The sequence below is a fragment of the Nocardia sp. NPDC004722 genome (assembly GCF_053601505.1).
In genome coordinates this window covers 1-53662 of the sequence record NZ_JBSGBY010000003.1, presented here as the reverse complement: position 1 = coordinate 53662, position 53662 = coordinate 1, and the positions used below count along the sequence as shown (strand labels likewise).

Below are 53662 nucleotides of genomic sequence, written 5' to 3'. Positions count from 1 at the left end.
CGCCGGATTCGGGGGCAGTCACCGCGAGGCCGTGGCCGCCCGGCACGTCGGCGACCGGGCGCGCCCCGAAATGCCGCGGGTCCTGCACTATTCGGACGTGGAGGTCGCCTACCTCGCGGGCGCGGACGAGGCCGCCATGCGCGCCCTCGTCGACCGGGAACTGGGCGCGCTCGCCGCGCCCGACGCGCAGTCGGCGCGACTGCGCGAAACCTTGCACGCCTATCTGCGCGCCCGCCGCAGTCCGGACGCGGCCGCGAAACTGCTCGGAGTGCACAAGAACACGGTGCGCTACCGGATTCAGCGCATAGAGGAACTACTCGGTCAGTCTCTCGACCAACGCGGCGCGCGGTTGGAGATCGCGCTCGACTGCGTGGCGGTCTACGGCGTCTGAGCCCGGCTCGCCGAGGTCTGCGCCCTAGCTCGCTTCCTCTTCGACGGAATCCCGGACCCGACGCCGCACCGGCGCTTCACCTTCCGAGGCCCGTCGATCAGGCAATTCCGCCAGCAGCTGCGTGGTGGCCGCCGCAATGGCCGCCACCGCCTTGTCCACGGCCAGCTTGGTGGCCGTCGTCAAACCCGATACTCCGCCGACCTTGCGCACGTATTCCTGTGCGGCGGCGTAGATTTCCTGCTCCGTGGCCGCCGGCGTCAGCCCGCGCAACAGGGTGATGTTCCCACTCATGCCCCCAGAGGTTAGCGCCCGATTACCTTGTGTGACAGGGCAAAATTCTGCCAATTGCGTGAGTGTGCCGAGGGTTTGTCCAGGTTTTACAAACCAACTGGTTTGCCATGAAATAGCAGCTACGCTGGCGGGTGCGTCGGACGCTGGAGGTGGGCAGCACATGGCAGCCATTACGACCGTGATCGTGCTATTGGCGGTTCTGGCCGTCTGCGTACTCATACTGCGCTCGGTGCGCTCCGGCTCGGTGCACATCGATGTGGAACCGAGAGACGCCGCGCCGCGCGAACCCGACCCGGAACGTTGACCCGCCGGGATCGCCGGATGTGGCACACGCGATCGGCGAATAGCGGGCCACTCCAAGATCGATGGGGAACAATCGGTGCTATGCCCGCCCGCGACGTTCCCACGCTGACCACATTTCCCTACCCGGAGCTGGACCAGCGCGAGGAAGACCATTGGTCGGGTGCGCAGGTCTCCGACGACGAATTGCGCGCGCTGTCGCTCGGCGGCTTCTACTCCGCCCGCTGGGACGCCTTCCACGACGCGCTGCTGCTGGGCCCCGAACGCGAGCACCCGCTGGGCGATCGCCGCGAACTTGCCATCGACACGCTGACCGGTGCGTGGGGCATCACCGACGGCACCGAGGCGATGGCCTCGATGGAGCAACTGCTCGACGGCATGCACGGTCCGCTCTACGCGCTCGTGCATCCGTTGGTGACCGCGGCCATCAACTCCCCTGAACGCGACCGCTTCGGTGAGCGCGCCGACCGGCATCGCGCATTCCTGCGGCAGGTCGGGTCCTTCCGCGGCATGGAGAATCCGGAGGCCCTGGTCCGCGATTACGACATCTGGTCGCAGGCCATCAAACTCGGCCTCACCGATCATCTGGTCCGGCCGCTGCCCACCGATATCCAGGCCTGGGATCTGGCCCGCGTGGTCGCCGTGGCCCGGATGGCCTACACCGCGGGCTATCTCGACGCCGACGTGGCCTGGGACTATCTCATGCGCGCCCTGCCGCAAGCACAGCGCAAATACCGCAACTGGCGGCAATTCGGTGATGCGTACCTGGCCGGGTGGACCTACTGGCAGGCGTGCGAGGACCTCGCGGAACTGAAATCCGGTGGCGTGGACCGGCGCATGGAATTGCTGCGCCTGTGGATGCGGCCCACCAGCCCGTGGCGGCGCATCAATCTGCAGCCGGACGAATAACGGTGGTGGGTTGGGGGCTTGGCCCCCAACCACTTTCACCTGTCAGCGAAATTTAGTCCGGCAAGGAACGCAGAATCCCGCGCCCGTAACGCTGGAACTGCGAGTCGTCGACCATGCCTAGCGAATGCCGCTCGACCAGTAATTCCCATTCGGAATACAGCTTCGACACGCCCGGATCGGCGGGCCCGGCCGCGCCGTCGGCCACCTCACGCTGGATGGCGAAATTCAAAGCGCCCGTGACCCGGTCGGTGTCGGCCCGATCGGTGCCGGAGAAATGCCAGGTCAGATTGCCGTCGCTGACCTCGACCCCGTACTCGCCGGGCACCGCGGCCTCGGCATCGTCGGTGGTGCGGGCCCACAGCAGCGTCGCGATCGGCAGTTCGTGGGCGAAACGCTTACCCGAGCCGAGCGAGACGAAGATCAATCGCGTGGTGGTGACGGCGAGCAGACCGGTGGCCCGGGGTGCGGGCGGCCGGGTGCTGACCAGCGCGGTCTCGAGCACGTACTCCTCGGGTGTGACATACCGCTGCAGCGCTGCCACAGCCGGTTTCGCGTCCCGCTTTGGCGCCATCCGCCGGACCGCGCGGTCCACGTCGGCGCGGGCGGGCCCGGTGCGGCCCCAGGAGGGCGCGGGCGGCGTCAGGTCGGGGGCGGCCACGTCCAGGCGCTGGGTGGCCAGAATCTGATTGTTGATCCGCTCGACGATGACGGTGGCGGCGGGCACATCGTGTTCGGCGATGAGCACCGGCAGCGGGGTCCGGTCGGCGGGAACTCCGGTCAGCACCGGGGTGGGGTATCGGAGATAGATTTCGATGACGACGGCGTCATCGGCGCGCCGGTTCAAACGCACCTTGAGAAGGTCGCTCACCGGCACGTCGAGCACGCGCTCGCCGTCGGTTCCGGGTCGCAGCACCGTCAACCGCCCGTTGCCGTGACGCACAATCGCCGTGGGTGTCCGTAGCTCGACTATGTCCATACCCCCTGCGCTCTGTTGTGTCGTCGCTCACGATAGGACGACCATGCCATGATTGTGACCACTCGGTCCGACACCAGGGGGTGATCGACCCGATGTGTTGCCGCAGATGGTCGGGGAACCACCCGCGTTCTCCAGCCGTTTACTTGCTGAACTGCACTACCTGCCGAACTGCGCGATGTATCGACTAGACCGTACGCGGTAACGTGGCATGTCCGCATCCGTTCGCGGGAACGGGCGCGCCACGCAAGCATCGCAGGCAAACCGGATACACCCCCCGGAAAGGACTGGCCGCCGGCCGACGCTCTATGAACCGCAAGACTGTGTTCCGCAACCTGGCCATAGTCGCGGGCTTTCTGCTCGTGATCTGGTTGGTCAGCTATTTCAGCAACGACACGCGCGGCTGGCATAGCGTCGATACCTCGGTGGCGCTCTCCCAGCTCCAGGACAAGTCCAACGTCTCTTCTGTCCAGATCGACGACAAAGAGCAGCAAATTCGCATCACGCTGAACAACGGCAATGACGCGACCAAGGGCGAGAAGCAGATCATCGCCAAGTACCCGGGCGGCGGCGAGGTTTCCGCGCAGGTCTTCAAGGCCGCCACGGATTCCGGCGCCAAGGTCAACACCTCGGTCAAGCAGGATTCCTGGCTGAGCCAGATCCTCCTGTTCATGCTGCCCATGGTGGTTCTGCTGGGCCTGTTCATCTTCGTGATGGCGCGCATGCAGGGCGGTGGCCGCGGCGGCATGATGGGCTTCGGCAAGTCGAAGGCCAAGCTGCTGTCGAAGGACATGCCCAAGACCACGTTCCAGGATGTGGCGGGCGCCGACGAGGCCATCGAAGAGCTCTACGAGATCAAGGACTTCCTGCAGAACCCGGCGCGCTACCAGGCGCTGGGCGCGAAGATCCCGAAGGGCGTGCTGCTCTACGGCCCGCCCGGCACCGGTAAGACGTTGCTGGCCAAGGCCGTTGCCGGTGAGGCGGGCGTCCCGTTCTTCACCATCTCCGGTTCGGACTTCGTCGAGATGTTCGTCGGTGTCGGTGCTTCGCGCGTGCGCGACCTGTTCGATCAGGCCAAGCAGAACAGCCCCTGCATCATCTTCGTGGACGAGATCGACGCGGTCGGCCGCCAGCGCGGCGCGGGCCTCGGCGGCGGCCACGACGAGCGCGAGCAGACGCTGAATCAGCTGCTGGTGGAGATGGACGGCTTCGGTGAGCGCACCGGCGTCATCATCATGGCCGCCACCAACCGCCCCGACATCCTGGATCCGGCGCTGCTGCGCCCGGGCCGTTTCGACCGGCAGATCCCGGTCGGCAACCCGGACCTCAACGGCCGCCGCGCGATCCTGCAGGTGCACTCCAAGGGCAAGCCGATCTCGCCCGACGCCGACCTCGAGGGTCTGGCCAAGCGGACCGTCGGCATGTCCGGCGCGGATCTCGCGAACGTCATCAACGAGGCCGCGCTGCTCACCGCGCGTGAGCACGGCAACGTGATCACCGGTGCGGCCCTTGAAGAGTCGGTCGACCGCGTCATCGGCGGCCCCCGCCGCAAGTCGCGGGTGATCTCCGAGCACGAGAAGAAGATCACCGCCTACCACGAGGCCGGGCACACCCTGGCCGCCTGGGCGATGCCCGATATCGAACCCGTCTACAAGGTCACCATCCTGGCCCGCGGCCGCACCGGCGGCCACGCCATGACGGTGCCCGAGGACGACAAGGGCCTGATGACCCGCTCGGAGATGATCGCCCGCCTGGTCATGGCGATGGGTGGTCGTGCGGCCGAGGAGCTGGTGTTCCACGAGCCGACCACGGGCGCCTCGTCCGATATCGACCAGGCCACCAAGATCGCCCGCGCCATGGTCACCGAGTACGGCATGAGCGCCCGCCTGGGCGCGGTCCGCTACGGCCAGGAGCAGGGCGACCCGTTCCTGGGCCGGTCCATGGGCCAGGGTTCGGACTACTCGCACGAGGTGGCCCGCGAGATCGACGAGGAGGTGCGCAATCTCATCGAGGCCGCGCACACCGAGGCGTGGGCCGTGCTCAACGAGTACCGCGATGAGCTGGACTCGCTGGCCACCGCGTTGCTCGAGCGCGAGACCCTGCACCGCAAGGATCTCGAGACCGTGCTCACCACCGTCGAAAAGCGGCCGCGCATCACGGCTTTCAACGATTTCGGCGATCGCGTCCCGTCCGACCGCCCGCCGGTGAAGACGCCGCGCGAGCTGGCCGCCGAGCGCGGTGAGCCGTGGCCGGAAGAGGATTCGAAGCCCAACTACCCGGTCGCGCAGCCCGCCAACGGCTATCCGGAACCGGCCTACGGCGGCGCCCCGCAGTACGGCGGCGGCTACCCGGCTCCCGCCCCGGCGGGTTACCCGCTGCCGCAGGGGGCTCCCGGCTACTCGCGCCCGGGTGCGCCGACGCATGGTTCGCGGCCGGATTACGGCGCTCCGGCCGGTTGGTCGGCGCCGGGCTGGCCGCCGCAGGAGGACGAGTCGCAGACGCCGCAACCGCGCGGCGCGTACGGCGGCTGGGCGCCCGCGGGCAATCAGCGCTACCAGCCGGGCGGCGGTCAGTACCAGCAGCCGGGCTACGGTCAGCCGGAGTATCCGGCCGCGCCGCCGGCGTCCGGGAATGACGAGGACGACAAGAACGGTTGGGACGGACCGAACGGTCGTCGCTGACCGCGGTCCCGATACGATCGATGGGTTCGCGGCCCGGCTCGGGCCGGGCCCGGCAGCAGGGTGAACACCCTGTGGCCGGGCCCGCCCGAGTGGTCGGCGACCGCGTCCAGGCCGCGAGTGCATGTGCGGCAAGTCAACACAGGAGGTGTCGATTGTCGGCCACCAACAACACCGTCGTGTCCGGCCCGATCGCGCTTCAGACCGGTCGGCCTTTCGATCAGGAGCGTGCGGAGAACGCCGTGCGCGAGTTGCTGATCGCGGTCGGCGAGGATCCGGATCGTCCCGGGCTCGCCGATACCCCCGGCCGGGTGGCGCGCGCGTACCGGGAGATGTTCGCCGGGCTGTTCACCGATCCGGCCGAGGTGCTCAACACCACCTTCGACGAGGGGCATCAGGAACTGGTGCTGGTCCGCGACATTCCCATGTACTCGACCTGTGAACACCATCTGGTGGCGTTCCACGGTGTCGCGCACGTCGGCTACATCCCGGGCGCGCACGGCCGGGTCACCGGGCTGTCGAAGCTGGCCCGCCTGGTGGACCTGTACGCCAAGCGTCCGCAGGTGCAGGAACGGCTGACCTCGCAGATCGCCGACGCGGTGATGGCGAAACTGGATCCGCGCGGCGCGATCGTGGTGATCGAGGCCGAGCACCTGTGCATGGCCATGCGCGGCATCCGCAAGCCGGGCGCCTCCACCACCACCTCGGCGGTGCGCGGCACCCTGCAGTCCAACTCCACCACCCGGGCCGAGGCCCTGGACCTGATCCTTCGAAAGTGAGCGCTGTGTCCAATTTGCCCTCCGCTGCGCTCCGGGCGGGTTCGCGGCCCTGCAAGCTCGATTCTTCCCTCCTCCGCTCCTCCGCTTCGCTCCCCCGCTCCGTCAGTCCAGAATCGAGCCGGGCCGCGAACTTGGGGTGCGGGAGTGCGGAGGCGTTGTGACTGCACGCCTGCTGGAGCCGCGTGGGGGACGTTCCTGTGTGGTGATGGGCGTAGTGAATGTCACCAGCGATTCCTTCTCTGACGGTGGGCGCTATCTCGACCGGGACCTGGCGGTAGCGCGTGGTCTCGAGCTCTACGAGATGGGCGCGGACATCATCGATGTCGGCGGTGAGTCGACGCGGCCCGGCGCTATCCGCATCGACCCGGAAACCGAAGCGGCGCGGGTGGTTCCGGTGATCCGGGCGCTGGCCGCGGCCGGGGTGCCGACCAGCGTGGACACCATGCGGGCGAGCGTGGCGGAGGCCGCCATCGGGGCGGGCGTGTCCATGGTCAACGACGTCTCCGGTGGCCGCGCCGACGCGAACATGGTGAAAGTCGTTGCCGAGACCGGGATTCCGTGGATCCTCATGCACTGGCGGGCGGAAGCCAACTACGAGCACACCGGCCCGGCCGAGGAGTACGACGATGTCGTGACCAAGGTCTGGGAGGAGTTGAACGCGCAGGTCGAGTTCGCGCTCGCGGGCGGGGTCGATCTCGCGCAGCTGGTGCTGGATCCCGGTCTGGGTTTCGCCAAGAACGCCGACCACAACTGGGAGTTGCTGGGCGGCATGTTCTATCGCATGACCGAGATGATGGACGCGGGGCTGCCGGTCCTGATCGGGGCGTCCCGCAAGCGTTTTCTCGGCGGCCTGCTGGCCGACGAGACCGGCCCCCGGCCGCCGGACGGGCGCGAGGTCGCGACGGCCACCATTTCGGCGCTGGCGGCCGAGCACGGGGCCTGGGGGGTGCGGGTGCACGATGTGCGGTCCACGCTGGACGCCATCGCGGTCGTCGACGCCACCACGAATGCCGCGCGCAGACTGCGCGAACGGTACCTGCGTGCGGCGGGAGAGAGCTGAGTTGAGTACGGACCGTCTGGAATCGGGCCCGGATCGCATCGAATTGCGCGGCCTGCGCGTGTTCGGCCATCACGGCGTCTTCGACTTCGAGAAGCGCGACGGCCAGGAGTTCGTCGTGGATCTGACGCTGTGGACGGACTTCGCGGCCGCCGCGAAGTCCGACGACATCGCCGACACCATCCACTACGGCGAGCTGGCCGATCAGGTGGTGGCGATCGTGGCGGGGGAGCCCCGCGATCTGATCGAGACGGTGGTCTCGAACATCGCCGACGACGTCATGGCCGATCCCCGCATCCAGGCCGTGGAGGTGGTGCTGCACAAGCCTTTCGCGCCGATTCCGCATACCTTCGAGGACGTCCGGGTAGTGACGTCCCGTCGACGTGAGCCGAAGGAGTAGAGAGCGGTGACCCGCGTAGTCCTGTCCATCGGTTCCAATCTGGGTGATCGGCTGGCGCACCTGCGCAGCGTGGTGGCGGCGCTGGGGCCGCGCCTGGTGGCGGTGTCCTCGGTGTACTCGACGCCGCCCTGGGGCGGGGTGCCGCAGCAGGACTATCTGAATGCCGTTCTGGTGGCCGAGGATCCGGCCCTGGAGCCCTCGGACTGGCTACGGCTGGGCCAGGAGCTGGAGCAGGCCGCCGGCCGGGTGCGCGAGGTCCGCTGGGGCGCGCGCACGCTGGACGTGGACGTGGTGTGGGCCGAGCAGCGCCGCCGCGATGTCCGGGTGGAGGTGCGCAGCCTGGATCCGGTGCTGACACTGCCGCATCCGCAGGCGCACAATCGCGCGTTCGTGCTGCTGCCCTGGCTGGAGGTGGAGCCGGACGCGGAGCTGGCGGTGACCGGCGCGGCGCGCTCGCTGCGAGAGTGGCTGTCGGCCTTGGATTCCGCCGAGGTGGCGGGTGTGCGCCGGACCGAGCTGTCGCTGGGCTGGACGCCATGACCGGGGAGCTGACGCGGTGAAGCCGACTCGCATTCTGGACCTGTCCGCGAATGTGCTGCTGGCGGCGGTCGTGGCCTGGATCGCCACCAATATCGCGTATTCGTCGTTCCCGCCGATCTCGGTGTTCTCCGGCGCCTCGCTGATTCCGGTGGCGCTGCTGGAGGTCGTGCTGGCGTTCGTGATTCGGCAGCGCAAGGACAATCACGGGATCGGCCCCGGCGGTTCCGGGCAGTTGCATCCGATCACGGTGGCGCGGGCGGTGGCGCTGGCCAAGGCGTCGGTGCAGGTGGGGTCGCTGGTCGGCGGTATCTGGCTGGGGTTCCTGGTGTGGCTGCTCATGCAGCGCTCGGATCTGCGTGCGGCAGCGTCGGATACGCCGGGCGCGGTGGTGGGTTTGATCGGTGGGGTGGCGCTGGTGGCGGCGGCTTTGTGGCTGGAGTATTGCTGCCGCGCGCCGATCGATCCGCCCGATGAAGCAGCAACTTCCTAGCTAACAGATTGGCCATGATGATCGTCAAGGTGGGGGTCCTGGTCGGAAGATCAAGCTACGCTGGCGGACATGGTTTCACCCTCCCGTAGCAGTGCTTCCCGTCGGCGACGGGTGGATGCGGGAAAGTTCTTCACCGGCTTTCTGCTTCTTCTCGGACTGGTTGCCAGCATTTTCCTGATCTTCAGTGACAACGTTCACCTCATCCGGGTGGGCCTGCTAGCGGCGCTGTGGGCGGCCGCCATCGGAGCCCTCGCTGCCACGCGTTTCCGCAGGGAAGCGGCCATCGACAAGGCCAAAGTGGGTGACCTGCAAAAGGTCTACCAACTGCAGCTGGAGCGCGAGGTTGCTGCCCGCCGCGAATACGAGCTGGGCGTCGAGCATCGGGTCCGCCACGAGGTGGGCGCCGACGCGGCGGAAATGGCGGCGCTGCGCGCCGAACTCACCGTCCTGCGCGAGAGCCTGCAGCGCCTCTTCGACGGCGACCTGCCCTTCGAGCGCCCCGCCCTGCGCGCGGATGCCGTTCGCGTCCAAGAACTTCCGAGTCGCGAGGCCGACGCGCCCACCGAGGCGGCGAACGATAACTGGCCGGAAGCCGATCCCTGGGACCCCTGGTCATCCCCCGACCAGTCCGAGGACGAGGACGATCCCCGCGCCCGCATGGCCCCCAAGATCGACCCGGCCCACCCGGAGGCCGCCGCCTTCGCCACCCCCTTCGACGACCCGGTGACCGCCGAGACCTCGATCATCACCGACGCCATGCGCGCCGACTACGAGGCCGGGCTGGCCGCCGAGGAAGCATCGGCCCCCACCCCGGCCCCCGAACCCGTACCCGCGGCGGTGACGGTCAACGGCACCTCGAACGCCACCGACACCCCGAACGGCAACGGCCAGGCCACCATTCCGCGCCTGACCCCCGACCAGGAGCACGCCACCCCGGTCGGCCGAGCGACCGCCCGCCGCCGTCGCCGCGGCGACACACCCGACCCCGAAGGCACCCAGCGCCTCTCGGTCGCCGAAATCATGGCGAATCTCAAGTCCGAGACCGCGAACTGACGCCGACCCTCTCGGGGGTTCGGGGGCGGAGCCCCCGAGAATCTCGAGGGGGTTCGGGGCAGAGCCCCGTCTCTCCCCTGGGGGTGTGGGGGCGCAGCCCCCACGAATGTCCCGGGGGTTCGGGGGCGAAGCCCCTGAGAGTCGCGAGAGTTGCCTATCCCACATCGGGTAGCTCCGGCGAATCGGCGGCGATATCCTCGCTCGGTAACGTCCGGTACCCGCAAGGCGGGACTGGAACGAACTCTGAGAGGACAAAGTGACCTCGGACAAGGATGTCTGGAGTGATCCTGCGCCCGCACGCCTGACGGTGGGAATCGTCTCGGCGGGACGTGTCGGATCCGCACTGGGCGCGGCGCTGGAGCGTGCCGGTCATGTCGTATTCGGGGTATCCGCGATTTCGGATGCCTCGCTGCGTCGTGCCGCGACTCGCCTGCCGGATTCCCAGGTCCTGCCCGCCGAGGACGTGGCATCCTGCAGCGAACTGCTGGTCCTGGCCGTGCCGGACAGCGAATTGCCCGGCCTGGTGGCCGGTTTGGCGGCGGCGAACGCGGTCCGCCCCGGCACCATCGTGGTCCACACCTCGGGCGCGAACGGCGTCGGAATCCTCGCGCCGCTGACCGCGCTGGGCGCACTGCCGCTGGCGATCCACCCGGCCATGACGTTCACCGGGCACGACGAGGACGTGTCCCGCCTGTCCAATGCCTGCTTCGGCATCACCGCCGCCGACGACATCGGTTACGCCATCGCGCAGTCTCTGGTGATCGAGATGGGCGGCGAACCGGTACGCGTCTCCGAGGAGCACCGCACCCTCTATCACGCGGCGCTCGCACACGGCAGCAACCATCTGGTGACCTTGATCGTGGACGCGGTGGAGGCCCTGCGGGCCGCCCTGTCGGGTCCGGGTCTGCTGGGTCAGCAGACCGTCGACGAGCAGCCCAACGGTCTGGCCGAGCGCGTGCTCGCCCCGCTGGTGTCGGCCGCTCTCGACAATGCGCTGCGGCGCGGCCCGGCCGCGCTGACCGGTCCGGTGGCCCGCGGCGACGTGGCCGCGGTGGCCGCGCACCTGCGTGCGCTCGAGGACCTGAATCCCCGTCTGGCCGCAGGGTATCGCGCGCTGTCGCTGCGCTCGGCCGAGCGCGTCAAGGCCGCCCCCGACCTGATCGATCTCCTGGAAGGACGCTGATGGACCCCAAGCTGATCGGTTCGTACAAGCGCGGCGAGCTGACCGTGCACCACGATCCGGCCGTCATGACCAAGGTCGTCAAGGCCCTGCGTTCGGTGGGCCGCCGGGTCGCGCTGGTGCCGACCATGGGCGCATTGCACGAGGGCCATCTGGAATTGGTCCGGCTGGCCAAGCTCACCAACACCACCGTGATCGTGTCGATCTTCGTGAATCCGTTGCAGTTCGGCGCGAACGAGGACCTCGACAAGTACCCGCGCACCCTGGACGCGGATGTGGAGCTGCTGCGCGGCGAGGGTGTCGAGCTGGTGTTCGCGCCGAGCGCCAAGGACATGTACCCGTTCGGCCCGCGCACCACCGTGCAGGCCGGTCCGTTCGGCGACATTCTCGAGGGCGCGACCCGTCCGGGTCACTTCTCGGGTGTGCTGACCGTGGTGTCGAAGCTGTTCAACATCTGCCAGCCGCACGAGGCGTTCTTCGGCGAAAAGGATTACCAGCAGCTGGCTTTGATCCGGCAGATGGTCGTCGACCTGAACATGGACGTGAAGATCGTGCCCGCCGCGACTGTCCGCGACGAGGACGGCCTGGCCAAGTCCTCGCGCAACCGCTTCCTCAGCCCCGAGGAGCGTGAGCTGGCCCTGACGCTGTCCGCGGCGCTGCTGGCCGGTCGGCACGCGGCCGGGCGCGGCCCCGAGGCCGTGCTGGAGACCGCGCAGTCCGTGCTGGATCTGGCCCCGGACATCCAGCTCGACTATCTGGCACTGCGGGGTTCGGACTTCTCCGAGGAATGGCCCACCGGCAATGCCCGTCTGCTGGTCGCGGCCCGCGTCGGCACGACGCGCCTGATCGACAATATGCCCGTTTCCATCGGCAAGCCGCTCGACGGCCTGCCCACCGTTCCCGACCAGCCTGCCCAGGCTTCTCTCTAGGAGGCGACGACGATGTTGCGCACCATGATGACGTCGAAGATCCACCGGGCCACGGTGACTCACGCCGACCTGCACTACGTGGGTTCGGTGACGGTGGACCAGGACCTGCTCGACGCCGCCGACCTGCTCGAGGGCGAGAAGGTCTCGATCGTCGACATCACCAACGGGGCCCGCCTCGAGACCTACGTGATCGCCGGTGAGCGCGGTTCGGGCGTGATCGGAATCAACGGTGCCGCAGCGCATCTCGTGCACCCGGGCGATCTGGTCATCCTCATCGCCTACGGCATGATGGACCCGGCCGAGCTGGAGAACTACGCCCCGCACGTGGTTTTCGTGGACGAGCGCAATCGTGTGATCGAGCTCGGCGCCGATCCGGCGCACGCTCCCGAGGGTTCGGACCTCATCTCCCCGCGCACGCTCTCGCTGGCCTGAGCCGCCGGCTATGTTGCTGACCATCGATGTACGCAATACCAGCATCGAGCTGGGCCTGTTCTCCGGCAGCGGGGACCACGCGAAGCTGGTGCGGCAGTGGCGGATGCACACCAATCCGCTGTTGACCGCGGATGAATTCGCGCTCCAGGTGCGCGGCCTGATCGGCGCGGACGCCGATCAGGTGGTGGGGGTTTCGGCCCTGTCCACGGTGCCGCCGGTGTTGCGTGAGCTACGCGAGATGCTTTCGCGCTATTGGGGACATGTGCCGCACGTGCTCGTGGAACCCGGTGTGCGCACGGGTATTCCACTGCTGGTGGACAATCCCAAGGAAGTCGGCGCGGACCGCATCGTGAATTGTCTTGCGGCATATCACCGTTTCCAGTCGCCGGCCATCGTGGTGGATTTCGGCACGGCGATCTGCGTGGATCTGGTTTCCGGCAAGGGCGAATTCCTGGGCGGCAGTATCGCGCCGGGGGTGGAGATTTCCACCGAGGCTTTGATCGCGCGCAGCGCGCTGCGCCGCGCGGAGTTGACCCGGCCGCGTTCGGTGGTCGGCAAGAACAGCATGGAGTGCCTGCAATCGGGCGCGATCTTCGGTTTCGCGGGCCTGGTCGACGGCCTGATCGACCGTATTCGCGATATCGAGGCGTTCTCCGGTGACGATGTGGCGGTGGTGGCGACGGGTGCGACCGCGCCGTTGATCGTGCCGGAGTCCGAGACCATCGAGCATTACGAGCCGCATCTGACCCTGGACGGGCTGCGGCTGGTGTACGAGCGCAATCAGCAGCGCCGCGCCGCCCGCGCCAGTACAGACCGGCCGGAATAAAAGTGACGCAGTCGTCGCCGGGAGCCCCTGTTGATTCCCGGCGCAGCGCTGTTAGACTCGCCGACGTGTCTTTCCGCGTGACCACCCAGGAGTGTTGTCGAGGCTAATCCGCCTCGACGGTCGTCGAGGCTTCGTATAGCCCCCGGCCAATCACACTTCTTGGAGTTTCGCTCATGCGGTCCTCTGCATTTTCCCTACCCGTCGATACCCGCGGCACCTCGCGTCTACTGCCCGAGGTCACCGAGCGGGCCACCGCCTCCGCCCTGCCGACCCGGCTGCGCCCCGCCGACCTGCTCCGTCTGACCGACGAGGGCGCGCAGGACGTGCTCGAGGGCCGCTACGACCACCTGCTGCCCGAAGACGGCCTCTGGCCCACCGAAAACCGTTGGGCGGCAAAGCTCATCGCCGACGACGAGGTGGACCTCTGGCTGATCAGCTGGACCGAGGGCAAATACACCGAACTGCACGATCACGCCGGCTCGCTGGGCGCGCTGACCGTATTGTCGGGCGCCCTTTCCGAATTCCGCTGGAACGGCCGGGAATTGCGCCGCCGCACCCTCACCGCGGGTGATCAGGCCTCTTTCCCGCTCGGCTGGGTGCACGACGTGGTGCGCGCTCCCGCCGAGGAAGCCGGCATCACCGGCCCGCTGAATCCGACCCTCAGCGTGCACGCCTATTCACCGCCGCTGACGGCCATGTCCTATTACGAGGTCACCGGCCACGGCACCCTGCGGCGCACCCGTTCCGTCCTCACCGACCAGCCCGAAGGCGAACTCGAATGACCCACTTGACGATCGACGGCATGCTCGCCCACGCCCGTCAGCAGCTGCGCCGCCTGCTCCCGATCGAAATTCCGGCCGCCATCGCGCGCGGCGCGATTCTGGTGGATATTCGCCCGCAGGCGCAGCGCCTGCGCGAGGGCACCCTGCCGGGCGCGCTGGTGATCGAGCGAAATGTGCTGGAATGGCGTTTGGATCCCTCCAGCAGCGCGCGTTTGGCCTTGGCCGACCACCACGACATCGAATGGATCATCGTCTGCTCGGAGGGCTACACCTCCAGCCTGGCGGCCGCCTCTCTGCAGCAGCTCGGCCTGCGCCGCGCCACCGACCTCGAGGGCGGATATCAGGCGTTGAAAGCGGCCGGTCTGCTGACCGTCGCGGCCTCGGCACCGCACTTCGAGCGTGAGGTCGCCACCCTCGCTTGGCTCTGAGGGTTTGTTGCTGCGGGCGGCGGAAAAAAGCAATTCCGGCGCAAGCTAGTCTTGAGACTCGTGAGCACCTCCACTCCCTCTTCTCCCGCAGGCAACCCCGTTCCCGCTGCGCAAAAGCGTGCCGCGGCTCCCGTCGTGGAACACGACGTGCCGGAGCAGATGCGGATTCGCCAGGAGAAGCGTGAGCGGTTGCTGGCGGAGGGCCGCGAGGCTTATCCGGTGGTGGTGAACCGCACCCACACGCTCGCCGAAATTCGCGCCGCGTATCCGGAGCTCGAGGCCGATACCCAGACCGGCCAGCTGGTTGGGATTGCCGCCCGCGTCATTTTCGTCCGTAATACCGGCAAGCTGTGTTTCGCCACCCTCCAGGAGGGCGACGGCACCAAGCTGCAGGCGATGATCAGCCTCAACGGTGTCGGCGCGGACGCCCTGGCGGCCTGGAAGGCCGATGTCGACCTCGGTGATTTCGTGTACGTGCACGGTGAGGTGATCGCCTCGCGCTCCGGCGAATTGAGCGTCATGGCCGATGCGTGGGAGATGGCGGCGAAGTCGCTGCGCCCGCTGCCGGTCGCGCACAAGGAGATGAACGAGGAGTCGCGGGTCCGGCAGCGCTATGTCGACCTGATCGTGCGCCCGGAGGCCCGGGAGATGGCCCGCACCCGCGTCGCCGCCGTGCGCGCGCTGCGAAACGCGTTGGAGCGCAGGGGATTCCTCGAGGTGGAAACCCCGATGCTGCAGACCATCCACGGCGGCGCGGCCGCGCGCCCGTTCAGCACCCACTCCAATGCGCTCGATATGGAGCTGTTCCTGCGTATCGCGCCGGAACTGTTCCTGAAGCGTTGCGTGGTGGGCGGCATCGAGAAGGTCTTCGAGATCAACCGGAACTTCCGCAACGAGGGCGCCGACTCGACCCATTCGCCCGAGTTCGCAATGCTGGAAACCTACGAGGCGTACGGCACCTACGACGATTCCGCGACCATGATGCGGGAATTGATCCAGGAAGTCGCGCAGGAGGTGTACGGCACGCAGGTGGTGACACTCGCGGACGGCACCGAATACGATCTGTCCGGCGAGTGGACGACCGTCGAGATGTACCCGTCGCTGTCGGAGTCGATCGGTGTGGAGGTCACGCCGGAAACGACGGTCGAGGAATTGCTGGCACTCGCCGATCGGGTCGGTCTGGAAATTCCGCAGGGTAAGGGCTATGGCCACGGCAAACTGGTCGAGGAGTTGTGGGAGCACGTCTACGGTGACAAGCTCTACGCCCCGACTTTCGTGCGCGACTTCCCGGTGGAGACTTCGCCGCTGACGCGTCAGCATCGGAGCAAGCCCGGGGTTACCGAGAAGTGGGACCTGTACGTGCGCGGCTTCGAACTGGCCACCGGCTATTCGGAACTCGTGGATCCGGTCATCCAGCGTGAACGTTTCGTGGATCAAGCGCGTTTGGCCGCGGCCGGTGACGACGAAGCCATGCGTCTGGACGAGGACTTCCTCGCCGCGATGGAGCACGGTATGCCCCCCACAACCGGAACGGGTATGGGTATCGATCGTTTGCTGATGGCCCTGACTGGCCACGGAATCCGGGAAACGATACTCTTTCCAATTGTGCGTCCAGCCGCCCGATAGTTCTCCGGATTGCATTTCCGGGGCAGTTTCTGGGACTATCGGAATTAGCGGTATTCTGGCGTCGGGTAATCGGCCTGACTATGCGGGTCGCACGATTTCGAGAGGACGTTCATCTCATGGCAAAGAAGGTCACCGTTAGCTTGATCGACGATGTCGACGGTGAGTCCATCGCGGACGAGACCATCGAGTTCGCAATCGATGGCGTCTCGTACGAGATCGACTTGTCGACGGAGAATGCGGCCAAGCTGCGGGAGGGTCTGGACGGTTGGGTTTCCGCCGCTCGGCGCGTGAGCGGCCGCCGTCGCACCAAGGTGGCCGGTACTCCGGCCGCCGGCCCGAAGAACCGGGTTTCGATCGATCGCGAACAAAGCGCGGCCATTCGTGAATGGGCGCGCCGGAATGGGCACAAGGTGTCCGCTCGTGGCCGTATCTCGGCCGACATCACCGAGGCTTACAACAAGGCCGCCTCTAAGAACTAGTTGTCCGACTAGTCGCCGATTCGACTGCCGTCCGGGTGTTCGTGCGTACCCGGGCGGCAGTGGTTTATTCATACGCTTTGCGTATAACCGGTGGCTCGGGCTCGAGCAGTTTCGCGGGCTCCGGTGTGGGGGTATCAATCCTGCTCTACGATCGTGGGCTGGTGGGCTCGGCACGATCTTGCTAGTGCACGGGGTGGCCAGGCACCATTGAAACGTGCGGACGTCACTGGCTGGATGTAGAGAAGAGGTATCGGCGCAGTGACCGCTTTCCACGGTTCTTTCCTCCGAGTCAAGGATCAAGAGGGGCGCCAGCACGAGCTGATGTTGTCCCCTGACCAGCCGCGCATCACCATCGGGCGCTCGCCGCAGGCGGATCTGTCGCTGTTCTGGGATGTCGAGGTCTCGCGCCTGCACGCCACCGCCGAGTATCTGGGCGCGCACTGGACCATCGTCGACGACGGTCTTTCTCGCAACGGCACTTTCATCAACGGGGATCGACTGGTCGGGCGGCATCGGCTGCAGCCGGGCGATGTCATCCGGATGGGCACCTCGCGGGTCACCTTCCACGACTTCAGCGGCGCCGCAGGCGATGTCACGCAGACCTCCACCGGCGGTCTCCCGACTCTGCGCTCGCTCACCGAAACTCAGCGCTCGGTCCTGATCGCCCTGTGCCGCCCGCTGCGCGGCAATGACGGATTCGCCTCGCCCGCCTCGAATCAGCAGATCGCGGCGGAGCTGTTCCTGAGCGTCGACGCCATCAAGACGCACCTGCGCGCGCTGTTCGCCAAGTTCGGCGTCGAGGATCTCCCGCAGAACCAGAAGCGGGTCCGGCTGGCCAATCTGGCCATGCAATCCGGCGTGATCTCCGAGCGCGATCTCTGATCCTGGTACCGCCCGTACCTGTTGGACCCCTGCGCATGCGTGCGAGCTTCTGAGCCATGGGTTTCCGTGCCCGGCGGCAGTTGACTGGATGTAGTTGATCGCCCGGGAGAACACGGGTGGCAGATCCAGTCAGGAGAGAACGATGTTCGCATTCCGCACCGCCGCACTCGTGGCGGCGACGCTGAGCACCGGGCTGATCGCCGGTGTTTTCTACGCCTACGCGACCTCGGTGATGGGGGCGCTCGGACAGTCCGACGACAAGACCTTCGTCGATGTCATGCAGAAGATCAACGTGGTGATCATCAACCCGTGGTTCATGCTCGGCTTCATGGGCACCGTCGGGTTCACGGTGCTGGCCGCCGCGCTGCACCTGGGTAAGGACAACCGCACCACGCTGATCTGGATCGGTGTCGCGCTGTTGCTCAATATCATCGCCTTCTGCGTCACGTCGGGTCTGAACGTGCCGCTCAACAACCAGCTCGCGAACGCCGGTGACGTGAGCCAGATCGGTGATCTGGCGGCGGTCCGGCACCAGTTCGAAAGCTCGTGGGTGGCTTGGAATGTCGTCCGCGCGGTCATTCACACCCTGGCGTTCCTGGTGCTGACCGGTGCGCTGTTCGTGGCGGGCATGCAGCACGCCAAGGCGAGCGCGGTGGTGCAGGCGGCCCCGGCGGCGTCGGCCTGGCCCTTCCCGGTGCAGCCCGGTTTCCTTCCCACGCCGTCGCTGACCCCGGCCCAGCAGTTCGCCCCGCAGCCCGGATTCGGTTCCGGTCAGCAGTAATTCGCCCGGCGTCCGGCGGTGGCCGGGACCCGTTGTGCGGCTTCGCAAGCCGCCTGCGAGTCCCGGCCACCGCCGTTTTCCTGCACCTGAACCTGTTTCAGAACTTACTCGTCAGTATTCCATCCCTCGTGCTTGTTTCCAGTTTAGGTTGCAGGAACGCGTTCTAATTTGGGAGGGAACATGAGAAGGATGCCCATGCGCCGAACGCCGGGATCGCTGCTGATCATGGCGGTTCTGGCGATACTCGGGATCGCAACGAGCGGCACCGCCCGAGCGGAATACCCGGTCACTTTCAACTTCTTCGCGGGCATCCCCTACGAGCTCACCAATCCCGGCGGCTCCTTGCCCGGGGCCAACGACTGGTCCTGCAAACCCACTGCCGCGCACCCCGATCCGGTGGTGTTGATCCACGGCACCGCCGGCGGCGCGCAGACCAACTGGGGCGCCTACGCCCCCATGCTCGCCAACGCGGGCTACTGCGTCTACTCGCTGACCTACGGCAGCCTGGACGTGCCGTGGCCGCTCTCGGCCATGGGCGGCATGAAGCCCATCCCCGAAAGCGCCGGGCAGCTGGCCGCTTTCGTGAACCGGGTGCTGGCCGCCACCGGCGCGGGCAAGGTGGACTTCGTGGCCCACTCGCAGGGCAATACCGTCGGCGACTACTACATCAAACGCCTCGGCGGGCACGGCAAGGTCGACAAGTTCGTCGCCATCGCCCCGCCCTGGCTGGGCATCATGGGCGATCAGATGAACGTGATCCGCACCTTCGGCAAGCAGCTGGGCGCGACCGCCGATCAGGTCGACAACCTGGCCGCGGTGGGCGTCATCTGCGCGGCCTGCCCCGAGATGCTCGGCAACTCCTCGTTCATCAACGACCTCAACGCCGACGGCGTCTATGACCCGACCGTCACCTACACCAACCTGGCCTCCAACTTCGACGAGGGCGTCTGGCCGTCCATCGCGCTGGTGTCCGCGCCCAATGCCACCAATGTCCTGATGCAGGACGGTTGCCCCGTCGACTACTCCGACCATCTCGCCATCGCCGGCAGCCACCGCGCGGCCATGGTCGCCCTCAACGCTCTCGACCCCGCGCACCGGAATCCGGTGCCGTGTGAGTTCGTTCCACCCTTCACCGGGTAGCGGTTCCCGGGCTGACCGGCCTGTTCGCTGTGGGCGTAGCGGAATCGGAAACGGTCTGCGCAACTGCCCCGTTATGAGTGAATGAGTCGTACTGAGGCCGGTTCGCAATAGGGTGGACGGACGACGTGCGTGACCCCCGGCAACTAGAGTGGAGTCGGGGGATGCAACCCCAGGGCTTCATGGCAGGCTGGCGACCAGAAGGGCAGCACAGGGTCTGAAGCGCCGGATGCCTTTGATGGCGGAGCAGGAGAGTGAGGGAGCGATGTTCGAGAGGTTCACCGACCGCGCGCGGCGGGTCGTTGTCCTGGCCCAAGAAGAGGCCCGGATGCTCAACCACAACTACATCGGCACCGAGCACATCCTGCTGGGCCTGATTCACGAGGGCGAGGGTGTCGCGGCGAAGTCGCTGGAATCCCTGGGCATCTCGTTGGAGGGTGTGCGGTCGCAGGTCGAGGAGATCATCGGGCAGGGCCAGCAGGCGCCGTCCGGTCACATCCCCTTCACCCCGCGCGCCAAGAAGGTGCTGGAGCTGTCGCTGCGTGAGGCGCTGCAGCTCGGTCACAACTACATCGGCACCGAGCACATTCTGCTCGGCCTGATCCGTGAGGGTGAGGGCGTCGCGGCGCAGGTGCTGGTCAAGCTGGGCGCGGATCTCAACCGCGTGCGGCAGCAGGTCATTCAGCTGCTGTCGGGCTACCAGGGCAAGGAGCCGGTCGAGGGCTCGGGTCAGCGCGGCGAGACGGGCACCCCGTCGACCTCGCTGGTGCTGGACCAGTTCGGCCGCAACCTGACCCAGGCCGCCCTCGAGGGCAAGCTCGACCCGGTCATCGGCCGCTCGAAGGAAATCGAGCGCGTGATGCAGGTGCTGAGCCGCCGTACCAAGAACAACCCGGTCCTGATCGGTGAGCCCGGCGTCGGTAAGACCGCCGTCGTGGAGGGTCTCGCCCAGGCCATCGTCAACGGCGAGGTGCCGGAGACGCTCAAGGACAAGCAGCTCTACACCCTCGACCTGGGTTCCCTGGTCGCGGGCAGCCGCTACCGCGGTGATTTCGAGGAGCGCCTGAAGAAGGTGCTCAAGGAGATCAACACCCGCGGCGACATCATCCTGTTCATCGACGAGCTGCACACCCTGGTGGGTGCGGGCGCGGCCGAGGGCGCGATCGACGCGGCCTCGATCCTGAAGCCGAAGCTGGCTCGTGGTGAGCTGCAGACCATCGGTGCGACCACCCTCGACGAGTACCGCAAGTACATCGAGAAGGATGCCGCGCTGGAGCGTCGTTTCCAGCCGGTGCAGGTGGGCGAGCCGACGGTCGAGCACACCATCAACATCCTCAAGGGTCTGCGCGACCGCTACGAGGCGCACCACCGGGTTTCGATCACCGATGGCGCTCTGGTCGCGGCGGCTACCCTCGCGGACCGCTACATCAACGACCGCTTCCTGCCGGACAAGGCGATCGACCTCATCGACGAGGCGGGCGCGCGCATGCGCATCCGCCGGATGACCGCACCGCCGGACCTGCGCGAATTCGACGACAAGATCGCCGAGGCGCGCCGGGAGAAGGAGTCCGCGATCGACGCGCAGGACTTCGAGAAGGCCGCGCGCCTGCGCGACAAGGAGAAGCAGCTCGTCGCCAAGCGGGCCGAGCGCGAAAAGCAGTGGCGCTCCGGTGATCTGGACGTCGTGGCCGAGGTCGACGACGAGCAGATCGCGGAAGTGCTGGCCAACTGGACCGGTATCCCCGTCTTCAAGCTCACCGAGGAGGAGACCACCCGTCTGCTCCGCATGGAGGACGAGCTGCACAAGCGGATCATCGGCCAGGAGGACGCGGTCAAGGCCGTCTCCAAGGCCATCCGCCGTACCCGCGCCGGTCTGAAGGATCCGAAGCGTCCGTCGGGCTCGTTCATCTTCGCCGGTCCGTCCGGTGTCGGTAAGACCGAGCTGTCGAAGGCGCTGGCGAACTTCCTGTTCGGCGAGGACGACGCGCTCATCCAGATCGACATGGGCGAGTTCCACGACCGCTTCACCGCGTCGCGTCTGTTCGGTGCCCCTCCGGGCTACGTCGGCTACGAAGAGGGCGGCCAGCTCACCGAGAAGGTGCGCCGGAAGCCGTTCTCCGTGGTGCTGTTCGACGAGATCGAGAAGGCCCACCAGGAGATCTACAACACCCTGTTGCAGGTCCTCGAGGATGGTCGTCTCACCGACGGTCAGGGTCGCACGGTCGACTTCAAGAACACCGTGCTGATCTTCACCTCGAACCTCGGCACCTCCGACATCTCGAAGGCGGTCGGCCTCGGCTTCGCCCAGAGCAATGTCGAGGGCTCGAACTACGAGCGGATGAAGCTCAAGGTCAACGACGAGCTGAAGAAGCACTTCCGGCCGGAGTTCCTCAACCGCATCGACGACGTGATCGTGTTCCACCAGCTGACCCAGGATCAGATCATCCAGATGGTCGACCTGATGATCGGCCGCGTCGCCAAGCAGCTGAAGAACAAGGACATGGAGATCGAGCTGGCTCCGCAGGCCAAGAGCCTGCTGGCCAAGCGCGGTTTCGACCCGGTCCTGGGCGCCCGCCCGCTGCGTCGCACCATTCAGCGCGAGATCGAGGACCAGCTGTCGGAGAAGATCCTCTTCGGCGAGCTCGGTGCCGGTCAGGTCGTCGTGGTCGACGTCGAGGGCTGGGACGGCGAAGGCCAGGGCGAGAACGCGAAGTTCACGTTCACCGCCAAGGCCAAGCTGACCAAGAAGTCGGACGCTCCCGCCGAGGACGCCCCGGTCGCCGCCCTCGCGGGTGACGCCCCGGCCGCCGCCAGCGGCGAGTAAAGGCTCAGCGAGACAACGGAAGCCCCGCTCTCCCCTTCGGGAGGGCGGGGCTTTCGCCATGTGCGGCAGGAAAATCGGTGGCGCTGCGCTCTCGGTGTCGAGGATGCTCGGGTGAATCGACCGAAAGGCTCAAGCGCAGAGAGGTGGAGCGATGCTCACCGACGTTCAGCTCGCCTCCTTCGTCTGCGACGGATTCGTCAAGGTCGAGGGAGCCTTCTCCGCCGAGACCGCCGCCGCGGGCCGCGAGATCCTCTGGCGGGCAACCGGATGCAATCCCGAGGATCCGTCCACCTGGACCAGTCCGGTGATCCGGCTCTGGGATCACGCCGAGGAGCCGTTCGCGACGGCGGTCACCGCCCCGCCCTTGCTGGCGGCCTACGACCAGCTGGCCGGCCCCGGCCGCTGGTTGCCCCGCAAGACGCTGGGCAGCTGGCCGATTCGCTTCCCGAGTCCGGAGGAGCCCGGGGATGCGGGCTGGCATGTCGATGTCAGCTTTCCCGGCGGCGCGGACCGTGACGACTTTCTGAGCTGGCGCGTGAACGTCTTCTCGCAGGGCCGCTCCCTGCTGATGCTGTTCCTGTTCTCCGATATCGATGTCGACGATGCCCCGACCCGGATTCGAGTGGGCTCGCATCAGCGGCTGGCGCAGGAGTTGGCGCCGTTCGGTATCGAGGGCACCACCATGTTCGATCTGGCCGACTTCTACACCGCCACCACGGATCTCCCGGAGGCGCTTGCCACCGGCCGGGCGGGCGATGTGTACCTGTGCCACCCGTTCCTGATCCACGCCGCCCAGCCCAATCGGATCGGGCGCCCGCGATTCATGGCCCAGCCGCCGCTGCTGTCGCGGGAGCCTTGCGTGCTCGACCGGCCCGACGGCGCGTATTCACCGGTGGAGCAGGCCATCCGGCGGGGTCTGGAGCTGGACGCGGTCCGCTGACTACGTGCGGCGGCGTACGCCGGATGTGTTCTCCGGACGGATGATTCGCGCTCGCGCACGGCGCAGGGTGGAGTCATGGAACTCGGACTGCATCTCACGAACTTCGCCATGGACACCCCGTCGGAACTGATCGGACCGCGCCTGGCCGAGGTGGTCGCCACGGCGGAGGCGAGTGGATTCTCGCTCATCGCCGTGGGCGATCACCTGTGGCAGAGCCCGTGGCTGGGGCGGGTGGAACAGAATGTGCTGGAGGCGTATTCGACGCTGTCGTTCATCGCCGCGCACACCTCCCGGGTGCAGCTGACCGCGCTGGTGTCGGGTGTGCACTATCGGCATCCGGCCATGCTCGGCAAACTGGTCACCACGCTGGACGTGCTGTCCGGCGGCCGGGCCTGGCTCGGAGTGGGCGCGGGCACCTCCACCGGGGACGTGGAGGGCTACGGGCTGCCGTTCCCGCCGCTGCGCGACCGTTTCGACATGCTGGAGGAGCTGCTGTGGATCTGCGATGCCATGTGGACCGATGCGCGCGGCAGCGAGGAACCCGTGCTGGGCAAGCATTTTCAGGTGCGGCGACCGTTGAACGCCCCGCAGGCCGTGCGGGTCTCGCCGCGGCGGCAGCGCCCGCCGATCCTCATCGGTGGTGACGGCGAGAAGCGCACGCTGCCGTTGGTGGCGCGCTACGCGGACGTCGCGAGCCTGCGGCCCGGCCCGGATCTGCCCGCCAAGATCGCACTGCTGAACCGGATGTGCGAGGAGATCGGGCGCGACCCGGCCAAGATTCGCAAGAGCTGCGTGTTCACCTTCGATCCCGGCCCGGACGGCGGGGGCGCGGGACAGCTGCTGGGGCAGCTGAAGTGGCTGTCGGACATGGGCATCGATCTGGTCATCGGCCGGGTGGCGGGCGTCGACGACCTGACACCGCTGGAAGTGATGGGCCGCGAGGTGATTCCCGCGGCCGCCGAATTCGGCCGCTGAGCCGCTGCGGCCGGATGACTTGGGCTGCAAGGAAAACACCCGGTGGGCCATAAGCGGCCGCGCGTACGGTCGGCGGCGTCCGTATGTCTCAGCCTCGGGGGCTCCATGACCAATCCAGATTCGACCTTGATCGCCGTGCTGGTGGATCGTTCCGGATCCATGCAATCCATCAAGACCGATACCGAGGGCGGTTTCGCCGCCTATCTCGACCAGCAGCGCGAGGTGCCCAAACAGATCGAGGTGACGCTGGCGCAGTTCGATACCGAATACGAACTGGTGTACGCGAATCGGCCGCTGGCGCAGGTGCCGCCGATGCAGTTGCAGCCGCGCGGGATGACGGCGCTCTACGACGCGGTCGGCCGCCTGGTCACCGATGTGGGCACCGAGCTCGCGGCCCGCGCGGAGCACGAGCGCCCGGGAACGGTCATCGTCGTGATCCTCACCGACGGGCACGAGAACTCCAGCCGCGAATGGAGTCACTCGGCGGTGAAGTCCCTGATCACCCAGCAGCAGGACGTCTGGAACTGGCACTTCCTGTTCCTGGGCGCGAACATGGACGCCGTCGAGATCGGCACCAAGATGGGCTTCTCGCCGAAGGATTCGCTGACGTATTCGGCCGGCTCGGAGGGCGTTTCGCGGGCCTTCCGGGCGGCCTCGGCGTCGTCGGCCCGCAAGCAGGCCTCCGCGTACCGCCGCTACGAGGACCCGGGCTTCAGTCCGCAGGAGCGCCGCGACGCGAATCCGGACGCCTGATCACTCCTGCCAGCCGGGGCGGACCAGCCCCGACTCGTAGGCCATGACGACCAGTTGAGTCCGGTCGCGCGCACCGAGTTTCACCAGGATCCGGCTGACGTGGGTGCGTGCGGTGGCCGGGCTCATGTAGAGCCGGTCGGCGATCTCGGCATTGGTGAGGCCCTCGGCGACCAGGATCATGACCTCGCGTTCGCGGTCGGTCAGTTCCGAGAAGGTCGCGGTGGGAGCGGGTTTGGCGTGGGCGGCGAATTCCGCGACGAGGCGCTTGGTGACGCTGGGGGACAGCAGTGCGTCGCCGCCCGCGACCACCCGGACGGCCTTGATGAGGTCGGCGGGTTCGGTGTGCTTGACCAGGAAGCCGGTCGCGCCCGCCCGCATCGCCTCGAAGACGTACTCGTCGAGCTCGAAAGTCGTCAGCACCACCACCTTCACCGCGGCCAGGGCCGGGTCGGCGGCGATGGCACGGGTGGCGGCCAGGCCGTCGAGGACGGGCATGCGGATATCCATGAGGACCACGTCGGGCACGAGCGTGCGCGCCAATTCGACGGCCTGCTCGCCATTGTCGGCCTCGCCCGCCACCTCGATGCCGTCCTGCGCCGCGAGCAGCGCGGCGAAACCCGCGCGCACCAGCGCCTGATCGTCGGCGATCACCACCCGGATGCTCATCACGCCGCCGGTTCCGGCCGGGCCAGATGGGTGGGCAGCCGCGCGGTCACCCGGAATCCGCCGTCGGCCTTGGGTTCGGCGGAGAGGTTGCCGCCCAAGGCATATGCGCGCTCGGTCATGCCGGTGATGCCGTGCCCGCCGGTCGGCGACTGCGGGGCGGGTTGCCGGGTGGGCCGGGTGTTGTCGATGGTGAGGTTCAGCCGTTCGGCCGAATAGTGCACGGTGACAAGCACACTCGCGCCTGGCGCGTGCCGCACCACATTCGTCAGCGACTCCTGCACGATGCGGGCGGCGGCCACGTCCACCACCGCGGGCAGCCGCCGTGGCCCACCCGTGACCATGGTGTGCACCACCAGCCCCGCCGCGCGGGCCGGGCCGGTCAGCTTGTCGAGATCGGTGATACCGATGGTGGGCGTGGTGGGCGCGGCCACGGTGGCGGTGCCGCCGCGAATCGAGCGCAGCAGCGCGTTCACCTCGCCGAGGGCGTCCTTGCTGGCGGTCTTGATGGCGGCCAGCGCGGTCGCGGCCTGTTCGGGCTTGCGGTCGAACAGTTCCAGCGCGACCGAGGACTGCACATTGATCAGCGACAGGCTGTGCGCGAGCACATCGTGCAGTTCGCGCGCGATGGCCAGGCGCTCCTCGGTGACCCGCTGCTCGCGCTCGGCGGATTCCAGTGCGCGCTCGGCCTGTTCGCGCTCCCGCTCGGCCTGCTCGTTGCGCCGTGCCGCCTCGGCCCGCTGCTGGTACGCGGTGATGGCGGCGCGCCGCTGACGCATGCCCTCCGCACCGGCCGCGAGCACGAAAAGCCATGCGAGCAAGCCGAATTCCTGCCACGTGCCGGTGTGGTACCCGCGCCAGTCCGGCACCGGCCACACCATGAGCAGGTAGCCCACCGCGACGAACGGGTAGGTGTACCAACGGGATCCGTTGACGGCGGCGCACAGGAACGCGACGATGAGCGACAAGAAGATCGGCCCGTAGCCGTAGCCCGCCAGCAGGTAGGCGACCGCGGCGGCGAGCGTTCCGTAGAACACCGGCAGCGGGTATCGGTGACGCAGGACCAGCAGGACCGGACCGGTCACGAGCAGCAGGTATCCGAAAACGTCGAGCTCACGCGGCACGTTCTGGTGGTGGTTGGCCAGGGTTCCGAACCCGAGTTGGATCGCCCCCACCGCCACTGCCGGGAGCACGTCGCGCCGCCCGAACCTTCCCCCGCGTTCGTCCATAGCTGCACCGTAGCGCCGTCTGCGGGCGGCGGCATCGTGTCGCGGCGAAATACGTCTAGATACGTATAGCCGATCACGCGCCGCGACGGATTATTTCCGAAGGGCGAGGGCGGATCGTTGGATTCATGAACGAAGCGATCGTGGTCACCGACCGGCTGACCAAACGCTACGGCTCCCACACCGCCGTGGACGCCGTGAGCATGAGCGTCCGCCGCGGCGAGATCTACGGATTCCTGGGCCCGAACGGGGCGGGCAAGACCACCACGCTGCGCATGCTGGTCGGATTGATCCGCCCCTCCGCCGGGACCGCCACGGTGGTCGGCACTCGGCCCGGCGATCCGGATGCCTTGCGCCGCATGGGCGTTCTCATCGAGGGCCCCGGCTTCTACCCGTATCTCTCGGGCCGCGACAACCTGCGCGTGCTGGCCCGCTACCGGGGTGTCGGCGACGACGCGGTCGACGACGCCCTGCGCCGGGTCGCGCTCAGCGGCCGTGGCAAGGACAAGTTCCGCACCTACTCCCTGGGCATGAAACAGCGGCTCGGCGTCGCGGCCGCCCTGCTGGGCAGTCCTGATCTGCTGATTCTCGATGAACCCACCAATGGCCTGGATCCGGCCGGCATGGCCGAGATGCGGGAACTCATCACCGGACTCGCCGCCGACGGGCACACCGTGGTGCTGTCCAGTCACCTGCTCAGTGAGGTGCAGGAGATCTGTGATCGCGTCGGCGTCATCTCCGGCGGGCGGCTGCTGACCGAGTCCACGGTGCGGGAATTGCGCGGCACCGCATCACTTCTCGTGCGGGCCGAGCCGCTGAGTGTCGCCTTCCCGGCGGTGCGGTCGGTGGTGGGGGAGCGCGGAGCCCTGTTGACCGCCGCCGGAATTCGCATCGACGCGGGCGCGGCGCAGGCCCCGATGGTGGCGCGGGCCGTGATCGAGGCGGGCGCTGATCTGCTGGAGCTGCGCAGCGACGAGAAGTCCTTGGAAGAAGTCTTTTTCGAGATGACGGAGACCGCGAAATGAGAGATCTGATCGCCAGCACCCGGGCCGAACTGCTGCGCCTGCGCGGCTGGCCCGCCTTCTGGATCGTGCTCGGCACCTGGATCCTGCTGAATCTGACCTTCGCCTACCTGTTCAACTACCTGGCCTATACGACCGGCAGCGCCACCCGGATGTCCAACGGGCTGCCGCGCGAGCTGCTCATGCAGCAGATGTTGCCGTCGTCGGTGCCGGAGGTGTTCACCCAGGGCATGGCCATGTTCGGGGGTGCGCTCATGCTGGTGCTCGGCGCGCTGGCGGTGGGCAGCGGCTACGGCTGGGGTAGTTGGAAAACCGCTCTCACGCAAGGGCCTTCGCGGGTGCACGTGATCGGCGCGGTGGTGCTGAGCCTGGCGCTGACGGTGGTGGCGCTGGTCGTGGTCGCCTTCGTGGTGGACACCGGTGTCGCCGCGCTCATCGCCGGGACCAAGGGGCAATCTCTGGCACTGCCTTCGGTCGGGCGGATCCTGCTCGGAATCGGCTCGGGCACAGCGATTCTGGGCATGTGGACGCTCGCGGGCGCACTGATCGGCGCGATCGCCCGGGGACCCGCGCTGGCGGTCGGCCTGGGCCTGGTGTGGGTGCTGGTGGTGGAGAACCTGTTACGTGGCGTGGCGGGGATCTTCGCGCCCATCCGGGCGGTCACCGATCATCTGCCGGGCACGGCCGCCGGTTCCCTCGCGGGTTCGCTGCGCACGGTGAGCGGCCCGGCCACCCCAGGCGTGCTGGACATCCTGTCCCGCCCGGCGTCGCTGCTGGTGCTGGCCGCCTACGCGCTGGCGTTCGCGGCGGGCACGATCTGGTTGATCCGCCGCCGCGACATGGTGTGAATCAGCCTGCGGCAGTGCCGATCAGGCCGCTGAAGGGCCCAGTACGCCTGCCGCCAGCCGCGCGAGCGCGGACTCGATCTCCGTGGAGGTCAGTCCGCGCTCCCGCTGGTGCCGGTAGACCTCCGCGGCGAGCGGCGCGAGCAGCGGGTCGACGAGCGAATCGGGCTGCGGCACACCGGCCGCGACCAGCAGCGAGCGCACGTGCACCGCCCAGAATTGGTAGGCCCCGGTGCGGAAGCGCGCACCCCCGGTCTCCGCGCCGAGCACCAGATGGGCATGGGTGTCCAGCAATTCGAGCATCGCGGCGTAGAACGCGGCCAAGCGCTCGGCGGGCGGCGCACCCGGCCCGAGCGGCGGCGCGCCGCGCAGCAGCTGTTCCTGGAGTGCCCGCTCGTGTTCGTCGAGCAGGGCGACGGCGATCGAACCGACATCCGGATACCGCCGATACAGCGTCCCCCGGCCCACCCCGGCGGCCTTGGCGACGTCGTCCATGGTGACGGTGCGCGGATCGCGGGTCGCGAACAACTCCGCCGCGGCCGCCAGCACCTTGGCCCGGTTGCGGGCCGCGTCGGCGCGTTCGACGGGTGCGGGCTGCTCGCCGAGCAGCGGTAGGGCGGGGGTGTCCATGCAGCTCACTGTAGCCTCCGAGGAATAAGTGGACATTGTGTCCGGTTGTGGATTAGCGTAGCCCACGTAAACGGACAGAACGTCCACTTGATTGGAGACCCGGCCATGACCACCCTGCTGCACCTCGACGCCAGCGCCCGCCGCACTTCGGTCAGCCGCCTGCTCGGCGCGACTTTCGCCGAAGCCTGGCGCGCCGAACACCCCGACGGCCGCTACGTGCACCGCGACCTGGCCGCCGACCCGATCCCCTTCATCGACGAGGGTTGGACCGAACTGTGCGACCGCGTGCTCGCCCACGGCAGCACCGACCTCGACGGACTGGCGGACCTCGTGGATTCGCCTGCGCAGCAACGCTCCTGGGAGATCGTCGAGCCGCTGCTGACCGAGGTTCGCGCCGCCGACGTCGTCCTGATCGGCACCCCGATGTACAACTACTCGATCCCCGCGAGCCTCAAGGCGTGGCTGGACCAGATCACCTTCCCGCGAATGTCGCTGGCCCCCACCCGTTTCGTGGTGGTCACCGCCCGCGGCGGCGCATACACGCCGGGCGCGCCCAAGGCGATCTACGACTATCAGGAGCGCTACCTGCGCGACTTCTTCGCGGGGCACTTCGCCGTCACCGACACGGTTTTCGTCAACGCCGAACTGGTCAACTCGCGCCACGATCCGGCGATGGCACACCTGCGCGACAAGCACGACGCGTCCTACGCCGCCGCTCTCGCCGCCGTCCGCGCCCTCGGTAAGGAGTACTGAAATGAACTGGCTCGTACTGGCTCTGGCCGGCGTGGTGGAGATCGCGTGGTCGCAGTCCATCAAGCCGACGCAGAATTTCACCAAGCCGCTGCCGACCCTGATCTGCTTCGTGCTCGCGGCGGTCGCGGTGTACCTGCTCTCCTACGCCATGCAGTCGCTGCCGGTGGGCACGGCCTACGCCATCTTCACCGGCATCGGCGCGGTCGGCGCGATCGCGCTCGGCATCGTGATCCAGAAGGATCCGCTCAGCGCGGGCCGGGTGCTGGCGCTGTCCATGATCATCGGCGGCATCGTACTGGCTCGGGTCACCAATCCCGAGTGACGGCGGTCGCGGCCGGTATCGTGCTCGCGCATGGACGTCGCCCCGATTCGGCCGCCGGATCTGTCTTCGCGCCCCTTCTTCCTGGGGGTGGAGCGCATCATGGCGGCCTCGCCCGACGAGCTCTACCGCATGTGCACCCGGCAACTCGGACTCTGGTTCGCCGACCCGGGATCGGTGCTCATGCACCGGCCCGCGGTGAACGAGACGTTCTTCTTCACCGCCGGTGGCGGTCGCCCGCACTACGGACGCTTCCTGCGCCTGGTGCCCGACCGCCTCATGGAAACGACCTGGGTGACCGGCGAGGGCGGCACCGAGGGCGCGGAAACCGTTCTCACCATTGAGATCTCACCCCACGGCGCGGGCAGCGCCCTGCTGCTGACGCATGCCGGGTTCCCGAACGCCGCCGCCCGCGACCGCCACGAGCAAGCCTGGCCGACCGTGCTCGAACAACTCGATCAGCGCGCCACCGCATCCGTCTGAGCGGAGTAGGTTCGAGCCCGTACCGCACCGAATTCTTCGAAAGGACAGTGATGCCCACACGTAGCGCGCGTACCTCGTGGTCCGGCGGCCTGCAGGACGGTTCCGGTCAGGTCGAGCTGGTCAGCTCGGGCGTCGGCAAGTACGACGTCTCGTTCCCGAAGCGCGCCGCCGACGACGCCGACGGCACCACCAGCCCGGAGGAGCTCATCGCCGCGGCGCACTCCTCCTGCTACTCGATGGCCCTCTCGGGTCAGATCGGCAATGCCGGCGGCACCGTGCAGAACCTGGACGTCACCGCCGACGTGACGCTGGGCCCGGATCCGGCGGGCGGCTTCCGGATCTCCAAGATCAAGCTGACCGTGGTCGGCAAGGCTTCCGGCATCGACGAGGCGGGCTTCCTGGCCGCCGCGCAGGCCGCCAAGGCGGGCTGCCCGGTCTCCAAGGCTCTGACCGGTGTCGACAACATCGAACTGGACGCCACCTTCGAGGCGTAGATCTTTCGGTTCCCGGCTGACCAATTGTTAGCCGGGAACTAACTCTTTCGTCTATTTCTTGTCTTTTGTCGACGAACAGCTCGGAATTCCTGTGCATCCCGGATTAGTTTCGAGGCCATGGAGTCATCGCTGTCGGTCGACGCATTGCCGAAATTGGATGCCACAGATTCGCTGCCGCGGGTGCTCGCGCTCGATGCGGCCCGCGGTATCGCGGTGCTCGGCATGTTCGCGGTGCACGTCGGACCGCAGCGGGACATGGCGGGCGCATCCTGGCTGACCGTCTTCGAGGGCCGCTCGGCGGCGCTGTTCGCCGTGCTGGCGGGGATATCGCTGGCGCTCATGTCCGGCGGCGCGCGGCCCGCCACCGGAATCGCCTTCCGCCGCAGCCTGATTCGCATCACGGCGCGAGCCGTTCTGGTCGCGCTGCTGGGCCTGGCGCTGGCGCAACTGCATTCCGGCATCGGGATCATGATCATCCTGAGCTATTACGGCCTGTTCTTCCTGCTCGCCCTGCCCGCATTGCGGCTGAGCGCCCGCGCGCTGGCCGTGCTGGCGGCGGCGTGGGCGGTGGCCGGACCGATCGCGTCGTTCGTGATCCGAAGTCACCTGCACCAGAACGCCTTCGGCGGCAACCCCACCTTCGAGATGTTCACCTCGTGGGAGGGGCTGCGGCAGGCCGGTGTGATGCTGACGCTCACCGGGGCGTACCCGGCACTCACCTGGATGCCGTTCGTGTTCGCCGGTATGGCGCTGGGACGCTGGGGAATTCGCACCCTACGGCCGCTGCCGATCATCGGTGTGGGCGCCCTGCTGGCCCTGCTCGGCTACGGCGGCTCGTGGCTGGCGCAGCATCCGCTGGGCGGGCGTGAGCACCTGATCGATCTGCTCACCCGGGGCATGGCCGAGGCGGGGGTCACGGACTTCGACCCGGGGATGATCATCGACCTGACCGGCTTCGGCACGGTGGCCACGACCAGCCCGTGGTGGCTGACCGTCGCCAACCCGCACAGCGGGACCCCGTTCGAAGTGTTCGGCGCGACCGGGACGGCCTTCCTGGTGATCGGCGCGCTGATGGCGCTGGTGCCACGGGCTGGAATCGCCTTGCGGCCCTTGATCGCCGCGGGCTCCTGCGCGCTGAGTCTCTATATCGCGCAGGTGGTGGCGGTCAGCGTGCTGGTGCCGATCCCGGACGGGCGCGCGCACGAACTGCCCGGTGGCATTCACGGTCCCGGCTGGCCGTTGCTGATCCTGCTGGCCGGAGGCTCGCTGCTGGCGGCGACCCTGTGGCGCGCGGTCTTCCGCCGCGGTCCGGCGGAATGGCTGCTGCATCGGATCACCCTGGGCCTCACGAACCTGCTGGTCCGCGAGACCCCGGGGCATTGATCAGGAATTCGCGCTGCTCAGGAGTTCTTGCCCGCCACATCCAGGACGACCTCGAACTCCAGCAGCGACGCGCCGGTCGCGACCGGCTTGCGGGCCTCACCCGCGTGCGCCTCGCGCGCCGGGCCGTCGCGCCACGCGGCGAAGGACTCCTCCGAATCCCACTGCGTGACAACGAAGTAGCGGTTGTCCCCGGAGACCGGGCGCAGCAGCTGGAAGCCCAGGAAACCGGGCGAGTTCTCCACGGCGTGCGCGCGGTGCGCGAAACGCTGCTCCAGCTCGGGGCCCGCGCCCTCGGGGACCTCGATTGCGTTGATCTTGACGACTGCCATGCTCCGGACCCTACTCCGCGCTCCCGAACCGGATTTCCGGGACGTATGGTCGGAATCGATGTTGTATGACGAGGGCGGCACCGGGACCCCGATCCTGCTGCTGCATGGGCTGATGGGCAGTGCCCGCACCTGGCGGGCGCAGCTGCCCTGGCTGCGGGAATTCGGGCACCTGTACACCTTCGACGCGGCCGGGCACGGACGCCCCGCCCCGGCCGAGCTCACCACCGAGGCGTTCGTGGCGGACCTGGCCGAGGCCACCGCGGCGATCACCGAACCCATGGTCGTGATCGGGCATTCGATGGGCGGGCTGCACGGCTGGATGTTCACCGCCGCGCATCCGAAGCGGGTGCGGGCCCTGGTGGTGGAGGACATGGCCCCGGACTTCCAGGGCCGCACCGCCGAGAACTGGGCGGCCGTGATTTCGGCTTGGCCGCAACCATTTCCGGACGAGGAGGCGGTGCTGGCCTTCTTCGGCCCGGTCGCCGGACGCTACTTCCTCGACTCGTTCCTGCGCGGCCCGGACGGCTATCGCCTGCACGGCGAGGTGCCGACCTTCAAGGACATCTCCGAGGAGTGGGGCACCCGCGACTTTTGGGCGCAGTGGAAATCCATCACGGTCCCGGCCCTGCTGCTGGAGGGCGAGCACACCATCACCCCGCCGGGGCAGATGGCCGAGATGGCCGCGGTCCATCCGGACGCCGACCACGTCGTCATTCCCGACGCGGGCCATCTGGTCCACGACGACCAACCGGCCGCCTACCGGGCCGAAGTCGAGTCGTTTCTGCGCCGCGTCCTTGTTTGAGGGCGGGTGCCTTCAGTCGGCCGGGGGTCCCGTCGTATGCTCGGCTCGAACGAGACCTTCTGACGGATGGTGACCAACGATGATCGACTTCTCGATTCCCGCCGACCTTGCTGCCGAACGTGATCGTGTTCGCCAGTTCGTCATCGACAAGATCGTCCCCTTCGAGCGCGATCCGCGCCTGACCGCGCACGGCCCGAACGACGAACTGCGGCAGGAGATGGTCGAGCTGGCGCGTGCCGAGAAGCTGCTCACCATCCAGGCGCCCGTGGAACTGGGCGGGCGCGGACTGACCCACGTCGAGCAGGCCGTGCTGTACGAGGCGGCGGGCTGGTCCACCCTGGGCCCGGTCGCCATGAACTGCGCCGCACCCGACGAGGGCAATATGTTCCTGCTGTCCAAGATCGCGAATCCGGAACAGACGCAACGCTTCCTGCAGCCGGTCATCGACGGCCACCAGCGCAGCGTCTTCGCCATGACCGAACCCGGCGGCGCGGGCTCCGACCCCAACCAGCTCGCCACCGAGGCCGTCTTCGACGGCGAGAACTTCACCGTCAACGGCCGCAAATGGCTGATCACCGGTGCGGACGGGGCCAAGACCTGGATCATCATGGCGCGCTTGGCCGCCAACCCGCACCTGCCCGAGGGCCCCACCCTGTTCCTCTGCGACGGCGACGCCGAGGGCATCGTGATCGAGCGGATCATGAACACCATGGACCGCAACTACGTCGGCGGCCACGCGGTGGTGAACTTCGAAAACCTGGTGCTGCCCAGGGAATCCGTGCTCGGCGAGACCGGACAGGCGCTGCGCTACGCCCAGCTGCGCCTGGCACCGGCGCGCCTCACCCACTGCATGCGCTGGCTGGGCGCGGCCGAACGGTCCCAGGCCATCGCCGTCGACTACGCCAAGACCCGCACCGCCTTCGGCAAGCCCATCGGCGAGCACCAGGGCGTGTCGTTCATGTTGGCGGACAACGAGATCGCGCTGCACCAGTGTCGCCTCACCATCTGGCACGCCTGCTGGCTGATGGATCAGGGCCACAAGGCCCGGCACGAGTCCTCCATCGCCAAGTCGTATGTCTCCGAGGAGCTGTTCAAGGTCACCGACCGCTGCGTGCAGGTGCTCGGCGGCATCGGCATCTCCGATGAGACCGTGGTGGAGATGATCTTCCGTGACATGCGCGCCTTCCGCCTCTACGACGGCCCCACCGAGGTGCACAAGTACGCCATCGGCCGCCAGCTCCTGCGCGGATAAAGCCGGGGGATCCTGCGGGATAACCCAAGCTCCCGGGCGTGCCGCCCCCGTCTTGACTAGGATTCTGAGCCATGAGTTCGGAACTGCACGTGGATGTCTCCGGTGGCGTCGCGGTGCTCACGCTCAATCGGCCCGCCCAGCAGAACGCCCTGACTCCGGCGATGGCGTCGGAACTCGGTGCGTCGCTGCGCCGCTGCGACAACGACGACGCCATCGGGGCGGTCGTCATCACCGGGACCGCGCCCGCGTTCTGCGCGGGCGCGGACCTGTCGCTGAAGGTCGGTGAGGTCAACGGCCTCATCGACCCGCCGCCGTTCAAGATCCGGAAACCGGTCATCGCCGCGGTGAACGGGCATGCGGTCGGCATCGGCCTCGAGATCGCTCTGCAATGCGACCTGCGCTACGTCGCCCGCGACGCGGTCTACGCCCTCAACCAGGTGCGCCGCGGCGCGCTCGCCGACGGTTTCGCGCACTGGACCCTGCCCCGGCTCATCGGCAGCGCCCGCGCCGCCGACCTGCTGCTCACCGGCCGCACCTTCGACGGCGACGAGGCGTACTCGCTCGGCATCGCCAACTCCTGCCTGCATGCCGCGGAAGTCCTGCCCACCGCGCTCGAGGTGGCCCACGACATCGCCCACGGCTCGGCCCCGCTGCCGGTGGCGCTGTCCAAGCGGCTGCTGTGGGAGGCGCCGACCATGGCCCCGGAAACGGTGGGCCGCTTGGAAACCGAACTCAACGACTATGTCGCCAAGAGCGCCGACGGTGGTGAGGGCGTGGCCGCCCTCAAGGATCGCCGCCCGCCCAAGTGGAGCGGTAGCGTCAGCGGCGAATGGCCGGCCTGGGACGCGGTGACCGGCGGCGAGCACCGGCCCGGATTGGACTGACGGACAGCGTCGGACCGACGGAGAGCGTGGCGATCAGGCGCGGCCGCTGATCGCCATCAGCAGGAACAGCACGCCGAGCACCACCATGAAGCAGGTCCCGACAATGCCGAGCAGATAGCCGACGAGCACCTGCACGCGGCCACCGAAGCGGCCCCCGCCCGCCTCGATGTCATTGAGCGCCCGCCGCCCCATGGCCCACGCGATCGGGCCCAGTGCGCCGCAGCAGAACACGCTGAGCGCCCCGAGCAGCAGGACGGCGGTTGCGTGCTCGTGCTCGACGGGGGAGCCGATGGGCGGTTGATCGAAGACCACCGCCCGAGTTTACGGGCGTTGGCACCTTCCCGGCAGGCTGACGCGCGGTCTTCGCTTGCGCCACTTGGTCATCGAGGCCCCTGGGGCCCCGAAACCAAATGGGCGACCGTCCGGTTCGGACCCGGCGGTCTCGACTCAGGCTCGGCGCTGCCGCGCCACCTCGGCGAGCACCACGCCCGCCGCCACCGAGGCGTTGAGTGATTCCACCGGTCCCGCCATCGGAATGCTCAGGATCGCGTCGCAGGTCTCGCGCACCAGGCGCGAGAGGCCCTTGCCCTCGGATCCGACCACGATGACCGTCGGTGCGCTGCCGTCGAATTCGTCCAGATGGGTGTCCCCGCCCGCGTCCAGGCCGACGATCTGATAGCCCTTGTTGGCCCAATCCTTCAGCGTGCGAGTCAGATTCGTGGCCCGCGCCACCGGAAGCCGCGCCGCCGCACCGGCACTGGTGCGCCACGCCACCGCGGTCACGCTGGCGCTGCGCCGCTGCGGGATCACCACGCCCTGCCCGCCGAAGGCCGCCACCGACCGAATGACCGCACCCAGATTGCGCGGATCGGAGATATTGTCCAGCGCCACCAGCAGCGCGGGCTCACCGGAGTTGTGCACCCGGTCCACCAGATCGTCCGGATGCGCGTACTTGTAGGGCGGCACCTGCAGCGCCAGTCCCTGATGCATGCCGTTGTGGCTCATCTTGTCCAGATCGGTGCGCGGCACCTCCAGGATCGAGATGCCGATCTCGGCCGCGATCTTCACCGACTCGGAGAGCCGATCGTCGTTCTCGGTGCCATTGGCGACATACAGCGCGGTCGCGGGCACGCCCGCGCGCAGGCACTCCACCACCGGGTTGCGGCCGAGCACCAGCTCCGGCCCCTCGTTGTCCTTGCGGCCCGCGATCGGCCGGGAGGCATTGCGCGACCGCGTGGTCGCGGCGCTCGCCTGCGCCTTGGCCTTCGCCTTCGCGCGCTTGGCGGCCACGTGATAGACCCGGTCCTCGGCCTTCGGGGTCGCCCCCTTGCCCTCGAGACCGCGGCGGCGCTGCCCGCCGGACCCGACGGTCTGACCCTTCTTGCTGCCGTCCTTGCGCGTCGCCCCGCGCCGCTGGGAATTGCCTGCCATCACTTCGCCTTCCGTCTTTTGCGGGTGACCCGCCTCGACCCGGCCGCGGGACGAACCCGCTCACGGTCGATCATGCGGGAAACCTGCCTCCGGTCGGCGCAGCTGATGGCTGCGCCCTATCAAAAACTCCGCGCTGCTGACTCAGCAGCGCCCCCGGACCGGTCACGAACCGTGCGACATTGCCGGAGGGACGCTAAGAATTGTGCCCCACCCTGGCCCGCGACCTCGAATTCGGTGGGCTCCGCCACACCGCGCGGGCCGACCCACGCGGTATGCGGGCGGGATTGTTCCGCTCGCGCGGATCGCCTACTTCTTGTCCTTGGACAGTGACCACTCCGCGCCCTGCGGAGTGTCGGTGACCTCGACGCCCGCGGCCTTGAGCCGGTCGCGGACAGCGTCGGCGGCGGGCCAATCCTTGTCCGCGCGCGCCTGCTGCCGCCGCTGCAACTCCGCGCCGATGAGGACATCGAGCGCGGCGATGGCCGCGGAATTGTCCGCGGGCGCCACCCAGTGCTCATCGAGCGGATCCACGCCGAGAATGCCCAGCATGGCCCGGACCTGCCCGGCCAGCAGCCGCGCGCCCGTGAGGTCACCGGCGTCGAGCACCTTGTTGCCTTCGCTCACGACGCCGTGAATCACGGCCAGCGCCTGCGGCACTCCGAGATCGTCGTTCAGCGCGTCCGCGAAAGCGGGCGTCCAGGTCCCGACCGGAACCGACCCGGCCCGCTCCAGCGTCCGCAGCACGAACGCCTCGATGCGCTGGTAACTGGTCGCGTACTCGGTGAGCGCCTCATCCGAATATTCGAGCTGCGAGCGGTAATTCACGCTGCCGAGGTAGTAGCGCAATTCGACCGGACGCACGCCGACCCGTTCCAGCACATTCGGAATCGAGAGCACATTGCCCAGCGATTTCGACATCTTCTCGCCGGACATGGTCACCCAGCCGTTGTGCAGCCAGTAGCGGGCGAACCCGTCCCCGGCCGCGCGCGACTGCGCGATCTCGTTCTCGTGGTGCGGGAAAACCAGATCCATTCCACCGCAATGGATATCGAATTCGGGACCCAGATAGAACTCGGCCATGGCCGAGCATTCCAGATGCCAGCCCGGACGCCCGGGACCCCACGGCGAGGGCCAGCTCGGCTCGCCCGGCTTGGCGGCCTTCCACAGCGTGAAATCGCGCGCGTCCTTCTTGCCCTGGCCCGCGCTCTCACCCTGGTGCACGTCGTCGAGCTTGTGCCCGGACAGCTGCCCGTAGGCGGGATAACTCAGCACGTCGAAATAGACATTGCCCGCCGACGCGTAGGCGTGCCCGCGCTCGATGAGCCGCTCCATCATCCCGACCATCTGGGTGATGTGCCCGGTCGCGCGCGGCTCGCCCGAGGGCGGCAGCACCCCGAGCGTCTCGTACGCGCGGTCGAAGGCTCGCTCGTGCGTGGCCGCCCACTCCCACCACGGGCGGCCGTGCTCGGCGGCCTTGTTCAGAATCTTGTCGTCGATATCGGTGACATTGCGAATGAAGGCGACATCGAAATCATTGGCGGCCAACCAGCGTCGCAGCACGTCGAAGGCGACGCCGCTGCGCACGTGACCGATGTGCGGGTTCCCCTGAACGGTCGCGCCGCACAGGTACACCGAGGCTTTGCCGGGGACCAGCGGAGTGAATTCACGCAGGGTCCGCGTCTCGGTGTCGAAAAGGCGCAGAGTCACGACGGGCATCCTAGCTGTTGGGAATGGGCGGATTACGGGCGCGTCAGGCCCGGCGACACCGCGGTGTCGTCAGGCCCGAAGACACAGCAGCGCGGTGGCGATGGAGGCCACGCCCTCGCCCCGGCCGGTGAGGCCCAATCCGTCGGTCGTGGTGCCCGACACCGAGATCGGCGCACCCAGAATCTCGCCCAATACCTCTTGCGCCTCGGCCCGCCGCGGACCGATTTTCGGACGATTTCCGATTACCTGTACAGCCGCATTGACAATGTCGAATCCGGCCTCATCCAGCAGCCGCCGGACTTCCTTCAACATGGCCGCGCCCGACACGCCCTGCCACTCCGGCCGGCCGGTGCCGAAAACCGCTCCGACATCGCCCAATCCGGCCGCGGACAGCAGTGCGTCGCACAGCGCGTGCGCCGCGACATCGCCGTCGGAGTGCCCTTCGCAGCCGCTGTCGCCCTCGAAGAGCAGACCCGCCATCCAGCAAGGCCGTCCGGGTTCGATGGGGTGCACATCGCTGCCGATTCCGGTGCGCAGGGCTCTCGGATCGATCACGGGGCGATCACCGCCTCGCGTGTCGTGTCCAGCCCACCTGCGGTGTCGGCGGTATCACGTCGGGCGGCAAGGGTATCGGCCAAGACCAGATCCAGCGGCGTGGTGATTTTGAAGGCCAGCGCGTCGCCGAGCACCGTCCGAACGGTCACCCCGAGCATCTCCACCAACCCCGCATCGTCCGTCGCCTGTGTACCCACAGCGTAGGCGGCGCGCAGCAGCTCGGCGTCGAAGCCCTGCGGAGTCTGGATGGCGCGCAACCCGGATCGATCCGGCGTGCCGGTCACCGCGCCCGCGGTGTCCACGGACTTGATGGTGTCGGTCACCGGCAGCGCGGGCACCACGGCCCGCGCGCCCGCGCGCAGTTCGTCGACCACGCGGGTGATGAGCGCGGGCGGAGTCAGGGCGCGTGCCGCGTCGTGCACGAGCACCAGGGTGGCCTCGGGTGCGGCGGCCAATCCGGCCCGCACGGAATCCGTGCGCTCGGCTCCGCCGGGGACCACGTGCACGGGTACGGCGGAGACGGGCAGCAGGGCGCGGGTCTCGGTGACGAGTTCGGCGGGCACCATAACCACAACATCGTCGACCGAGCCGGAATCTATCAATCCCTGGACCGCCCGAGTGAGCATGGGACTGCCGCCGACATGGACGAAGGCCTTCGGCTTGTTCTCACCGAGACGCACGCCCATACCGGCGGCAGGAACCAGAGCGACGACACGAGTGCCGTCGCCGGGTGTTGTTTTCACGGTCAGGAGGCCGCTGCGAGAACCTCGTCGAGCAGGGTCTCGGCCTTCACGTCGTCGGTACCTTCCGCGAGCGCGAGCTCACCGACGAGGATCTGACGGGCCTTGGCCAGCATCCGCTTCTCACCGGCGGACAGGCCGCGATCCTGCTCACGACGCCACAGGTCGCGAACGACCTCGGCCACCTTGTTCACATCGCCGGAGGCGAGCTTCTCCAGGTTGGCCTTGTAGCGGCGCGACCAGTTGGTCGGCTCTTCAGTGTGCGGAGCGCGCAGCACCTGGAAGACCTTGTCGAGACCTTCCTGGCCGACGACGTCGCGGACGCCGACATACTCTGCGTTCTCTGCGGGAACCCGAACGGTCAGGTCGCCTTGAGCGACCTTCAGGACCAGATACTCCTTTTGTACACCCTTGATGGTGCGGGTTTCGATAGCTTCGATCAGCGCCGCTCCGTGGTGGGGGTAAACGACGGTGTCTCCGACCTTAAAAATCATGTGTCCCGTGCCCCTTTCGATGTTCACAGTTTAACATGCGACTCGGTAACGGCGCGATCAACGGCGCAGGTCAGGGCCACAACGAGGCGGCGGCGGGGGTTGACAGAACGCGAATCGTGTGCATCCCGTTGTGGCATAAGGGGATAGCGCATCGCACTTGTCGCGCGCATATGCGAGTGCGTAGTTCGCATACGCGACCGGGCACGCTCCGAGCACCCTCGCATAAACGGCAATGCATCACTCGAGAAGTCGTCCGCAAATCTCTGTCATGCCCCCTGACACATCGCGCCCGGTCGCCTCGCCGGTCACGGTCGGGTATCCGGGCGAGTCTCGTAGGCCCCTCGATCAACTTGCGCCACGCGCGCGACATCGACTTGCGCCACGCGCGCGACACCGCCCGCGTGTAGCGCGGGGGGAGCCACGCATTACGCTCTCTGACTACTACTCTCCATAGTGGAGTTAGCCCGGTCGACATGGAGGACCCCGTGACTGCCCTGAAAGCCACCACTGCGTCGAAGCCGCGGCGGCGTGCCGTGACAGTTGCCGCACTCGCCGCGGGCGCGGTGCTCGCGCTGTCGGGTTGCGGCGCCGGTCAGGTCTCGCAGACCGCCACCCAGGTCGCCGCCGTCAACGGCAACAGCGCCAACGTCGGTTCCATCGCGCTGCGCGACGTCCGCTTCCTGCTGCCGCAGACCGAGGAATACAACAACACCAAGGGCGGCAAGGCCGTGCTCGCCTTCAGTGCCATCAACCTGAGCGACTCCAAGACCGACGAGCTGGTCGCCATCAACACCGACCTGGGCCAGGTCAAGCTGGCCGACAAGGTGGAGATCAAGCCGTCCAGCACGGTCGTCGCCGACAAGCCGACCGCCAAGGACGCCGCGAGCGCGGCCGCCGTGCACGACCAGAACGAGGGCCAGCCGGCCGGTGACAAGGCCGCCGACCCGGCGCTCAAGCCGATCCTGATCGAGGTCACCGGGCTGACCAAGGACGTCACCCCCGGCCTGACCTACCCGGTCACCTTCGTCTTCAAGCAGGCCGCCGAGACGGTCGTCGTGAACGTTCCGGTCGACGCCGGGCCGAACAACCCGCGTCAGGAGCCCGCCAAGCAGGAGCACAAGGGCGGCGAGTAGTCCTCGCACCGAACTTCGCACCGTGCCCGTCCCGGATGATCCGGGGCGGGCACGGTCGTATCCGGGCCCGGCAGCGTAACTTTCCGGCGGCGGTGTTGCCCGGGAGTGTCGGAGGCGCTCGTTAGGCTGCCCGGCGTGGCCAAGGTGAAATCGCTGTACCGGTGCGCGGAGTGCTCGCACGAGGTCGCGAAATGGGTTGGGCGCTGCCCGGATTGCGGCGGCTGGGGGACCATCGAGGAGGTGGCGTCCTCGTCGGCGGCGGTGGCCGTGGGGCGGCGGGCGATGTTGCCGAGCACGGCGGCCGTGCCGATCTCGGCCATCGATTCCAACAAGACCTTCGCGCGCGGCACGGGCGTCTCCGAACTGGACCGGGTGCTGGGCGGGGGGATCATTCCCGGGTCGGTGGTGCTGTTGTCGGGGGAGCCGGGGGTCGGGAAGTCGACGCTGCTGCTCGAGGTGGCGCATCGGTGGGCGCGGGCGCGCGACGAGATCGCGCTGTACGTCACCGCGGAGGAGTCGGCGGGGCAGGTGCGGTTGCGGGCGGACCGGACGGGGGCGGTGCACGACAAGGTGTACCTGGCCGCGGAATCGGATCTGGGCACCATTCTCGGGCATGTGGAGCAGGTGAAACCCTCACTGCTGGTGGTGGACTCGGTGCAGACCATGCTGGCCGCCGACGCGGACGGCGTGATCGGCGGTGTCACCCAGGTGCGTTCGGTGACGGCGGCGCTCACCTCGCTGGCCAAGGCGAGCGGGATCGCGGTGCTGCTGGTCGGGCACGTCACCAAGGACGGCGCGGTGGCCGGTCCGCGCACGCTCGAGCATCTGGTGGACGTGGTGCTGCAGTTCGAGGGGGACAAGCATTCGTCGCTGCGCATGGTGCGCGGCATCAAGAACCGTTTCGGCAGCACCGACGAGGTCGGCTGCTTCGAGATGCGGGAGGCCGGAATCCATTGCGTGGACGACCCTTCGGGGCTGTTCCTGCATCACCGGGGCGACGCGGTGCCCGGGACCGCGGTGACGGTCGCCATGGACGGCAAGCGGCCCATGCTGGGCGAGGTGCAGGGGCTCACCGTGGACACCCAGGCGCCCGCACCGCGGCGTGCGGTGAGCGGGCTGGACTACAACCGCGTTTCCATGGTCCTGGCGGTCCTGCAGAGCCGCGGGGGCGTGTTCGTGGGCAAGCAGGACGTGTACGCGGCCACGGTGGGCGGTATGCGGCTCACCGAGCCCGCCGCGGATCTGGCTGTCGCGCTTGCCATTGCCAGCGCCAGCCAGGATCTGGCGCTGCCCAGCGGGATGGTGGTGCTGGGCGAGGTGGGCCTGGCGGGGGAGGTGCGGCAGGTGACCGGGCTGACCCGCAGGCTCGCGGAGGCGGAGCGGCTCGGCTTCACCGAGGCATTGGTGCCGCCCGGGGTGGAACGGACCGGGCGCGGTATGAAATTGCACGAGGTCGCCGATATTCGTGCGGCGCTTGCGGTTACCGGATTGCGTCGCCGCAAGCGCGCCGACGTCCCGATGGAAATGGCTGAATAGCGACGCCCGATTTTCGCATCGATGAATTTCGAGAGCAGCTGAACGCAAAAAGAATCGGGGCGGAATCCGCTGGGATTCCGCCCCGATTCGGCATGTGCCGGATTACCGTGCGCCGGACTCTGTTCAGGCGATATTGAACGGTTCCGGAGCGCTGCGTACCGAACCGAGCTGGGCCACAACGGTGTACGGGCCCGCCGGGACGGGCACGCGATCGCCCGCGCAGCTGGGCTGCGAGGTCGAGCCCGACCAGGTGACGGTGAAGGCGGCCTGCTGGCCGGGGGCCAGGGTGCGCAGGTCGGGGGTGCCGTCCGGGAAGCAGTCGGTGCTGGACCACAGCTTGCGCTGGCCGTCGAGCGACTGCACCTGGACCAGTTGGAGGCCCGAGCCCATGTCGCGCTCGCAGGCGGCGCTGGAGATATTGGTGATGACGATGCCGAACTGCGGCTGGTCGCCGGTCTTGTAGGTGGGCTGCCCGACGGTGACCTTCACGGCCAGCGACTGGTCGGGGCACTGGCCCTGCGCGGCGGGAGCGGCCCCGGCGGAGGTGGAGCCGGAGGGCTTGGCGGAGCTGGGATCCGGCGCGCCCGAGGAGCTGCCGGCGGGCTTGGCCGCGGCGCTGGAGGTGGCGGCGGGCTTGGCGTCGGTCTTGTGGTCGCCACCGCCCTTCAACAGCGCGAAGGCAATCCAGATCACCAGCGCGAGCGCGATCACGATCGCACCGATCGCGGCCGCGCGGCGGCGCCAGTAGATCTCCGGTGGCAGTGGTCCGTTCGGTTCCAGCACGGTGACAACGGTAAGGGCACCGTCGGGATCACCCCGAGCAGGGTCTCGGCGTGTCGGACGTGAAAGCGACTACGGGGGCGGTAAATTCCGCCGCCCCCGGACGCAACCGGCAGACCGGACTAGACGACCTCGCCGATATTGCCGATGACGCGGTGCAGGTTGATCTCGCCGTCGCTGAGGTTGTAGGTGACGCAGGCGATGGCGCATTCGCCGGTGGCCACGCGCTGAGAGATGATCATCGACCGCTGCATGAGCAGGCGGGCGGTCTCCTCGACGTGGCGGGCCTCGAGCTCGTCGACCTCGGACAGGCCCTCGCGGCGGCCGATGAGGATGGACGGGGTGACCTTCTCGACGACCGAGCGGATGAAGCCGCCGGGCACATTGCCGTGGTCGAGGGCGTCGATGGTGGCGCGGACCGCGCCGCAGCTGTCGTGGCCGAGCACGACGATCAGCGGCACCGACAGCACCTGCACGCCGTATTCGATGGAACCGAGCACCGAGGAGTCGATGACGTGGCCCGCGGTGCGGACCACGAACATGTCGCCGAGGCCCTGGTCGAAGATGATCTCGGCGGCGACGCGGGAGTCGCCGCAGCCGAACAGGACTGCGGACGGCTGCTGGCCGGCGACGAGCTTGGCCCGGTCGATGGCGCCCTGGCCGGGGTGCTGCAAGGTGCCGTTGACGAAGCGTTCGTTGCCTTCGCGCAGGGCTTTCCAGGCACTGATCGGGTTGTTATGCGGCATGTGTCCCATTTTCCATAGCCAAGTGGTTACCGGCGAGTCTGGATCGTTACGGTCCGGCAAAGACCCGCTTACCGCGTGACCGTGCACCCGGTGAGCCGCGCTGATGACCGGCCCCGCCGACATGGATACCATCGCGCGTGGCGGCGCGCGGGAGATTTCCCGCCGGGAGGAGACGGAATTGGATAGCGACGCGCTCATCGACTGGTACGGCGAGACCGCTCGTGACCTGCCGTGGCGACGGCCGGGGGTCACCGCGTGGCAGATCCTGATGAGCGAGATCATGTTGCAGCAGACGCCGGTGGTGCGGGTCGAACCGATCTGGCGGGAGTGGGTGGCCAGGTGGCCGGTGCCGTCGGCGATGGCGGCCGAGACGCAGGGCGAGGTGTTGCGCGCGTGGGGGAAGCTCGGGTATCCGCGGCGGGCGATGCGGCTGCACGAATGCGCTCGGGTGCTGGCCGAGCAGCACGGTGACGAGGTGCCCGCGGATGTGGATGTGCTGCTGAGCCTGCCGGGCATCGGCGCGTATACCGCGCGGGCCGTGGCGTGCTTCGCTTACGGACAGCGAGTTCCGGTGGTGGACACCAATGTTCGCCGAGTAGTTGCCCGTGCGGTGCACGGCAGGGCGGACGCCGGGAACCCGGCAAACCGGGATCTGGCCGAGACCGAGGCGCTGCTCCCGGCCCGGGTCGATCGGGCGGCGGTCATGTCGGCCGCGTTGATGGAGTTGGGTGCGCTGATCTGCACCGCCCGCACGCCGGACTGCGAGCGCTGCCCGTTGCCGAGTTGCGCGTGGGTGACGGCGGGCCGTCCGGTCTCGGAAATCGTTCGCCGGGTGCAGAAGTACGAGGGCACCGATCGGCAGGCGCGTGGGCGGCTGCTCGATGTGCTGCGGGACGCGACGGGTCCGGTGGAGCGAGTGCGCCTGGACCTGGCCTGGACCCGTGATCCGGGCCAGCGTGACCGCGCACTGGATTCGCTGTTGGTCGACGGGCTCATCGAGCAGACGGCGGACGGGCTGTTCGCGTTGGCGGGCGAGGGCGGCTGACCCCGCGAACGCCCCTCCCGGCCGAGGGGTTGAAAGTGCCGGGAGGGGCGCGCCGGGGCGATCTATCGCCCCTCATGCGATAGATCGCGGATTCGCGTAAAAGCGAAACTCAGGCGGCCGAATTGGACTCAGGCGGCGACGAGGACTCTGCGGCGATTGCGGGTGCGCGAGCCCACCACCCGGCAGATCAGGTAGATCGAGAACGAGATGGTGGTGACGAAGGTCGAGATCGGCACGCCGGGGGCCAGCGACAGCAGAATGCCGCCGACGGCGGCGATCTCGGCGAACACGATCGAGAGCACCGCGACCCGGACCGGGCTGGCGGTCAGCTGGGCGGCCGCGGCGGCGGGCGTGATGAGCAGCGACAGCACCAGCAGCGCGCCGACGATCTGCACGCCGAAGGCGGCGGTCACGCCGAGCAGCACCGCGAACACGATGGCCAGCGCCCGCACCGGAACCCCGCGCGCCACCGCCACTTCCGGATCGGAGCTGGCGAACAGCAGCGGACGGTAGATCGCGGCGAGCACCACCAGCACGGCGGCGGTGCAGGTGGCCAGCAGGCCCAGACCGGAGTTGCCGACGCTCACCACCTGGCCGGTGAGCAGCGAGAATTTGGAGCCCGCGCGTTCGGGGCCGAGCCACAGGAACAGCACCGACAGGCCGAGGCCGAAGGACAGCACCACGGCGATGACCGAATCGCGTTCGCGGGCACGGGAACCCAGCACGCCGAACAGGACGGCCGCCACCACGGAACCGAAGATCGCGCCCACGCCCACGCCGACACCGGCCAGCAGGGCGGCGGCCGCGCCGGTCAGTGAGAGTTCGCTGGTGCCGTGCACGGCGAAGGACATCTGGCGGCTGATGATGAGCGGGCCGATGGCTCCGGCCAGCAGGCCGAGCAGTGCGGCGGCGATGACGGCCTGCTGCACGAAGTCGTAGGACAGCAGATGCGCGGTGGTCGACACGTCGAACATCTGCGAGAACAGCTTGGAGAGCTTTTCCATTACGCCCGCACCTCTTTCGGGTTCTCGCCGTGGCAGTGCGCGGCTCCGGACTCGCCGAGCGCGTCCATCGCATCACCGGTGCCGACAACCACCAGACGGCCACGCACACGCAGGACATCCACCTGGGTGCCGTAGAGCTCCGACAGCGTCTCGGAGGTCATCACCTCGTCGGGCGTGCCGATCCGGAACTGCCCGTCCACCAGGTACAGCACCCGATCCACCAGCGGCAGAATGGGATTGATCTCGTGTGTCACGAAGAGCACGGCGGTCTCGTGGCTGCGCCGCCGTTTGTCGATGAGCTCGGACACCAGCCGTTGATTCGCCAGATCCAGTGACAGCAGGGGCTCGTCGCACAGCAGGACCTTGGGATCACCCGCGAGGGCCTGCGCCACTCGCAGTCGCTGCTGCTCGCCACCCGAGAGCGCGTCCAGTGGCGCGTACGCGAACTTCTCCGCACCGACCGCCGAGATCGCCTCGGCCACTTTCCGTTTGCGTTCCTTACGCCCCCGGAATCCGATTCCCCACCGGTGACCGTCGACCCCCAGCCCGACCAGATCGACCCCGCGCAACTGAGCCCCGCCCTCGATGGTCTTCTGCTGCGGCACGTACCCGATGGCCGGATTCCCCAGCCGCGCAGGCCCTCCCGCGACCTCGGCGGTCCCCGCGCTCAACGCCACCTGGCCCAGCAGCATCCGCAGCATGGAGGTCTTCCCGGATCCGTTGGGCCCCAGCACCGCGATGAACTCCCCGGCCGCGACCTCGAGATCCAGCCCCTCCCACAGCGTCCGCTCCCCGAACGACAACCGGGCCCCGGATAGTCGCACCGCGGGCAGGCCGGTCTCGTTCGACTCGGTGGTGACCGGCGGAGTCGAGATCGTCTCTGCCGCTGTCGATGTGGAGGGAGTGTCCGCGCGGGACGCGCGACCCGAGGAGATGCGGGGGCGCGCACCGGTCGGGGAGCAACCGGGCTTGGGCGCGGTGACGCCGGAGTCGGTTGCCGGTGCGGGGTTGGCGGTCATGGTGGTACTCCCGGAGGCGGTGGTGGCGCGGGTTGTGGCGGAACGGGTTTCGGAGACGGCGGTGCCGCCGGGCACGGGGTGGGCGCTCGGCGGCATCGGGGTGGTCCGGTCGTTCAGCGGGGGTCCTTCAACTAGACGGGAACGCGGTGGTGGAGGTGGTTATGCCAGGGCTTTGGCGAGGGCGTTGGCGTTGTCGGTCATCCAGGTGATGTAGTCCTTGCCCGCCGGGAGGGTTTCGGTGACCTCGACGACGGCGACGCCGGACTTGTCGGCGGTGGACTTCAGGTCCTGGGTGATCTTGTCCTCGGTCTGGATGTTGTAGACGAGGGCGCGAACCTGCTTGCCGGTCAGGAGGTCTCGCACGGCGGCGACGTCAGCGGGGGCCGGGTCGGTGCCCTGTTCGATGGCTTCCTGGAAGGCGTGCGGGGTCTTGTCGTCGGCCTTGGCGGCGGTCAGCATGTAGGCGGCCAGGGGCTCGGTCTGCAGGACCGGCTGATTCGGGTGGTCGGCGGCGATCTTCGCGGTGATGGCCTCGATGGGGGCCAGCTTGGCGGCGAAGGCGGTGGCGCGATCGGTGTATGCCTGCTTGTGATCCGGGTCGATCTCGCCGAGGGCGTCGGCGATGTGCGCGGCGATGTGGCCGACCTCGTGCACGTCGTACCAGATGTGCTCGTTGGCCTCGTGCGAGTGGGTGTCGGCGGCGGGATCCGTTGCGGCCGATGCGCTTCCGTGGTCGTGTCCCGCGACGTCGAAGGCGTTGACGACGGTCTTCGACTTACCGGCGATGGCCTTTTCGATGAACTCGTCGTAGTGGCCGCCGTTGTAGACGACCAGCTTGGCGTCGGTGATCTTGGCGGCGTCGGCGGGGGAGACCTCGAACGAGTGCGGGTCGACCTTCGGATCGTTGATGATCGATTCGACCTTGACGTCCGGTCCGGCCACGGCCTTGGTGATGTCGCCCCAGACATTGGTAGAGGCGACGACGGTGAGTCCGTCGGAGCTCGTGGAGCTGCCGCAGGCGGTCAGGGTGGCGACGGTCGCGAGTCCTGCGGCGAACACGGCGAATCCTCGGGCGAAGCTTTTGGTCACGCGGGTTACTCCTGAACGGCACTACGGGCTTACTAGAAACGAAAACGATTGCCATTTGAATGTAGCGCAAACGACCGTTAGGCCCCTAGCCCGTTTCCGGAGATGTGTCCCGCGACACGAAAGGCCCGGAGAGCGAGCCGCTCTCCGGGCCTTTCTTATGCATGAATCGCTACGTCAGCGCGGCCACCGGCTGGCTCAGCAACTGCGCGCAGCGCAGCAAACCGAGGTGGCTGTACGCCTGCGGGTGGTTGCCGAGCGAGCGTTCGGCGACCGGGTCGTACTCCTCGGAGAGCAGACCCGTCGGTCCCGCGACATCCACCAGCTGCGCGAACAACGCTTCCGCGTCCTCCCGCTTGCCGATCAGCAGATACGCCTCGACCAGCCAGGCCGCGCACAGGTGGAACCCGCCCTCGCCGCCGGGCAGCCCGTCGTCGTGGTGGTACCGGTACACGGTCGACCCGCTGCGCAGCTCGGCCTCGGTCGCCACCACGGTCGCCGCGAAGCGCGGATCCGAGGGTTCGATGAGCCCGGACAGCCCGATGTGCAGGGTCGCGGCGTCGAGGTCGGTGCCCTCGTAGGCCGCGGTGTAGGACTGCACCTCGTCGTTCCAGCCCTCGGTCTTGACCTCGTCGGAGATGGTGTCGCGCAACGTCTCCCACTCGGGGTCGACGGGTCGCCCGAACTGGCGGGCCAGCGTGAGCGCCCGGTCCACGGTGAGCCAGCCCATCACCTTCGAGTACACGTGGTGGCGCGGATTGCCGCGGATCTCCCAGATACCGTGGTCGGGTTCGCGCCAACGGCGCTGCACCGCGGACACCATGGCGTGCACCAACTCCCAGTCCATATCCGGCAGCGCCTTGGCGGGATCGTTGATGCCCTTGCGTTCCCGCGCGTGGGCCAGCTGGGAGATGAGGTCCACGATGGGACCGAACACGTCCAGCTGGACCTGCATGTTCGCCGCGTTGCCGACGCGGACCGGACGCGATCCGGCGTAGCCGGGCAGCTGGTCGATGACGGCCTCGGGCGGCAGGGTTTCGCCGTAGAGGGTGTAGAGCGGGTGCAGCCGTTCGGGTCCGGGCAGGGTCTCGAGCACCCGGTGCACCCAGGCCAGCAGGTCCTCGGCCTCGCCGAGCGAGCCCAGCGAGACCAGCGCGGACGCGGTCAGCGAGGCATCGCGCAGCCAGCAGTAGCGGTAGTCCCAGTTGCGCACGCCGCCGATGTCCTCGGGCAGCGAGGTGGTGGCGGCCGCCAGGATGGACCCGGACGGCGCGTGCACCAGACCGCGCAGGGTGAGCGCCGAACGCTTCATGAGATCGGGCTTGAGCGGCGGCAGTTCGAGGGTGCCGACCCATTGCGCCCAGTAGCTCTCGGCGTCGCGGCGACGGTCCGACTCGGGCCGCATGGCGGGTGCGAGATCGGAGGTACCGCAGCGCATTTCGAGCACGATCGGACCCTGGCGCGGGTCGACCACGGCGTGCGCGGTGTGGTGGTTGCCCTCGTCGATGATCTCCCATTCGACGCCGGGGGAGCGCAGCACGATGGGATCGTTGGTGCCCTCCACCTTGAGGCCGCCGGTGGCGTGCACCAGCCGCACCGGCACCTGCCCGAATTCCGGGCGGGGTGCGAAGGTGATGACCGCCCGCGCGTCACCGGTGATGACGCGGGTGAGGTCGGTGCGTTCGGGCACCACGTCGTGCGGCAAGTAGTCGACGACCTGCAAACTGGACCAACGGGTTTCGACGGTCATGGTGCCGTCGACATAGCGCTGGGACAGCGGCAGGCTCGCCCGCTCGGGCTGAATCGTGAAGTGCCCCGCGCCCGGTCCGCCCAGCAGGTGGGCGAAGACGGCGGCGGAGTCGGGTTCGGGATGGCACAGCCAGGTGATGGTGCCGTCGGGGGTGACCAGGGCCTTGGATCGCGGGCTGGCCAGCATGGTCAGCCGTTCGATTCGAGGGGCGCTGGCACCTGCCAACCACGTGCGGCGCTCCTCGAGTAGGAACGCCAGCGCCTTCGACACCTCCTCGGTGCTGGCCACGCGGTACTCCGCGAGGGATTCGCCCTCGCCGACCTTGATGCCGACATCCGGTCCCGAAAGACGTTTGAACGCCTTCTCATCGGTGACGTCGTCGCCGATGAACAGGGCGGCGGAAGCGCCCTGCTGATGCCGGACGATATCGAGGGCCGCGCCCTTGTCGGTTTCGACGACGGCGAGCTCGATCACCTCTTTACCCTCGGTCGTCTGCACGCCGACCCAGGCCGAGGGTCCCTGCCGCACCGCGACCAGTGCGCGACGGCCGATTTCGGGGCTGGCATTGCGGACGTGCAGGGCCACGCTGGCCGGTTTTATTTCTACGGTAGCGCCAGGATTGTCCTGAGCGATCTGGGTGAGAGTCGTAGTGACCTCGGCCAGTAGCTGTTTGGCGTCGTTATCGATGGCGTGCACGAAGCCGACATCGAATTCCGAACCGTGGCTACCGATCAGCTGCACCTCGACGGGCAACCGGGACAGGGCCGCGAGATCGCGCAGGGCGCGACCGGAGATCACGGCGGCGGTGGTTCCGGTGAGTCCGGCGAGAGCGCGCAGGGCGCTCACCGACTCCCGATGGGGATAGGCCTTTGTCGGGTCGGAGACGATGGGCGCGATAGTCCCGTCGTAGTCCGAAGCAACCAGCAACCGAGGCACGCGGGCGATGGCCGACAGGGCACGGCGAAGTTCCAGTGACAAATCCTGTGCGCTCACGCATCCAACCTAATGATCGGAGGAGATTTTTCAGGGCGCGAGTGATGCTACTGGGTCTTGGTTGCCCGCTTGTGTGTGCGGTGATACATAGCGTTTACAAGACACTTCCGCGGCGTTCACCGGTTTTGTGAGACTCGCGCGGCCTACTCGTGGTTAACCCCGCTTGACCAGCGGCGTTCCAGCAAACCAAACAGGGTTGCCCAGATCTCCGGACCGGGCAACCCTGTTCATGATTGGCGAACGCACACAGGCGTTTGCCTCACTCCTTGAAGTGGTCGGCTCCGCCGATGAGCAGATCGACGGTCAGCTCGAGGCGCTCGGTGACGTCCGTGGCGGAGGCGCGGCGGGTGAGCCAGGCGACCAGGTTGGAGAGCCACACGTCGGAAATGACTCGGGCGATGGCCAACTGGCGGTCGGAGGGGACCTCGTCGGACAGGGCCCGGGCGAAGAAGCGGTCCATCACCTTGCCGACGCGATCGACCTCGGCGGCCGCGGAAGCGTCGGCGAACATGAAGGCGCGCGTCATGGCCTCGGTGAGCAGCGGGTCGCGCTGCATGGCCCGGGTGACCTGGGTGAGCAGCAGGTGCATGCGCTCCTGCGGGGTGGCGCCGGCCAAAGGCTTGCGGCGACCCTCGAACTGCTCGAATTCCCGGGCCAGGGCGGACACCAGCAGGTGCACCTTGGAGGGGAAGTACCGGTAGAGCGTGCCGACCGCGACATCCGCGCGTTCGGCGACGGCTCGCATCTGGACCGCGTCGTATCCGCCCTTGGAAGCCAGCGCGAGGGTGGCGTCGAGGATGCGCTTGCGCCGGTCGCGCTGCGCAGCCGAGCTCAGGTCCTCCTCGCTGAGGGTGGTGACGGGTGCGGTCCGTCCGCCGGGCGCCGACGCGGTGCGTCCACTATCGGCACCGTCGGCGGCCTGCGATCGGGAGGGACTGGCCATCGGTTGAAAGTCCTTTCCTGCACACGAGTTCGTACCGCGACCGGACGGCGCTTGACTTCAGCCCGGCTCGAACATTAGAACATGTTCTAGGAGCTCGAGTCACGCCGGAAAGGCGGTATGGAGTGTGACCATAGCCACCACTGACGAGCATAAAGCCGTCCAGGAGTCGATGCGTGGATGGGCAGCCGCGGTGCGCCCAATTGCAACCCTGCGTTCCAGCGCAGCACCAGAAGGGGGTTCCAGTGCCCCGGAATTCTGGCGCGAATACTGGCCGCGCCTGGCCGAACTCGGAATTTTCCGGGTCGCGGTGCCGGAGGAGGCCGGGGGCGCGGGTGGGACCGTCGGGGATCTGGCCGTCCTGATCGAACAGGCGGCGCACGACCTGGTCGGCGGACCGGTGCTCTCGACGGCTTTGGCGGGTCTGGTGACCGGCGAGGCGCTCGATGAGATTACGCCATGCGGTGTCGCTCTCACGGGCGAAATCGCAATATCGGTGGGCGAATCCGGGGTTCTGGTGTCCGGTGAGTGGGACTCGGTCGCGGGTGCCGCGCCGGGAACCGCGGTGCTGGTTCCGGTGCGCGACGGCGAGCGTCACCTGTGGGCGCTGATCGATGCCGACGCCCCCGGGCTGCGCGTGGAACCGCTGGCCGGACTCGATCCGAGCGTGCCGCTGGCGAAGGTGGTCTGCGCCGACGTCGCGGTGCCCGCCGATCGGCTCTTCGCGCCGGAGTTCGACGTGCTCGACGCGGCCGCCACGCTGGCCGCCGCGGAGCTCGCGGG

General features: G+C 68.1%; 58 protein-coding genes. 39 read left to right on the top strand and 19 right to left on the bottom strand.

The window, feature by feature from the left end:
* The coding region (locus tag ACWELQ_RS01405; RefSeq protein ID WP_452395040.1) for a PucR family transcriptional regulator at window positions 1-391 on the top strand (391 nt) is incomplete at its 5' end.
* A gap of 24 nt (window positions 392-415) precedes the next feature.
* On the opposite strand, the gene ACWELQ_RS01400 is transcribed toward ACWELQ_RS01405, so the two are convergent.
* The gene (locus ACWELQ_RS01400; RefSeq protein WP_452395039.1) at window positions 416-682 is read right to left on the bottom strand and encodes a DUF2277 family protein; all 267 of its coding nucleotides are present in this window, start codon (window positions 680-682) and stop codon (window positions 416-418) included.
* 160 nt (window positions 683-842) lie between these two features.
* Here ACWELQ_RS01400 and ACWELQ_RS01395 point away from each other — a divergent pair, with 160 nt between their 5' ends.
* Together ACWELQ_RS01395 and ACWELQ_RS01390 are read left to right on the top strand one after the other, a co-directional pair.
* Window positions 843-986 (top strand): hypothetical protein, encoded by a 144-nt coding sequence (locus ACWELQ_RS01395; protein WP_452395038.1) that lies wholly within the window; start codon window positions 843-845, stop codon window positions 984-986.
* A gap of 80 nt (window positions 987-1066) precedes the next feature.
* Window positions 1067-1891 carry a DUF1266 domain-containing protein gene (locus tag ACWELQ_RS01390; RefSeq protein WP_452395037.1) on the top strand — a complete coding sequence of 275 codons (825 nt, stop codon included), beginning with the start codon at window positions 1067-1069 and terminating at the stop codon, window positions 1889-1891.
* A gap of 52 nt (window positions 1892-1943) precedes the next feature.
* Here ACWELQ_RS01390 and ACWELQ_RS01385 read toward each other — a convergent pair whose 3' ends face one another.
* Complete coding sequence (locus tag ACWELQ_RS01385) at window positions 1944-2867, bottom strand: hypothetical protein (RefSeq protein WP_379354662.1); 924 nt, start codon at window positions 2865-2867, stop codon at window positions 1944-1946.
* Between the two features lie 305 nt (window positions 2868-3172).
* On the opposite strand from ACWELQ_RS01385, the gene ftsH reads away from it, so the two are divergent.
* The 22 genes from ftsH (at window position 3173) to ACWELQ_RS01275 (ending at window position 24835) form a co-directional block, all read left to right on the top strand.
* Complete coding sequence (ftsH, locus tag ACWELQ_RS01380) at window positions 3173-5545, top strand: ATP-dependent zinc metalloprotease FtsH (protein WP_452395036.1); 2373 nt, start codon at window positions 3173-3175, stop codon at window positions 5543-5545.
* A 152-nt stretch (window positions 5546-5697) separates the two neighbouring features.
* Window positions 5698-6321 (top strand): GTP cyclohydrolase I FolE, encoded by a 624-nt coding sequence (folE, locus tag ACWELQ_RS01375; protein ID WP_452395035.1) that lies wholly within the window; start codon window positions 5698-5700, stop codon window positions 6319-6321.
* 205 nt (window positions 6322-6526) lie between these two features.
* Window positions 6527-7381 carry a dihydropteroate synthase gene (gene folP, locus ACWELQ_RS01370; RefSeq protein WP_452395045.1) on the top strand — a complete coding sequence of 285 codons (855 nt, stop codon included), beginning with the start codon at window positions 6527-6529 and terminating at the stop codon, window positions 7379-7381.
* Window position 7382: 1 nt separating this feature from the next.
* Window positions 7383-7778: a dihydroneopterin aldolase gene (gene folB / locus ACWELQ_RS01365; RefSeq protein WP_452395034.1), complete on the top strand. Its 396-nt coding sequence runs from the start codon at window positions 7383-7385 to the stop codon at window positions 7776-7778.
* A gap of 6 nt (window positions 7779-7784) precedes the next feature.
* Entirely contained in the window at window positions 7785-8318 is a 534-nt protein-coding gene (gene folK, locus ACWELQ_RS01360) for a 2-amino-4-hydroxy-6-hydroxymethyldihydropteridine diphosphokinase (RefSeq protein ID WP_452395033.1), read from the top strand.
* Between the two features lie 16 nt (window positions 8319-8334).
* Window positions 8335-8808: a DUF3180 domain-containing protein gene (locus tag ACWELQ_RS01355; RefSeq protein WP_452395032.1), complete on the top strand. Its 474-nt coding sequence runs from the start codon at window positions 8335-8337 to the stop codon at window positions 8806-8808.
* 69 nt (window positions 8809-8877) lie between these two features.
* Window positions 8878-9861, top strand: a complete 984-nt coding sequence (locus tag ACWELQ_RS01350) for a DUF6779 domain-containing protein (protein WP_452395031.1) — start codon at window positions 8878-8880, stop codon at window positions 9859-9861.
* Window positions 9862-10117: 256 nt separating this feature from the next.
* Entirely contained in the window at window positions 10118-11044 is a 927-nt protein-coding gene (locus ACWELQ_RS01345) for a Rossmann-like and DUF2520 domain-containing protein (protein ID WP_452395030.1), read from the top strand.
* Window positions 11044-11970: a pantoate--beta-alanine ligase gene (gene panC / locus ACWELQ_RS01340; protein WP_452395029.1), complete on the top strand. Its 927-nt coding sequence runs from the start codon at window positions 11044-11046 to the stop codon at window positions 11968-11970. The genes ACWELQ_RS01345 and panC overlap by 1 nt, the downstream gene beginning before the upstream one ends.
* A gap of 12 nt (window positions 11971-11982) precedes the next feature.
* On the top strand, window positions 11983-12402 hold the full coding sequence (gene panD / locus ACWELQ_RS01335) for an aspartate 1-decarboxylase (protein WP_452395028.1): 420 nt from the start codon (window positions 11983-11985) through the stop codon (window positions 12400-12402).
* Window positions 12403-12412: 10 nt separating this feature from the next.
* Complete coding sequence (locus ACWELQ_RS01330) at window positions 12413-13228, top strand: type III pantothenate kinase (protein ID WP_452395027.1); 816 nt, start codon at window positions 12413-12415, stop codon at window positions 13226-13228.
* A 173-nt stretch (window positions 13229-13401) separates the two neighbouring features.
* On the top strand, window positions 13402-14010 hold the full coding sequence (locus ACWELQ_RS01325) for a cysteine dioxygenase (RefSeq protein WP_452395026.1): 609 nt from the start codon (window positions 13402-13404) through the stop codon (window positions 14008-14010).
* Window positions 14007-14438, top strand: a complete 432-nt coding sequence (locus tag ACWELQ_RS01320; RefSeq protein ID WP_452395025.1) for a rhodanese-like domain-containing protein — start codon at window positions 14007-14009, stop codon at window positions 14436-14438. The genes ACWELQ_RS01325 and ACWELQ_RS01320 overlap by 4 nt, the downstream gene beginning before the upstream one ends.
* Window positions 14439-14597: 159 nt before the next feature.
* Window positions 14598-16064 carry a lysine--tRNA ligase gene (gene lysS, locus ACWELQ_RS01315; RefSeq protein ID WP_452395044.1) on the top strand — a complete coding sequence of 489 codons (1467 nt, stop codon included), beginning with the start codon at window positions 14598-14600 and terminating at the stop codon, window positions 16062-16064.
* A gap of 116 nt (window positions 16065-16180) precedes the next feature.
* A complete protein-coding gene (locus ACWELQ_RS01310) occupies window positions 16181-16543 on the top strand; it encodes a histone-like nucleoid-structuring protein Lsr2 (protein ID WP_452395024.1) in 363 nt (120 codons plus the stop codon).
* 258 nt (window positions 16544-16801) lie between these two features.
* Entirely contained in the window at window positions 16802-17425 is a 624-nt protein-coding gene (locus ACWELQ_RS01305) for an FHA domain-containing protein (RefSeq protein ID WP_379354636.1), read from the top strand.
* A gap of 142 nt (window positions 17426-17567) precedes the next feature.
* Window positions 17568-18206, top strand: a complete 639-nt coding sequence (locus ACWELQ_RS01300; protein ID WP_452395023.1) for an anthrone oxygenase family protein — start codon at window positions 17568-17570, stop codon at window positions 18204-18206.
* Window positions 18207-18401: 195 nt separating this feature from the next.
* Window positions 18402-19346, top strand: coding sequence for an esterase/lipase family protein (locus ACWELQ_RS01295; protein WP_452395022.1), 945 nt, complete (start codon window positions 18402-18404; stop codon window positions 19344-19346).
* A 262-nt stretch (window positions 19347-19608) separates the two neighbouring features.
* Complete coding sequence (locus ACWELQ_RS01290; RefSeq protein ID WP_452395021.1) at window positions 19609-22167, top strand: ATP-dependent Clp protease ATP-binding subunit; 2559 nt, start codon at window positions 19609-19611, stop codon at window positions 22165-22167.
* A 151-nt stretch (window positions 22168-22318) separates the two neighbouring features.
* Window positions 22319-23107 carry a phytanoyl-CoA dioxygenase family protein gene (locus ACWELQ_RS01285; RefSeq protein ID WP_452395020.1) on the top strand — a complete coding sequence of 263 codons (789 nt, stop codon included), beginning with the start codon at window positions 22319-22321 and terminating at the stop codon, window positions 23105-23107.
* Between the two features lie 75 nt (window positions 23108-23182).
* Complete coding sequence (locus ACWELQ_RS01280; protein WP_452395019.1) at window positions 23183-24082, top strand: LLM class flavin-dependent oxidoreductase; 900 nt, start codon at window positions 23183-23185, stop codon at window positions 24080-24082.
* Window positions 24083-24187: 105 nt separating this feature from the next.
* Window positions 24188-24835, top strand: a complete 648-nt coding sequence (locus ACWELQ_RS01275) for a vWA domain-containing protein (RefSeq protein WP_452395018.1) — start codon at window positions 24188-24190, stop codon at window positions 24833-24835.
* On the opposite strand, the gene ACWELQ_RS01270 is transcribed toward ACWELQ_RS01275, so the two are convergent.
* Both ACWELQ_RS01270 and ACWELQ_RS01265 read right to left on the bottom strand, forming a co-directional pair.
* Complete coding sequence (locus ACWELQ_RS01270; protein ID WP_452395017.1) at window positions 24836-25501, bottom strand: response regulator transcription factor; 666 nt, start codon at window positions 25499-25501, stop codon at window positions 24836-24838. It lies immediately after the preceding gene.
* Window positions 25501-26727, bottom strand: a complete 1227-nt coding sequence (locus ACWELQ_RS01265; protein WP_452395016.1) for a sensor histidine kinase — start codon at window positions 26725-26727, stop codon at window positions 25501-25503. Before ACWELQ_RS01265 ends, ACWELQ_RS01270 begins: the two co-directional genes overlap by 1 nt.
* A 125-nt stretch (window positions 26728-26852) precedes the next feature.
* Here ACWELQ_RS01265 and ACWELQ_RS01260 point away from each other — a divergent pair, with 125 nt between their 5' ends.
* The gene (locus ACWELQ_RS01260; protein WP_452395015.1) at window positions 26853-27749 is read left to right on the top strand and encodes an ABC transporter ATP-binding protein; all 897 of its coding nucleotides are present in this window, start codon (window positions 26853-26855) and stop codon (window positions 27747-27749) included.
* Window positions 27746-28594: an ABC transporter permease gene (locus ACWELQ_RS01255; protein WP_452395014.1), complete on the top strand. Its 849-nt coding sequence runs from the start codon at window positions 27746-27748 to the stop codon at window positions 28592-28594. The genes ACWELQ_RS01260 and ACWELQ_RS01255 overlap by 4 nt, the downstream gene beginning before the upstream one ends.
* A 21-nt stretch (window positions 28595-28615) precedes the next feature.
* On the opposite strand, the gene ACWELQ_RS01250 is transcribed toward ACWELQ_RS01255, so the two are convergent.
* Window positions 28616-29221 (bottom strand): TetR/AcrR family transcriptional regulator, encoded by a 606-nt coding sequence (locus ACWELQ_RS01250; protein WP_452395013.1) that lies wholly within the window; start codon window positions 29219-29221, stop codon window positions 28616-28618.
* A 105-nt stretch (window positions 29222-29326) separates the two neighbouring features.
* Here ACWELQ_RS01250 and ACWELQ_RS01245 point away from each other — a divergent pair, with 105 nt between their 5' ends.
* The 5 genes from ACWELQ_RS01245 to ACWELQ_RS01225 all read left to right on the top strand — a co-directional run bounded on the left by ACWELQ_RS01245 (window position 29327) and on the right by ACWELQ_RS01225 (window position 32653).
* Window positions 29327-29974, top strand: a complete 648-nt coding sequence (locus ACWELQ_RS01245) for an FMN-dependent NADH-azoreductase (protein ID WP_452395012.1) — start codon at window positions 29327-29329, stop codon at window positions 29972-29974.
* A 1-nt stretch (window position 29975) separates the two neighbouring features.
* A complete protein-coding gene (locus tag ACWELQ_RS01240) occupies window positions 29976-30296 on the top strand; it encodes a DMT family transporter (RefSeq protein WP_452395011.1) in 321 nt (106 codons plus the stop codon).
* 30 nt (window positions 30297-30326) lie between these two features.
* A complete protein-coding gene (locus tag ACWELQ_RS01235) occupies window positions 30327-30776 on the top strand; it encodes an SRPBCC family protein (protein ID WP_452395010.1) in 450 nt (149 codons plus the stop codon).
* A 50-nt stretch (window positions 30777-30826) separates the two neighbouring features.
* A complete protein-coding gene (locus tag ACWELQ_RS01230) occupies window positions 30827-31270 on the top strand; it encodes an OsmC family peroxiredoxin (protein WP_379354609.1) in 444 nt (147 codons plus the stop codon).
* 117 nt (window positions 31271-31387) lie between these two features.
* Window positions 31388-32653 carry a DUF418 domain-containing protein gene (locus ACWELQ_RS01225; protein ID WP_452395009.1) on the top strand — a complete coding sequence of 422 codons (1266 nt, stop codon included), beginning with the start codon at window positions 31388-31390 and terminating at the stop codon, window positions 32651-32653.
* Between the two features lie 17 nt (window positions 32654-32670).
* Here the strand turns inward: ACWELQ_RS01225 and mhuD are convergent, their stop codons facing one another.
* Entirely contained in the window at window positions 32671-32982 is a 312-nt protein-coding gene (mhuD, locus tag ACWELQ_RS01220) for a mycobilin-forming heme oxygenase MhuD (protein WP_452395008.1), read from the bottom strand.
* Window positions 32983-33040: 58 nt separating this feature from the next.
* Between mhuD and ACWELQ_RS01215 the strand changes: the two genes are divergently transcribed.
* The 3 genes from ACWELQ_RS01215 (at window position 33041) to ACWELQ_RS01205 (ending at window position 35920) form a co-directional block, all read left to right on the top strand.
* Complete coding sequence (locus tag ACWELQ_RS01215; protein WP_452395007.1) at window positions 33041-33784, top strand: alpha/beta fold hydrolase; 744 nt, start codon at window positions 33041-33043, stop codon at window positions 33782-33784.
* Window positions 33785-33863: 79 nt separating this feature from the next.
* Window positions 33864-35036, top strand: a complete 1173-nt coding sequence (locus tag ACWELQ_RS01210) for an acyl-CoA dehydrogenase family protein (RefSeq protein WP_452395006.1) — start codon at window positions 33864-33866, stop codon at window positions 35034-35036.
* A 71-nt stretch (window positions 35037-35107) separates the two neighbouring features.
* On the top strand, window positions 35108-35920 hold the full coding sequence (locus ACWELQ_RS01205) for an enoyl-CoA hydratase/isomerase family protein (protein WP_452395005.1): 813 nt from the start codon (window positions 35108-35110) through the stop codon (window positions 35918-35920).
* Between the two features lie 33 nt (window positions 35921-35953).
* Here ACWELQ_RS01205 and ACWELQ_RS01200 read toward each other — a convergent pair whose 3' ends face one another.
* The 6 genes from ACWELQ_RS01200 to carD form a co-directional block, all read right to left on the bottom strand.
* Complete coding sequence (locus ACWELQ_RS01200) at window positions 35954-36232, bottom strand: DUF4190 domain-containing protein (RefSeq protein WP_452395004.1); 279 nt, start codon at window positions 36230-36232, stop codon at window positions 35954-35956.
* Window positions 36233-36367: 135 nt separating this feature from the next.
* Window positions 36368-37351: a 23S rRNA (guanosine(2251)-2'-O)-methyltransferase RlmB gene (gene rlmB / locus ACWELQ_RS01195; RefSeq protein WP_452395003.1), complete on the bottom strand. Its 984-nt coding sequence runs from the start codon at window positions 37349-37351 to the stop codon at window positions 36368-36370.
* Window positions 37352-37657: 306 nt separating this feature from the next.
* Window positions 37658-39058 (bottom strand): cysteine--tRNA ligase, encoded by a 1401-nt coding sequence (gene cysS / locus ACWELQ_RS01190; RefSeq protein WP_452395002.1) that lies wholly within the window; start codon window positions 39056-39058, stop codon window positions 37658-37660.
* Between the two features lie 69 nt (window positions 39059-39127).
* Window positions 39128-39595 carry a 2-C-methyl-D-erythritol 2,4-cyclodiphosphate synthase gene (ispF, locus tag ACWELQ_RS01185; RefSeq protein ID WP_452395043.1) on the bottom strand — a complete coding sequence of 156 codons (468 nt, stop codon included), beginning with the start codon at window positions 39593-39595 and terminating at the stop codon, window positions 39128-39130.
* Window positions 39596-39609: 14 nt separating this feature from the next.
* Window positions 39610-40356, bottom strand: coding sequence for a 2-C-methyl-D-erythritol 4-phosphate cytidylyltransferase (gene ispD / locus ACWELQ_RS01180; RefSeq protein WP_452395001.1), 747 nt, complete (start codon window positions 40354-40356; stop codon window positions 39610-39612).
* Window positions 40357-40358: 2 nt separating this feature from the next.
* The gene (carD, locus tag ACWELQ_RS01175) at window positions 40359-40847 is read right to left on the bottom strand and encodes an RNA polymerase-binding transcription factor CarD (RefSeq protein ID WP_025346809.1); all 489 of its coding nucleotides are present in this window, start codon (window positions 40845-40847) and stop codon (window positions 40359-40361) included.
* Window positions 40848-41332: 485 nt separating this feature from the next.
* Here carD and ACWELQ_RS01170 point away from each other — a divergent pair, with 485 nt between their 5' ends.
* Together ACWELQ_RS01170 and radA are read left to right on the top strand one after the other, a co-directional pair.
* Entirely contained in the window at window positions 41333-41980 is a 648-nt protein-coding gene (locus ACWELQ_RS01170; protein ID WP_452395000.1) for a hypothetical protein, read from the top strand.
* Between the two features lie 135 nt (window positions 41981-42115).
* Window positions 42116-43516 carry a DNA repair protein RadA gene (gene radA / locus ACWELQ_RS01165; protein WP_452394999.1) on the top strand — a complete coding sequence of 467 codons (1401 nt, stop codon included), beginning with the start codon at window positions 42116-42118 and terminating at the stop codon, window positions 43514-43516.
* 123 nt (window positions 43517-43639) lie between these two features.
* On the opposite strand, the gene ACWELQ_RS01160 is transcribed toward radA, so the two are convergent.
* Entirely contained in the window at window positions 43640-44299 is a 660-nt protein-coding gene (locus ACWELQ_RS01160) for a hypothetical protein (RefSeq protein WP_452394998.1), read from the bottom strand.
* Window positions 44300-44418: 119 nt separating this feature from the next.
* Window positions 44419-45042, bottom strand: coding sequence for a carbonic anhydrase (locus ACWELQ_RS01155; protein ID WP_452394997.1), 624 nt, complete (start codon window positions 45040-45042; stop codon window positions 44419-44421).
* Window positions 45043-45163: 121 nt separating this feature from the next.
* Between ACWELQ_RS01155 and ACWELQ_RS01150 the strand changes: the two genes are divergently transcribed.
* Window positions 45164-46087: an A/G-specific adenine glycosylase gene (locus ACWELQ_RS01150; protein WP_452395042.1), complete on the top strand. Its 924-nt coding sequence runs from the start codon at window positions 45164-45166 to the stop codon at window positions 46085-46087.
* 128 nt (window positions 46088-46215) lie between these two features.
* Here ACWELQ_RS01150 and ACWELQ_RS01145 read toward each other — a convergent pair whose 3' ends face one another.
* The 5 genes from ACWELQ_RS01145 to kstR form a co-directional block, all read right to left on the bottom strand.
* Window positions 46216-47091: a metal ABC transporter permease gene (locus ACWELQ_RS01145; protein WP_452394996.1), complete on the bottom strand. Its 876-nt coding sequence runs from the start codon at window positions 47089-47091 to the stop codon at window positions 46216-46218.
* On the bottom strand, window positions 47091-47966 hold the full coding sequence (locus tag ACWELQ_RS01140; protein ID WP_452395041.1) for a metal ABC transporter ATP-binding protein: 876 nt from the start codon (window positions 47964-47966) through the stop codon (window positions 47091-47093). Before ACWELQ_RS01140 ends, ACWELQ_RS01145 begins: the two co-directional genes overlap by 1 nt.
* A gap of 303 nt (window positions 47967-48269) precedes the next feature.
* Entirely contained in the window at window positions 48270-49199 is a 930-nt protein-coding gene (locus ACWELQ_RS01135) for a metal ABC transporter solute-binding protein, Zn/Mn family (protein WP_452394995.1), read from the bottom strand.
* 169 nt (window positions 49200-49368) lie between these two features.
* The gene (gene otsB / locus ACWELQ_RS01130) at window positions 49369-51939 is read right to left on the bottom strand and encodes a trehalose-phosphatase (protein WP_452394994.1); all 2571 of its coding nucleotides are present in this window, start codon (window positions 51937-51939) and stop codon (window positions 49369-49371) included.
* Between the two features lie 259 nt (window positions 51940-52198).
* A complete protein-coding gene (gene kstR, locus ACWELQ_RS01125) occupies window positions 52199-52882 on the bottom strand; it encodes a cholesterol catabolism transcriptional regulator KstR (protein ID WP_452394993.1) in 684 nt (227 codons plus the stop codon).
* 190 nt (window positions 52883-53072) lie between these two features.
* Between kstR and ACWELQ_RS01120 the strand changes: the two genes are divergently transcribed.
* The coding region (locus tag ACWELQ_RS01120; RefSeq protein ID WP_452394992.1) for an acyl-CoA dehydrogenase family protein at window positions 53073-53662 on the top strand (590 nt) is incomplete at its 3' end.

Excerpts from the sequence above, each read along its gene's own strand:
- ACWELQ_RS01400 (WP_452395039.1), bottom strand. The coding sequence starts at position 682 with ATGAGTGGGAACATCACCCTGTTGCGCGGGCTGACGCCGGCGGCCACG.
- ACWELQ_RS01395 (WP_452395038.1), top strand. The coding sequence starts at position 843 with ATGGCAGCCATTACGACCGTGATCGTGCTATTGGCGGTTCTGGCCGTC.
- ACWELQ_RS01390 (WP_452395037.1), top strand. The coding sequence starts at position 1,067 with ATGCCCGCCCGCGACGTTCCCACGCTGACCACATTTCCCTACCCGGAG.
- ACWELQ_RS01385 (WP_379354662.1), bottom strand. The coding sequence starts at position 2,867 with ATGGACATAGTCGAGCTACGGACACCCACGGCGATTGTGCGTCACGGC.
- ftsH (WP_452395036.1), top strand. The coding sequence starts at position 3,173 with ATGAACCGCAAGACTGTGTTCCGCAACCTGGCCATAGTCGCGGGCTTT.
- folP (WP_452395045.1), top strand. The coding sequence starts at position 6,527 with ATGGGCGTAGTGAATGTCACCAGCGATTCCTTCTCTGACGGTGGGCGC.
- ACWELQ_RS01350 (WP_452395031.1), top strand. The coding sequence starts at position 8,878 with ATGGTTTCACCCTCCCGTAGCAGTGCTTCCCGTCGGCGACGGGTGGAT.
- panC (WP_452395029.1), top strand. The coding sequence starts at position 11,044 with ATGGACCCCAAGCTGATCGGTTCGTACAAGCGCGGCGAGCTGACCGTG.
- panD (WP_452395028.1), top strand. The coding sequence starts at position 11,983 with ATGTTGCGCACCATGATGACGTCGAAGATCCACCGGGCCACGGTGACT.
- ACWELQ_RS01330 (WP_452395027.1), top strand. The coding sequence starts at position 12,413 with ATGTTGCTGACCATCGATGTACGCAATACCAGCATCGAGCTGGGCCTG.
- ACWELQ_RS01325 (WP_452395026.1), top strand. The coding sequence starts at position 13,402 with ATGCGGTCCTCTGCATTTTCCCTACCCGTCGATACCCGCGGCACCTCG.
- ACWELQ_RS01320 (WP_452395025.1), top strand. The coding sequence starts at position 14,007 with ATGACCCACTTGACGATCGACGGCATGCTCGCCCACGCCCGTCAGCAG.
- lysS (WP_452395044.1), top strand. The coding sequence starts at position 14,598 with ATGCGGATTCGCCAGGAGAAGCGTGAGCGGTTGCTGGCGGAGGGCCGC.
- ACWELQ_RS01310 (WP_452395024.1), top strand. The coding sequence starts at position 16,181 with ATGGCAAAGAAGGTCACCGTTAGCTTGATCGACGATGTCGACGGTGAG.
- ACWELQ_RS01300 (WP_452395023.1), top strand. The coding sequence starts at position 17,568 with ATGTTCGCATTCCGCACCGCCGCACTCGTGGCGGCGACGCTGAGCACC.
- ACWELQ_RS01295 (WP_452395022.1), top strand. The coding sequence starts at position 18,402 with ATGCGCCGAACGCCGGGATCGCTGCTGATCATGGCGGTTCTGGCGATA.
- ACWELQ_RS01290 (WP_452395021.1), top strand. The coding sequence starts at position 19,609 with ATGTTCGAGAGGTTCACCGACCGCGCGCGGCGGGTCGTTGTCCTGGCC.
- ACWELQ_RS01285 (WP_452395020.1), top strand. The coding sequence starts at position 22,319 with ATGCTCACCGACGTTCAGCTCGCCTCCTTCGTCTGCGACGGATTCGTC.
- ACWELQ_RS01280 (WP_452395019.1), top strand. The coding sequence starts at position 23,183 with ATGGAACTCGGACTGCATCTCACGAACTTCGCCATGGACACCCCGTCG.
- ACWELQ_RS01275 (WP_452395018.1), top strand. The coding sequence starts at position 24,188 with ATGACCAATCCAGATTCGACCTTGATCGCCGTGCTGGTGGATCGTTCC.
- ACWELQ_RS01270 (WP_452395017.1), bottom strand. The coding sequence starts at position 25,501 with ATGAGCATCCGGGTGGTGATCGCCGACGATCAGGCGCTGGTGCGCGCG.
- ACWELQ_RS01265 (WP_452395016.1), bottom strand. The coding sequence starts at position 26,727 with ATGGACGAACGCGGGGGAAGGTTCGGGCGGCGCGACGTGCTCCCGGCA.
- ACWELQ_RS01260 (WP_452395015.1), top strand. The coding sequence starts at position 26,853 with ATGAACGAAGCGATCGTGGTCACCGACCGGCTGACCAAACGCTACGGC.
- ACWELQ_RS01255 (WP_452395014.1), top strand. The coding sequence starts at position 27,746 with ATGAGAGATCTGATCGCCAGCACCCGGGCCGAACTGCTGCGCCTGCGC.
- ACWELQ_RS01250 (WP_452395013.1), bottom strand. The coding sequence starts at position 29,221 with ATGGACACCCCCGCCCTACCGCTGCTCGGCGAGCAGCCCGCACCCGTC.
- ACWELQ_RS01245 (WP_452395012.1), top strand. The coding sequence starts at position 29,327 with ATGACCACCCTGCTGCACCTCGACGCCAGCGCCCGCCGCACTTCGGTC.
- ACWELQ_RS01240 (WP_452395011.1), top strand. The coding sequence starts at position 29,976 with ATGAACTGGCTCGTACTGGCTCTGGCCGGCGTGGTGGAGATCGCGTGG.
- ACWELQ_RS01235 (WP_452395010.1), top strand. The coding sequence starts at position 30,327 with ATGGACGTCGCCCCGATTCGGCCGCCGGATCTGTCTTCGCGCCCCTTC.
- ACWELQ_RS01230 (WP_379354609.1), top strand. The coding sequence starts at position 30,827 with ATGCCCACACGTAGCGCGCGTACCTCGTGGTCCGGCGGCCTGCAGGAC.
- ACWELQ_RS01225 (WP_452395009.1), top strand. The coding sequence starts at position 31,388 with ATGGAGTCATCGCTGTCGGTCGACGCATTGCCGAAATTGGATGCCACA.
- mhuD (WP_452395008.1), bottom strand. The coding sequence starts at position 32,982 with ATGGCAGTCGTCAAGATCAACGCAATCGAGGTCCCCGAGGGCGCGGGC.
- ACWELQ_RS01215 (WP_452395007.1), top strand. The coding sequence starts at position 33,041 with ATGTTGTATGACGAGGGCGGCACCGGGACCCCGATCCTGCTGCTGCAT.
- ACWELQ_RS01210 (WP_452395006.1), top strand. The coding sequence starts at position 33,864 with ATGATCGACTTCTCGATTCCCGCCGACCTTGCTGCCGAACGTGATCGT.
- ACWELQ_RS01205 (WP_452395005.1), top strand. The coding sequence starts at position 35,108 with ATGAGTTCGGAACTGCACGTGGATGTCTCCGGTGGCGTCGCGGTGCTC.
- rlmB (WP_452395003.1), bottom strand. The coding sequence starts at position 37,351 with ATGGCAGGCAATTCCCAGCGGCGCGGGGCGACGCGCAAGGACGGCAGC.
- carD (WP_025346809.1), bottom strand. The coding sequence starts at position 40,847 with ATGATTTTTAAGGTCGGAGACACCGTCGTTTACCCCCACCACGGAGCG.
- ACWELQ_RS01155 (WP_452394997.1), bottom strand. The coding sequence starts at position 45,042 with ATGCCGCATAACAACCCGATCAGTGCCTGGAAAGCCCTGCGCGAAGGC.
- ACWELQ_RS01150 (WP_452395042.1), top strand. The coding sequence starts at position 45,164 with ATGGATACCATCGCGCGTGGCGGCGCGCGGGAGATTTCCCGCCGGGAG.
- ACWELQ_RS01145 (WP_452394996.1), bottom strand. The coding sequence starts at position 47,091 with ATGGAAAAGCTCTCCAAGCTGTTCTCGCAGATGTTCGACGTGTCGACC.
- kstR (WP_452394993.1), bottom strand. The coding sequence starts at position 52,882 with ATGGCCAGTCCCTCCCGATCGCAGGCCGCCGACGGTGCCGATAGTGGA.